The sequence below is a fragment of the Rhodococcus gordoniae genome (assembly GCF_001646655.1).
GTDB classification, from domain to species: Bacteria; Actinomycetota; Actinomycetes; order Mycobacteriales; family Mycobacteriaceae; genus Rhodococcus; species Rhodococcus gordoniae.
In genome coordinates this window covers 1-57003 of record NZ_LPZN01000038.1, presented here as the reverse complement: position 1 = coordinate 57003, position 57003 = coordinate 1, and the positions used below count along the sequence as shown (strand labels likewise).

Sequence of the window (57003 nt, the reverse complement as noted above, 5' to 3'; positions counted from 1 at the left end):
ACGGAATACACACCGCTCGACCGCAACCCACGGAACCCACCAGATGCACCGGAGCATCTCGGCCCCGTTCTCGAATGGCTCCAGCCCACCGTGCGCGACCGATACATCGGCGCATTCCTCATAGCGGCAATCTTGGTCGTGTACCTCACCGTCATCAATGGAGACTTTCGCTGGATCCACTGGTGGATCATGTGGGTCATCATCCCTGGAAGTTCACTATTGTTGTTCTTCGGCAAGGGAAACCACTGGACTGCAGCCGGTGCCACCTGGGTCCAATGGCACGACAGCTGGGTCGATACCTACCATCTCACTCGCATCCGCTTCTCCGCTGATGGGCCCAGTCGTGTCCTGCGACTGAAAGACGCCCACGGCAACAAAATCCACTCGTTCAAGATCAGCGAGATTCAGCGCAACCCTGACCTGTGGGATCTGGTCTACAACGGTATCCTTCACTCCGTCGCCTTCGGCAACTGCGACATCGATGCCAAGACCCGCCACATCCTGAAGATCCCCTACGAACTCGGGCCGCGCCCCACCCGAAGCGAACGCACCAGAGGACGGCGGCGTAGAGGGTGAGGACGTCTCCGGGCCTACGGCAGTCGTGAGGCCAGCAACTCCGCCAGATGCGTGCCGCGCCGCGTCGTGAGGTCGCTCAGCTGGGTACGGCACGAGTAGCCGTCGGCGAGGATCACCGCGTCGTCGGATGCCGCCTCGACGGCCGGCAGCAGTTGGGTTCGCGCGACCGCCACCGACACGTCGTAGTGCCCGCGTTCGACTCCGAAATTCCCGGCCAGGCCGCAGCAGCCGGCGAGGCGCTGCACGTCGGCACCCGCGCGTCGCAACAGGGCGGCGTCGGCGCCCCAGCCCATGACGGCGTGGTGGTGGCAGTGGGGTTGTGCGACGATCCGTGTGCCGTCCAGCGACGGCGGTTCCCAGTCGGCGAGGAGTTCGGCGAGGGTCGTGGTGCTGTCGGCCACGAGGCGAGCAGGTGCGGACCCGAGCAGTTCGACCGCGTCGGAACGCAGGACGGCGGTACACGACGGTTCGAGACCGACGATCGGCATGCCGCTGCGGAAGAGTTCGGCGACGGTGCGGCCCAGGATCTTCCGGGCCTGGTCGAGCTGGCCGGTGGTGATCCACGTCAGGCCGCAGCAGCGGGGTTCGTCGGTGAGGTGCACGCTGCGTCCGGCGGCTTCGAGCACGCGCACGGCGGCAACCCCGATCTCCGGGGTGAAGTACTCGGTGAAAGTGTCGACGAACAGCAGCACCGGGTCGCCCGTGCGGGATCGTTGCGAGAGGGTGTCGGCGAACCACTTCCGGAAGGTGCGGGGCGCGAACCTCGGTACACGGCGGCGGCGGTCGAGACCGGCGACGGTCAACCCGAGCGGGGCGACCCCCGGAGCGCGGGCAAGGGCGTTGACGGCGCGTGGTGCACGGGAGGCGATCGCCGCCCACTGCGGCAGCCTGCCGAGACCGTAGTGACTGGCGGGCCGCCTCCGTCCCCGGTAGGTCTGGTGCAGGACTTCGGATTTGAGGGTCGCCATGTCGACCCCGGTCGGACAGTCCGACAGACATCCCTTGCACGACAAGCACAGATCGAGCGCCTCGTGCACTTCCGGCGACTGCCACGACTCGGCGACGAGGTGACCGTTGAGCATCTCCTGCAGCACCCGGGCACGTCCTCGGGTGGAGTCCTTCTCCTCACGGGTCGCGAGGAAGGACGGGCACATCACCCCGCCGGTGCCGGTGTTGTCGGCGCGGCACTTGCCGACCCCGGTACACCGGTGCACGGCCTGCGTGAAGTCGCCGCCGTCCTCGAGATAGCGGAAGGCCAGGCCCTCCCGGATCTTCCGGGCTGCCGGGACGCGCAGGTCGGCGTCGACGGGCCGCGGGTCGACGAGCACGCCGGGGTTGAGGACGTTCTCCGGATCGAAGACCGACTTCACGGCCCCGAACAGTGCGAGCGCGTCGGGTGAGTACATCACGGGCAGCAGTTCGCTCCGGGCACGCCCGTCGCCGTGCTCCCCCGACATCGACCCGCCGTATTCGGCGACGAGTTCGGCTGCCTCGAAGAGGAATTCGCGGAACAGACCCGGAACCTCGAGGGGGATGTCGAGGCGGATGTGGATGCAGCCGTCGGCGAAGTGCCCGTAGGGGTAGCCGGTGACGTCGTATCCGGCGAGCAGTTCCTCGAAATCGCGGAGATAGTCGCCGACGCGGTGGGCGGGGACGGCGGCGTCCTCCCAGCCCGCGTGCGCGGGCAATCCCTTCGGGCTTCTCGCCGACAGGCCGGACCCGTCCTCCCGGATACGCCACAACGCAGCGGCACGCGCCTGGTCCTCGACGTGCAGCAGGTCGGTCGCGGCGGCGGCCTGAGCGAGCGCACATGCCCGGTCGCGGACCTCGTCGGCGTCGTCACCTGCCAGTTCGACGAACAGCCACGCTGCGCCGGAGGGAAGGGGCGGTACCGCGGCCGGTCCGCGCCGGGCGCGGACGATGTCGACGATCCGCGAGTCGAGCCCTTCACATGCTGTGGGCAGGAAACCCAGTAGTCCGTGCGCGGCGTTCCCGGCGGCGACGATGTCGGGATAGCCGAGCACGACCATCGTGCGGAAGGCGGGATCGACGACCAGCTGCACCGTCGCCTCGGTCGTGATCCCGAGCGTGCCCTCGCTACCGACGAACAGCTTCCGGACGTCGAAATCGTTCTCCGGCAGCAGATGCTCGAGTGCATAACCCGACACCTGCCGGCCGAAGCGGCCGAATTCGGTGCGGATGGTCGCAAGGTCGCGGGCGACGATCTCCCGCAACGGTTCCAGCACCGGATCCTCGCCGGGCAGCGACAGCGGGTGCCCGGTGCCGGTGAGTACTTCGAGGGCGACGACGTTGTCGGATGTGCGGCCGTAGCCGAGCGCACGCGCCCCGCACGCGTTGTTGCCGATCATCCCGCCGATCGTGCACCGGTTGTGGGTGGACGGATCGGGACCGAAGCGCAGACCGTGCGGTGCCGCGGCCCGCTGTAGTTCGGCCTGCACGACACCCGGCTGTACCCGCGCGGTCCGGGTCTCGGGGTCGACGGAGAGAACGCGGTTCAGATGACGCGAGAAGTCGAGGACGACGCCGGGCCCGACAGCGTTGCCCGCGAGCGAGGTGCCGGTGCCGCGGGAGGTGAGGGGAACACCCTCGCGCCGGCACACGTCGAGCGTCGCGGCGACGTCGTCGATCGATCGGGCGCGCACCACCGCCTGCGGTGGAACGCGGTACAGGGAGGCGTCGGACGAGTACAGCGCGCGCGTGGTCGAGTCGTCGCAGACCTCCCCGATGCCCGCCGCGCGCAGAGCGCGCCCGATCGGGGTGGAGGTCTTCATAGACAGCGATGCTAGTGGCGGAAACGCCGTGCCGGAGGTGGTCGGGCAGAACCGCGGAAGTGCGCCGGCAGGAGTGCGGCGGCCCTGCCACCGCGGCGCTCGCGCAGTGGCACGCGCCGGCCCCGTGACTCGACTCGCCTAGCATCGACGCTTGTGCCAGCCGATACCACTTCGCCCGGGAAAACCGATTCGTCCGATCCGGCATCGCGCGTCCGCACCGCGCGGATCGTCGCGATCGTGTCGGGGTTGCTCGGGTTCGTGCTGGCGCTGAGCCTGCCCTTCCTGCCGGTACGGCAGGAGATCAGTGAGCTGCAGTGGCCGCAGAACGGCACCGTCGACAGCGTCGAGGCGCCACTCGTCACCTACACCCCGCTCACACTGCGGGTGAGCGTGCCGTGCGCGGCGGCGTCGCAGCTCGGCACCGACGGCGGGACCCTCGTCTCGACCATTCCGTCCGGCTCCCCCGACGCCACCGCCGAGGGCCTCGTGATCCGGGCGGTTCCCGGTGAGGGCGGCGCCCCCGGCACCATCGAGGCCGTCCTGCGCAACTCCGTGCTCGTCTCGGCGCCGCTCGACGCGCCGTGCACGGCGGTGACCGTCGCATCCAACTCCGAACGCACCGCCGCCGAGATCGTGGGTGCGGATCCGCCGGTCACGGTCGAACTGGAAGGTGACGAGCGTCCCCAGGTAGTGGGGGTCTTCAGCGAGCTCACCGGCCCTGCGGAGGCCTTCCAACCCGACGGCGGCGACTCCGCCGAACGACTGTCGGTGCGCGCCGAGCTCGACTCGCGGTTCACCTCGACCCCCACGGTCCTCAAGCTTCTCGCGATGATCGTGTGCGCGCTCGCGACGCTGGTCTCGCTCGTCGCCCTGCATCGACTCGACGGGATCGACGGGCGCCGCGCACGCCGGTTCCTGCCGGCCCGCTGGTGGCGGTTCACCTCCGTGGACGTCGTGGTCGTGGGCACCCTGCTGCTCTGGCATATCGTCGGCGCGAACACTTCGGACGACGGCTACATCCTCAACATGGCGCGGGTGTCCGGTGAGGCCGGGTACATGGCCAACTACTTCCGCTGGTTCGGTGTGCCCGAGGCGCCGTTCGGATGGTTCTACGACGTGCTCGTCGTGTTCGCGCAGGTCTCGACTTCGAGTGTGTGGATGCGTCTGCCCACGCTGGTCGCGGCGATTCTGTGCTGGATGGTGATCGGCCGCGAGGTCATCCCCCGGCTCGGTGTCGCCGTCCGGCACAGCCGGGTGTCGCTGTGGACGGCCGGACTGGTTTTCCTCGCCTTCTGGCTCCCCTACAACAACGGCCTGCGCCCGGAGCCGATCATCGCGGTCGGTGCGCTGCTGACCTGGTGCTCCGTCGAACGCGCCATCGCGACCGGACGCATGTTGCCCGCCGCGATCGCGGTGCTCGTCGCGGCCTTCTCGCTCGCCGCCGGCCCGACCGGCCTGATCGCGGTGGCCGCGCTCCTCGCCGGGCTGCGCCCCCTGGTGAAGGTGCTGGTCGCGCGCCGGCATCTCGTCGGTGTCGTCGCGCCCCTCGCACCGATCCTCGCGTCGGGCACCGTCGTGCTCATCGCGGTCTTCGCCGACCAGACGCTCGCGTCGGTCCTCGAGGCGACCCGTGTGCGCTCGGCCGTGGGCCCGAACGTGCCGTGGTTCGACGAGCGGCTGCGCTGGGACGCACTGCTCACCGTCTCCCCCGACGGTTCGCTGGCCCGCCGGTTCGGTGTGTTCGTGATGCTGTTGTGCCTGGTCGTGTGCGTCATGCTGATCCTGCGCAAGGGCCGCATCCCGGGCACCGCGATCGGACCCTCGCGGCGCATCCTCGGCATCGTCTTCGCGTCGCTGCTGCTCATGATGCTCACGCCCACGAAGTGGACGCACCATTTCGGTGTGTACGCGGGCCTGGCCGCGTCGGTGGCGGCGCTCGCCGCGATCGGGGTGGGAGCGGTCGGTATCCGCTCGGCGCGCAACCGGGCGCTGTTCACCGCCGGGGTGCTGTTCGTCCTGGCCATGGCGTTCACCGGCTCGAACGGCTGGTGGTATGTCTCGAGCTACGGCATCCCGTGGTGGGACAAGCCGCCGTCGATCTCCGGCCACGCCTTCTCCACGGCACTGCTCGCACTGACGGTGCTCACACTGCTCCTCGCCGCGTGGTTCCACCTGCGCGAGCCGTTCACTACGCCACGCCCCGACCGCAACGGCAGGGTGCGGGCCCTGGCGTCGGCGCCGCTCACGCTGGTCGCGGCGGCGGTGGTGGTGTTCGAGGTGTTGTCCCTGCTCAAGGGCGCGGTCTCGCAGTACCCGGCCTATTCGATCGCCAAGTCGAACGCGGCGGCGCTCACCGGCAACCACTGCGCCCTCGCCGACGAAGTGCTCGTGGAGACCGACCCGAACGCGACCATGCTTCAGCCCCTCGACGGGGATCCGGGCAAGGCCCTGGGTGCCGGTACCGCCGTCGGTTTCACCCCGAACGGAGTGGCGCTCGACCTCACGGCCGACGCGGAGACCACCACGACCGGTGGCGCCAACACCGTCGACAGCGAGGAGGGCGGCACCACCACCTCCACGAGCGCCGGCACCGAGGGTGGACGCACCAGCGACGAAGGCATCAACGGCAGCACCGTGAAGCTGCCGTTCGGACTCGACCCGCAGACCACCCCGGTCCTCGGCAGCTACCGCACCGGGGTGCAGCAGTCGGCCGAACTCGAGTCCGGCTGGTACGCGCTGCCCGAGCGCACCGCTGAGACACCGCTGCTGGTCGTGACCGCCGCGGGACGCGTGCGCTATGTCGACCCCGACGGCGTCATCACCCCCGGTCAGGACGTGGTGCTGGAATTCGGATCGTCGTCCGGGGACGACGTGACGCCGCTGGCCACGCTCGCACCGATCGATATCGGCCCGTCGCCCTCGTGGCGCAACCTGCGCGTGCCGAGCGACGCGATCCCCGCCGACGCCGACGCCGTCCGGATCGTCGTGAACGACGGTGACCTCTCCTCCGATCAGTGGGTCGCGGTCACCCCGCCGCGGATGCCGCGCATGGAGACCCTCCAGGAGGTCGTCGGATCCGACGCTCCGGTGCTGATCGACTGGTCGGTGGGCCTCGCCTTCCCGTGCCAGCGTCCGTTCGGCCACCGCAACGGTGTCGCCGAGGTCCCCGAGTACCGCATCCTGCCCGACCGCGTCGGGGCCGACGCGACGAACGGCTGGCAGGACGACATCGGCGGTGGCCCGCTCGGCTGGATCCCCTTGCTGCTGAACGCCGAGACGGTGCCCACCTATCTGAATCACGACTGGGATCGCGACTGGGGATCGCTCGAGCGGTACCTCCCGATCGATCCGGAGGCCTCCCCTGCCGAGGTCGCCACCGACGTGACGACCCGCTCCGGCCTGTGGTCACCCGGCCGCATCCGTGACGGGGTTCCGGTCCTGTTGGAGTAAGGGCGAGTGCCGTCACACCACGTCGCCGGATACCATCGACTCCCGTGCCCGACGACGTGACGACCTCACCCGCGCCCACTCCGACCGCCCCACGGTCGATGGGCGAGGACCTTCGCACTCGGTACCGGACCGCGCGGCTCGTCGCCGTCGTCGCCGGGCTGCTCGGCATGATCTCGGCACTGGCCACACCGTTCCTTCCGGTCCGCGTGACCGAGGCGACGATGTCGTGGCCGCAGGACGCGGCGGCGACCGACGTCGAGCTGCCGTTGATGTCGCAGGTCCCCCTGCAGTTCCGCGCCACCGTGCCGTGCACCGCCATCGCGGGGATGCCCGCCGACGGCGGCATGCTGCTCGCGACCGCCCCCACCAGCGGACAGGACGCCGCGCTCAACGCCATGTTCGTACGGGTCGGCGACGAGAACGTCGATGTCCTCGACCGCAACGTGGTGGTCGCGACCGCACCGCGCGCCGACGTCGAGTCGGGTGCGTGCAGCGAACTGCGGATCTTCTCCGACTCCGAACGCACCACCGCGGAGTTCGTCGGCCTCTCGGACGAGAACGGCAACCCGCGGGCCGGCGAGCTCACCGGCGACCTGCGACCGCTCGTCGTCGGTGTGTTCAGCGACCTGCCGACCGCCGTTCCCGGCCTCGACGTCACTGTGGACGTCGACTCCCGGTTCACGTCGTCGCCGACTCTGGTGAAGTCCCTCGCGATGATCCTTGCTGTGCTGTCGACGGCGCTCGCGCTCGGCGCGCTGGCCAAGCTCGACGGCACGGACGGTCGGGGGCACCGCCGGTTCCTGCCGTCCCGGTGGTGGAAGTTCACCGGCGTCGACGTCGTCGTCGTCGTCACGCTCGTCGGCTGGCACTTCTTCGGTGCGAACACCTCGGACGACGGTTACCTGCTGACCATGGCCAGGGCGGCGGAGAACTCCGGCTACATGGCCAACTACTTCCGCTGGTTCGGTGTCCCCGAAGCTCCCTTCGGCTGGTACTACGACGTGCTGGCGGCCTTCGCGAAGATCTCCACGGCCAGCCCGTGGATGCGCATCCCGGCGCTGATCGCCGGAATCCTGTGCTGGATGGTCATCAGCCGTGAGGTGGTGCCCCGTCTCGGCCGGGCCGTGCGGCACAATCGCATCGCATTGTGGACCGGCGGGCTGGTCTTCCTCGCCTTCTGGCTGCCGTACAACAACGGTCTGCGGCCCGAGCCGATCGTCGCGCTCGGTGCGCTGCTCACCTGGTGCTCGATCGAACGCGCCATCGCGACCGGTCGTCTGCTGCCCGCCGCGACGGCGGTGTTCATCGGCGCCTTCACCCTCGCCGCGGCTCCGACCGGCCTCATGTGTATCGCCGCGCTCATCGCCGGCATCCGGCCGATGACGCGGATCATCGTGCGCCGCCACCGGGAGGTCGGCACCCTGCCGCTGCTCGCCCCGATCGGTGCCGCCGGGATGCTCGTGCTGGTCGTGGTGTTCTCGGATCAGACGCTCGCCGCGGTCCTCGAGGCGACCCGCGTGCGCACCATCATCGGCCCCAACGAGGAGTGGTGGAACGACTTCCTCCGCTACTACTACCTGATGGTTCAGACCGTCGACGGTTCGCTGCCGCGCCGCTTCGCGTTCCTCGTCATGCTGCTGTGCCTGTTCACCACGCTGTTCGTGCTGCTGCGCCGCCGCCGCATCCCCGGGGTCGCCGTGAGCCCGACCTGGCGTCTGCTCGGCATCGTCTTCGGCACGATCTTCTTCATGATGTTCAACCCCACGAAGTGGACCCACCACTTCGGGGCGTACGCAGGCATCGCCGGGTCGCTCGCGACGGTCACCGCCGTGGTGGTCTCCGCGAGCGCGTTGCGGTCGCGGCGCAACCGCACGATCTTCCTCGCCGGACTGCTGTTCGTCCTGGCGGTGTCGTTCGCGGGTATCAACGGCTGGTGGTACGTCTCGAGCTACGGCGTGCCGTGGTTCGACAAGACCGTCTCGCTGAGCGGCTACCAGTCCAGTTCGCTGTTCTTGATCCTGTTCGGTCTCGCCCTCGTGCTCGTCGCGTGGCAGTACCTCCGCGAGGGCTACGCACCGCCGCCGGAGTCGCCCGAGACGAGGAAGGGCCGGCGGATCCGCGCCCTCGCGGCCGCGCCGCTCACGGTCGTCGCCGCGGCGATGGTGCTGTTCGAGGTGTTGTCGCTGCTCAAGGGCGCGGTGTCGCAGTACCCGGCGTACTCGCTCGCCCGCTCGAACATCGGTGCGGTCGCCGGTCAGACCTGCGGTCTCGCGAACGACGTGCTCGTCGAGGCGGACCCCGACGAGGGGCGCCTCGAACCGATCATCGACCCCACCGATCCCCCGGCGAACGGTGATCCGCTCGCCGGTGCTGCGCCGCGCGGCTTCACTCCCGACGGCGTGCCGTCCGACCTGACCGCCGATTACGTCGAGGTGAAGCCCGGTCAGGGCAATACCGACAACCAGAGCGTCGGCCCGACCTTCGAGACCGGCGCGGGCGGCGGCACCACGGGCGGCTCGGGTGAGCAGACCGTCAACGGCAGCACCGTACGTCTGCCCTTCGGACTCGATCCGGCCGTCACCCCGGTGCTCGGCAGCTACCAGGACGGTGTGCAGGAACCCGCCTCGCTCACCTCGAGCTGGTACGCACTGCCGGACATCACCGACGAGACCCCGCTGATCGTGATCTCCGCGGCCGGGCGCATCTGGTCGTACGACGACACCGGGGCACTGACCTACGGCCAGTCGCTGCTGGTCGAGTACGGCACCCGCCAGGCCGACGGCAGTGTCGAGGCGAAGGGCACCTACCTGCCGCGCGACATCGGTCCTGCGCCGTCGTGGCGGAACCTGCGTGTACCCCTCGCCGACCTGCCCGACGACGTCGACGCCGTCCGTATCGTCGCCAACGACCCCAACCTCACCGGCGACCAGTGGCTGGCGTTCACGCCGCCGCGCGTCCCGACGCTCGAGCGACTCGATACCCAGCTCGGTTCCGAACAGCCGCTCCTGCTGGACTGGGCCGTGGGCCTGCAGTTCCCGTGCCAGCGGCCGTTCGACCACTGGGCGGGCGTCGCCGAGATGCCGAACTACCGGATCCTTCCCGACCGTCCGCTCGCGGTGTCGTCGACCGACACCTGGCAGTCCGCCGACAACGGTGGCCCGCTCGGCTTCGCGGAGGTCCTGGCGCGACCCGAGCAGGTTCCCACCTACCTGGAGAACGACTGGGGCCGCGACTGGGGTTCGGTGGAGCGGTACGTGCGCTTCTACCCCAACGCGCAGCCGGCAGAACTGACCACCACCGAGGTGACGAGGTCCGGGTTGTGGAAACCCGCGCCGATGCGCGTCTACGAGTGACGGATGAGGCGCGAGTAACGGAAGTGACGCCGACGGGCGACACACAGGGCATGACGACCTCGAGAAAGATCGCATTCACGGCAGCCCTGGGCGCGGCGCTCGCGCTCGGTGTGGTCACCGCTCCCGCAGCGTCCGCGGAGCCTGTGGCGGCTACGACCCTGAGCCCGGTGATCGGCGCGGTCGGTGGCACCGGTTCCGCAGGGTGGGGAGGTCTCCTCGTCAACGAAGGCGTGACCGTCGGTGTGGACCCCGAGCGTCCCGGCTTCTCGCGATTCGGCAGCAGCTTCCGGTGCCCGTGCCTCGTGAACTGGACGAACGTCACCACCGGACAGCGTGGCACCGTCACCCTGCCGATCTACCCGCCCATCCCCTCCGCAGGGTGGGAATACCCCTGGTTCGAGACCGGCTCCGGACGTATCGAGGCGGTCGTGACGACCACCGACATCACCTTCCTGCCGGGCCGGGGTTCCTGGACCGTTCCCTGACCCTCGGCCCGGTAGGGCGGCGTCGGATGCACACGACGGGGCCTGTGCACGCACTGGTGCACAGGCCCCGTCGGCAACGGCTCTACAGCGGCAGCAGGTGATGCTTCCGCGGGTTCTTGAACACTTCCTTGTCGCGAAGAAGGTTCAGCGCCTTGCGGATTTCGAGACGGGTGGTCGACGGCTCGATCACCGCGTCGACATATCCGCGCTCGGCCGCGATGTACGGCGTCGCGACATGCTCGTTGTAGAAGTTGATGAGCTGCTGGCGGACCGCCGGAGCGTTCTCGCCCGCGGCCTCGATCTGCCGGCGCCCGATCACCGCGACAGCCGATTCGGCACCCATCACGGCGATACGCGCGGTGGGCCACGCGAAGTTGATGTCGGCGCCGAGCTGCTTCGATCCCATCACCGCGTAACCGCCGCCGTAGGCCTTGCGGACCACGACCGTCACCTTCGGGACCGACGCCTCGACGTACGAGAACAGGAACCGGCCGCCCCGCTTGATGACGCCGATCTTCTCCTGCTCGACACCGGGCAGGAAGCCCGGGGTGTCGACGACGAACACGAGCGGGATGTCGTAGGCGTCGCACACGCGCACGAAGTGCGCCGCCTTGTCGGCGGCGGCCGCATCGAGCGCACCCGACAGGTACAGCGGCTGGTTCGCCACCACGCCCACCGCCCGGCCGTCGACGCGGGCGTAGCCGGTGATGATGTTCGGCGCGGTCTGCGCGCGGACCTCGAGGAAGTCGCCGTCGTCGAAGATCTTCAGCAGGATGTCGTGCATGTCGTAGCCGGAGTTGTCGGCATCGGGCATGAACGTGTCGAGTTCGAGGTCGTCGGGGGTGATCTCCGGTTCGAGACCGGGATTGACGACCGGCGGCTTCTCCTGCGCATTGGACGGCATGTAGCTCAGGTACTGCCGCACCCACTCGAAGGCGGCCTTCTCGTCGGGTGCGACGTGGTGCACGTTGCCGTACTCGGCCTGCTTGCGGGCGCCGCCGAGTTCCTCGAGGCTGACGTCCTCGCCGGTGACGGCCTTGATGACGTCGGGCCCGGTGACGAACATGTGGGCGCCTTCGGTGGCGACCACGACGTCGGTGTTGATCGGCGCGTAGACCGCACCGCCGGCGCAGTTGCCGACGATCACGGAGATCTGCGGGCACAGACCCGACAACGGCTCGTGACGCTTGCCGATCTCGCCGTACCACGCGAGCGAGGTGACGGCGTCCTGCACGCGGGCACCACCGGAGTCGTTGATACCGACCACCGGGCAGCCGACCTTGAGCGCGAAGTCGAGGACCGCGGCGACCTTGCGACCGAACATCTCACCGACGCTGCCACCGAAGACCGTCTGGTCGTGGGAGAACACCGCGACGGGACGGCCGTCGACCGTGCCGTGCCCGACGACGACGGCGTCGCCGTACATGGCGTCGTCGCGGCCGGGCGTCTTCATCAGCGCGCCGATCTCGACGAAGCTGCCCCTGTCGAGCAGCATGTCGATGCGCTCGCGGGCGCTCGGGATGCCCTTCTTCGCGCGCTTGGCGACGGCGAGTTCGCCCGCAGGCTCCTTCGCCACCTCCAGCTTCTCGCGCAGCTCGGCCAGCTTCTGTGCCGTGGTGCTCACTTCTTCGTTCAGCTCCTCGAGGCCTCGATGTCGGCCAGCTTGCGGGTCAGGTCTTCCCCCACCTTCGAGATGTACGGCTCGTCGACGATCTGCAGGTGATCGCCGCCGACGTGTACGACCTCGAGATCTCCGACGACCTCGCCCCACCCACCGTCGGGCTGCCGGGTGCCGAAGGCCGGCTCGAGATCGATCGCGTCGTCGTGGTACTTGTCGGCCATGTACAGCACGACCTTGCCGTCGTAGGGCGCGAGATCCGCGGTCTGGATGGCACGGTTGTCGAGCCACGACGTGCGCTGGTGCTCGATGATGCCGCCGGGGATCTGCGCTCCGCTCAACTCGAGCAGCCCCATCAGGATGCCGATCTGCTCCTCGTCGCTGCCGGCCTCGGCCAGCAGGTCGTAGGGCAGCGGCGCGTCGATCCCGTAGGTCTTCTTCGCGAACGCCGAGTAACGCTGCCAGCGCTTGCGGATCTCCTCGGGCGTGTCCTCGACCTTCTCACCGGCCATGACCGTGTCGATGAGACCGACGAGACGCACGTCCTTGCCCTTCTCACGCAGCAGACGGGCCACCGCGTAGGCGAGGACACCACCGAGCGACCAGCCGCACAGCACATACGGCCCGTCGCCCTGGATCTCCTCGACGAGCGGCAGGTACGCCTGGGCGCGGGTGTCGATCGGACCCTCGGTGCGCTCGAAACCGAACACCGGGGTGCGCGCCGGCAGGCGGCGCAGCAGCGGCTCGTACGCGACGGTCGATCCGCCCGCGGGGTGGAAGACGAAGACCGGCACGGCGTCCGATCCCTCGGCGCGGGGCCGCAGCGTGCGCACCAGACCGTCGATGCGGTCGGCGGATTCGAGGTGCTGCCGCACGGTCTCGGCGAGCTGCTCGACGGTCGACGCGGCGAGCACGTCGTCGACGGTGATCTCGCCCTCGGACCGCTCGGTCAGCCGGGCGGCGAGCCGCTCGGCGTCGGCGCGGTCGAGCTTCGGCAGCGGGTTGAAGATGCCCTTGGCCGACTTGCCGGTGATCACCGCCCAGGAGGCGAAGGTCAACCGTTCCGCGGCGTCGCGCGGCGGCACGTCGACTCCGCTCGACTCCTGCTCGGGTTCGGTCGCTGCCGTTGCCTCGGCCGTGGCTTGCGCTTCGGCCTCGGCGAGGATCTGCTCGGCCTCGCCCACCGCGGTGGTGTCCTCGACCTGCGGGAGCTCGTCCCGTTCTGCAGTGGCTGCCCGTTCGGCTGCCTTCTCGGCGGCCTGCTGCTCGGCGAGCTGCGCGACCTCCTCGCGATTCTCGACGGCGTACCGCAGGTACTTCGAGACGTCGCGCAGACTCGCGTCCTTGACCGCCGACAGCTGCAGCTGCGGGATGTCGAACTCGTACTCGACGCGGTTCTTGATGCGGACGGCCATGAGTGAGTCGAGACCCAGTTCGATGAGTGGGATCTCGGCCGGCAGGTCCTCGGGCGCGTAGCCCATGGACTCGGCGACGATCAGCGTCAGGCGGTCGTCGAGGGTCTGCGATCCGTTCGGATCCCACTTGTCGCCGAACGACTCCACGACCTCGGGCAGCTCCTCGGCCTGTGCGGCGGGCTTCGCAGCAGCCGCGACGGGTGCGGGCAGCGGCTCACCGGAGGTGACGACACCCTCGTGGACGAGCGTGAAACCGTCGCCGGTGTTCGCGTGCACCTGCAGCGACGCGCCACCCGGATGCCGGGTGAGAGTCGTGGTGAGGGTGCCGGTCGCGGGGACGCCGGTGTGCGGGATGGACGCGGTGAGCGTGACATCGGACAGCACCTGCGAGGCCGCCGCGACGAGCAGCTCGGCCGTGTCCGTGACGGCGGAGGCCTGCACCTCCCAGACGTAGCGGCCGTCGGGCAGAGCGACCCGGGCGCCGGGCGCACGGCCGTTGCCGGAGGTGCCGATGCGGGCGTCGACCCAGTACGGCTTGCGGAGGAAGGCGGTGCGCGGCAGGTCGGCGTAATCGCCTTCCGGCAGCAGGGTCTTCAGGTCGACCGCCTGCCCGTGCACGTACAGCTGTGCGAGGGCGGCGAGGACGCCGAGGGACTCGTCCTCCTTGCGCTTGAGCGTCTGGATGAACTGGCCGTCCTGTACACCGGCGTCGAAGGCCGTCGCCGCGACCGACATGAGCGTCGCGGGGTTCGCGTTGAGCTCGACGAAGGTGGTGTGCCCGTCGGACAGGGCCTGCCGGATCGCCTGGGTGAAGTACACGCTGTGGCGCATGCCCTTGGTCCAGTACTCGACGTCGTGGATACCGTCGTGACCTGCGCGGTAGAGGGTCTCCTGGTCGACCGAGGAGTACAGGTCGACCTTCAGGCGGTGCGGTTCGATGCCGGCGAGTTCGGCCGCGAGCTCGCCGAGGATCGGATCGACCTGCGAGGTGTGGCTCGCGCCCTTGGTCTGCAGGACCCGGGCGAACTTCTCCTCTGCCTCGGCACGCGCGACGATCGCGTTGACCTGCTCCTGCGGGCCACCGATGACGGTGTGGGTCGGCGCCGCGTAGACGCAGACCTCGAGCTGCGGGAAGTCGGGCAGCACGTCGGTGATCTCGGCGGCGCTGTACTCGACGAGGGCCATGAGACGGATGTCGTCGCCGGTCAGGCCGGACTCGGCCTCACCCATCAGACGCGAGCGCGAGCAGATGACGCGCACGGCGTCCTCGAGCGACAGTCCGCCCGAGATGTAGGCGCCGGCGGCCTCACCCATCGAGTGACCGACGACCGCGGCGGGCTCGGCGCCGTGGTGACGCAGCAGCGCGGCGAGACCGATCTGGATCGTGAAGATGCCGACCTGCGCGGTCTCGACGTCGTAGTCCTGACCGTCGTCGAGGAACTTCTCCTTCATGGAGTAGCCCGACTCGTCGTAGATCAGCTCGTCGACTTCGTCGACGGCCGCGGCGAAGACCGGGTTCTCGAGGTACAGCTGCTTGGCCATCTTGCGGTGCTGGGCACCGAAACCGGACAGCACCCACACCGCGCCCTTGGATGCGGGAGCGTCGGCGGTGAACACGCCCTGTGCGGGCTTGCCGGCGGCGACGGCACGCAGACCGGCGATGGCCTCGCCGTGGTTGCTCGCCACGACGATCGCGCGGGACCGGCCGTGGTTGCGGCGCGCGAGCGTGCGGGCGACGTCGACGAGCGGCGTCGTGCTGCCCTTCTCCGTCTCGAGCCAGTCGGCGAGGTCGGCGGCCGCACGACGGCGGCGTGACGGCATCGCGGCCGAGACGGCGAGCAGCACGGGCAGCTCCCGAGCAGTCTCGGGCTTCTCCTCCGTCTGTTCCTCGAAGGCTGCCGGGATGTCCTCGGGCAACACCTCGACCTCGGCCTCGGAGGCTTCGAGATGAGCGGGGCCGGTGTACTCGCGCACCACGACATGGGCGTTGGTGCCACCGAAACCGAATCCGGACACACCCGCGACGGCCCGGCCGGTGTAACGCGGCCACGTCGCGCCATCGGGGATGACCTTCAGATGAGCGCTGTCGAACGGGATGTACGGGTTGGGCGCCGTGTAGTTGAGCGTCGGCGGGAGCCGGTCGTTCTGCATCGCGAGAACGACCTTGATGAGACCGGCCGCACCGGCGGCGGACTCGAGGTGACCGAAATTGGTCTTGGCCGAGCCGAGCAGGACCGGCTTGTCGTCCTCGCGGCTGCGGCCGACGACACGGCCGAGCGCGTCGGCCTCGATCGGGTCGCCGAGCACAGTGCCGGTGCCGTGCGCCTCGATGTAGTCGACACCGGACGGCAGGATCTGCGCGTCGCGGTAGGCGCGGCGGAGCACGTCGACCTGAGCTTCGGGGTTGGGGGCGGCCAGACCGTTGGAACGGCCGTCCTGGTTGACGGCCGAACCGGCGATGACGGCGAGAATGTCGTCGCCGTCGCGCTCGGCGTCCTCGAGACGCTTGAGCACGACGAGACCGCCGCCCTCGGCGCGGATCATGCCGTCGGCGTCGGCGGAGAACGCCTTGATGCGGCCGTCGGGGGCCATCACGCCGAGTTCGTCGAAGCCGAGGGTGCCGGCCGGGGCGAGCAGCATGTTGACGCCGCCGGCGAGGGCGACATCGGCCTCACCGTTGCGCAGCGCCCGCACGGCCTGGTGCACAGCGACCAGCGACGACGAGCACGCCGTGTCGAGTGTGACCGACGGGCCGTGGAAGTCGTAGAAGTACGACACGCGGTTGGCGATGACCGCGGTGGAGGTGCCGGTGAGCGCGTAGGGATGCGCTGCGGACGGGTCGCCGACCGCGAGGAGCATGTAGTCGCTCGCCGAGCTGCCGATGAACACACCGACCGAGCCGCCCTTGAGCTCGCTCGGCGGGATGTGTGCGTGCTCGAGCGCCTCCCAGGTGAGTTCCAGCGCGAGCCGCTGCTGCGGGTCGACCATCTCGACCTCGCGCGGCGACATCGCGAAGAACTCGGCGTCGAAGCCCTTGACGTCGCCGAGGTAGCCGCCCTTGGTGTTGGCGTTGCGGATCGACTCCCACACCGCCGGGTCGTTCTCGAACTCCGACCAGCGGCCTTCGGGCAGATCGCTGATGCCGTCGCGTCCGGACGCCAGCAGCTCCCACATCTGTTCGGGGGTGTCGACGTTGCCCGGGAAACGGGTGGACAGGCCGACGATGGCGATGTCCTTCGAACCCGCCACCGCACCGACCGTGTACAGGGCGGAGTCGTCGTCGGCGGGGGCCTCGGGCTCACCCTCGATGATGCGCGTCGCGAGGGACGCGATCGTGGGGTGCTGGTAGGCGATCGTCGCGTTCAGCGTGACACCGAGGAGTTCCTCGATCTCACCCGCCATGGCGACGGCGTCCCGGGAGGACAGACCGAACTCCTCCATCGGACGATCGTCCGAGATCTGGGAGACCGGCTGGCCGGTCGCGTCGGCGATCCAGTTGCGCAGCCATTCGCGCAGCTGCGCGACCGTCATTTCAGTGTCAGACATCAACCCACCACGCTACCCGGGAAAGAGGACATTCGTTCTCACACGCTGTCCGGGAAGGCCTGCTGCTGGTAGCCACCACGCAGCGTTCCCTCGACATATGCGGTCTTGCACGCCCGCCGCGCGATCTTTCCGCTGGACGTACGGGGGATGGAACCGGCCGGCACGAGCAGCACGTCGCGCGCGGTGACACCGTGCCGGGACGAGATCGCTGCCCGCACCGCGTCGGCGATCGGCTGCGGATCGGCCTTGCCGGCACCGGGAGCGCGCTCGGCGACGATCACGAGCTGCTCCGACGAGTCGTCGGCGTCGAACTGCAGGCCGGAGGCGTCGTTGTCGAAGACCTCGCGCGGCAGCTGGTTGGCCGGCACCGCGAAGGCCGCCACGAAGCCGGGGCGCAGCGCGGAGCTGGCCTCCTGCGCGGAGAACTCCAGATCCTGCGGGTAGTGGTTGCGTCCGTCGACGATCACGAGGTCCTTGACGCGACCGGTGATGTAGAGCTCGCCGTCGATGTAGACGCCGTAGTCGCCGGTGCGCAGCCAGGTGCCGTCGTCCGGGGTGCCCTCGGCGTGGCTGCCCTCGGGCAGGCGCTTGGTGATGCGGTTGTGGAAGGTGTTGTCGGTTTCTTCCTTGCGGCCCCAGTAACCGATACCCATGTTCTCGCCGTGCAGCCAGATCTCGCCGACCTGCTCGTCGGGCATCTCGGTGCCGGTCTCGGCGTCGACGATCGCGGCCCACTGGCTGCGCGCGACGTAGCCGCAGGAGACCTGCGGGATGGCGTTCTCGGCGTCGGGCTCGACACGCACGATCCGGCCGGCGTTGAGGGCGGTGCGGTCGACGTGGATGACCTTCGCCTCGTCGCTGTGACGGGTGGAGGAGACGAACAGCGTGGCCTCGGCCATGCCGTAGGACGGCTTGATCGCCGTACGGGGCAGGCCGTAGGGGCCGAATGCCTCGTTGAACTTGCGCATCGACGAGGTGGTGACAGGCTCGCTGCCGTTGATCAGGCCGATCACATTGCTGAGGTCGAGTTCTTCACCCGGTTTGGGGACCGCACGGGCCGCGGCGTGCTCGAATGCGAAGTTCGGCGCGGCGGCGAAGGTGCCGGCGCCGTCGGAGACGGCGGCGAGCTCGCGGATCCAGCGGCTCGGGCGGGCCACGAAGGCACGCGGACTCATGATGGTGATGTACTTGCCGCCGACCGCGGGCAGGATCACGGTGAGCAGACCCATGTCGTGGAACAGCGGCAGCCAGGTGACGCCGCGCGACGACTCGTTCAGCTCGATGGAGTCGGCCATCTGGATGACGTTGGTGAGCACCGACCGGTGGGTGATCTCGACACCGGCGGGAACGCGGGTCGAACCGGAGGTGTACTGCAGGTAGGCGATGTCGTCGGTGCCGATGGGCGGCCGGTTCCAGGATTCGGCGACCGCGTCGGGAATGGCGTCGACGGCGATGACGCGGGGACGCTGCGCTGCGGGGAGCGGACGGAAGAACTGCCGCACGCCGGCCGCGGACGAGGTGGCGGTGAGGATCGCGCTGGGTGTGCAGTCGCCCAGAACGGCGTGCAGTCGATCGGTGTGGCCGGGTTCGTCGGGATCGAAGAGCGGCACCGCGATGGTGCCGGCGTAGATCGCGGCGAAGAAGGACACGACGTAGTCGAGCCCCTGCGGAGCGAGGATCGCGACGCGGTCGCCGGGAGCGGTGACCTGCTGCAGGCGCGCGGCGATGGCTTTGATGCGCACGCCGAACTGGTCCCAGGTCAGCTCGTGTACCTCGCCGTCGCGTTCCCGCGAGTAGTCGATGTACCGGTAGGCGAGGTCGTCACCGTTTGAAGCGAAGTTCTCTTCGAGGTGATCGAGCAGGGTCTGCCCTTCCGGCAGCCTGATCCGCCCGTTCTCATCGATGAACTCTTCGAACCCGACGCTCAATTCCTTCTCCCTGTCGAAGCGATCCCACAACCACTCGACATGGTTGCGCCACTAACTTTTCCTCCGCGCCGGCGGATCGTCGTACCCACACCGCCCCCCACGGCTTCCGGCGGTCCACTCGTCGAATGTGTCCATCGACCCCAGATCACGGATATGTTACAGATCGGCATCACGCGCACCCTCGCGAAGTGCGGTCGCCGGGAGGGAACGATTCCCCGTGCTTACGGGAAACCCAAAGATACGACATGGTCGTCTTCACGCACACATTCCGCGCCCGTCGAACGAGACGAGCGCACGATCCGATTGTGTGCGGCGGGTTTTCGGCGCCGGTACCGGCCGGCGGTGCAGCCCGTCGCCCTCATCTGCCCAGGAACGACGCCCGGATACGTACGACCGACCGATACGAGAGCTCGTGACAAGGATCATTCCCCGTCGCGGGCCGTCGGTACACCCCCGGAGGGGGCCGGCCGTTCGCCGTGCCGTCGCTGGCACCATGAACCTCTTCTCCTGTGGCAGTCGTCGTGCGCCACGATCCCGGACGGCCGGGCACGCAGCCGAGGGATGAGTCTAAAGGCAGCCCGTCGACCGAGTGTACCGGGTGGTGAGATCGAACACTACTGACGAGTAATATGTGGGAAGGCTCACTCAGGGTGCAACCACCCCGGTCACCGGCGGCGCCGCCGTCTCACTCTTCGGCGGGTTGCGGTGCGCCGTCGATCTTCTCGGCCGCCCAGTTCGCGATCCATTGCGTCGCGGTGGTGCCGTTCTCGTCCACCACATAGGTGTTGTACATCGCGTGGATCGGATTGTTGACGTACTCGAGCAGACGCGGACCGGCCGACATCCAGTTCGCGGGATTCAGCGCGTTCGGCGGCGCATCGCAGATGCTGTCGGTGGGCGCGCAGATCTGGACGGTGCGGTCGTCGAGCTCCCCGAAACCCCCGGGGCGCGCGCCGGTCATGGTGATGCCCGGCAGTCGCAGACCGTCGAGCGACAGTTCGGCCCCCACCCCGGCGACGGGCGCACCGATATCGGTACCCGAGACCCCGTCGCGGCGACCGTCGGCGACGAGCGCGACACCGAGGACCCGATCGGCGGGAACCGGACCGTTACCGGCGCCGATCTGCGCGGCGACGTCGCCCACGATCACCGCGCCCTGCGAGAAACCGGTGAGCACATAGGTGGTCAGCGGGCACTCGGCCGAACGTCGCGCCAGGATGTCGATGGTCGCCGCGAAGCCCTCGCTACGGCTGTTGTTGTAGGACTGCTGGCCGTCCGGCGGAATAGCGATGGGATTCGAGAACTGCGCGACGTACGGCACGGTGTAGACGTCGGCGCGCTGGGCGTCGAAACGTTCCTGCAGCGGCCTGGTCACATTGAGCATGAGCGAGTACGGATTGGCGGCCGGAGCGTACGGATCGTCGCCCACCGCGGACTCCCACGTGCCCGGCACGGCGACGACCTGCACGTCGGGGCACGAAGCCGGCTGCGACTGCGGCTCCTCCGGCCCCGGCGGGGTGGGGATCGGCGAGGGGATGTCCAACCGCCCTGCGAGCAGATACCAGAGCACCAGCACGATCGCCAGGACGAGCAGCGCCCCTACGACCACGATTCTGCGTCCGCGACGCTGCTTCGTCCTGACCATCTCGTGCTGTCCCCGCGCTTCCTGGTTCTAGTTGCAGTACGTCGCGCCGGCGACGGCGATGTAGGTGTCGGCCGTCGAGGAGGCCTGCTCCTCCGACAACTCGACACCACCGGCTGCAGCATCACTACCCACGAGTGCCGTCACGAACACCTTGATCTCGTCCGGCGACCCACCCTGCGCCTGGGCGCTGCAGATGTAGTCGGCGATGTTCACCGCGCCGGTCTCGTCGCTGGGCTCCACACCCTTTTCACGGAGGCCGTCGAGGAATGCCTGCGCTCCGGGCGTGGAAGCGGGTGCCGCACCCGGACCGGCTCCCGTGTCGCCTTCGGCGCCGGGCGCGGCCGGGGCCGGGGACGCATCGCTCGTGTCGGCGTCGTCCGTGGTCTCCGGGGCGGCAGCGCCGGTGGACGTGGACGTCTCGGCCGCGGATGTCGAGGTCGACGTCGAGGTCTCGGTGGTGGCAGACGTCGTCGGCGTGTTCGTCGCGGTGGAGTCGTCGCTTCCGCACGCGGACAGAACGGCCGTGGCAGTCAGTGCCGCGGCGAGTGCGCCGAGGACGCGGGTCGAGCGCGAGCGGGTCCGTGCAGGCATGTGGTGGGGTCCTCACATCCGGATGTCGGTCGAACTGGGTCAGATGCGCCCCAGGCTACAGAGCGGCCCGTGCGGCCGGTAGGAGCGTCCCGCCTCCCACGGTCGCACGGGCCGACCCGCTTCGCGATCGGCAGCCACACGAGCCGACCCGCTTCGCGATCGGCAGCCACACGAGCCGACCCGCTTCGCGATCGGCAGCCACACGAGCCGACCCGCTTCGCGATCGGCAGCCACACGAGCCGACCCGCTTCGCGATCGGTTACGGCTGCAGCTTCACCTCGTCGCCGTCGAGCGTGATGAAGCCGTTCTGGAAGTTCTGCTGAACACCCTTGCCGTTCTCGGCCGGGAACTCGTCGCTGATCGGCAGACCCAGGCGCCCCTCGGCGCCCTTCTCCGCGAGCCAGGCCTCGAGGATCTTGCCCCGGACCGGCCAGGCACCGGTGAGCGGGCTCCAATAGACGTGTCCGTGCTGGAACTCGTTGGCACGACCGTCGCGCCCTGCGGGGCGCTCGCTGGTCGTCGGGTAACCCAGGACACCCGTCTCGTAGCCGAGTTCGGCGTACTTGCCGAGGATCATGCCCTGCACCGCGTGGGCGCCGGTGCCCTCACTCCAGTACATGGCGCCGATCTCGAAGCCCTGGACCGCGCCCCGCCCGTCGGGCGTCGCCGCCTCGTCGAGGATCGGATAACCGAGGGGGCCGCCCTCCCAGCCCTGGTTCTTCCATTCCTCGAAGATCTTGCCGCGGACCGCGTGGGCACCGTGCTCGGGCGTCCAGTAGATCGCGCCACTCCGGAAGTGGTTGAAGCGTCCGCGCCCGTCGGGAGCGACGCGTTCCTCGGTGGTCGGGAAACCGAGCTGCCCGGCCGGACCGCCCATCCCCTGGTAGGCGCCGCCGATCGCACCCGCGACCGGCACGGTCGTGCCCTCGGACGAGAAGACGCGCCCGAAGCGGAAGTCCTGCACCGTGCCGCCTGCGACGCCGTATTCGGAAGTGAGGCAGTCGCCGAGCCAGGCGTTCGCCTTCGCGACGTCGCCGAATGCGCCGGTGGGGTTGCACTCGGGCTTGTCGACCCCGACGCCGAGGGTGTTGGCGAGCTGCGGCCACAGCTGGTGCAGTTCGAACTCCCAGTACTTCCACGTGTGGGTGCCGGACGGCCGGTACACGATCTGGGCGGGGATGCCCTGCTTCTCGAGCTTCGTCGCGAACGCCTGCGAGGTGAGGCGGGAGAGGATCTCGAGGCCCATGCCGGCGTAGTTGGTGCTGACACCGGGGATGCCCGACGGATCGTCGTACGGGCCGGTGGTGCCGCTGCCACTCGAGACGTACAGGCTCACGCCTTTGAGCTTGTCGGCGAGCAGGTAGGGATCGTGCGACTCCCAGCCCTCGGAGCCGGGCGCACCCCACATCGCCTCCGAGTCGAAACCGCCGGCGTCCTGCATCGCGTAGTGGATGGCTTCGGGCATGCCGAGGGTGGTCGTGGTGAGGATGCCGGACAGCGACGCCGCGAACTGCGCGAAGCCCGGGTTGCGGGCGGGCAGGAACATCGCGGCGGTGCCACCCATCGACAGGCCGACGACGCCCCGCTTGTCGGTGGTGCGCCAGTCGCGTTCGAGGAGCGGGGGAAGTTCCTTCGTCAGGAAGGTCTCCCACTTGTAGTTCTGCCCGTTGTTCTGGTCGACCCAGTCGGAGTAGAAGCTGGACTGGCCGCCCACCGGGAGGACGACGTTGACGTTCTTGTCGGCGAAGAAGGCCTCCGCGTCGGTCTCGAGCGTCCATCCGTTCTCGTCGTCGCGCGCCCGCATGCCGTCGAGCATGTACACCGAGGGGAACTTCGCGTCGGGTTTGCTGTTCCAGTCGCGCGCGAGGAGCAGCTGCACCTGGATCGGCGTGCCCATCGACGGCGAGTCGATCCACAGGGCGACGCGACGGTCGGTGAGCCAGTCGACGGTGCGGACGGTCGCGCCGGCGGTACTCGTCGGGCCGGACTGGGCGATGAGGGGGTCGGCGGTGGCCACCGACACGGTGGTCAGTCCCGCGGCGACCGGTGCGACGAGGGCCGCCGCGATCAGGGCGAGCGCACGGGATCTGCCGCTCCGCGCACCCGCACTGCGAGCCGCTCTCCTGGCCGGCCCTGTCCGTCGCTCACCGTGCTCGAGCTCAGTTCGCATCTGCATCGCTCACTTTCTGCGTTGCCGGATTCCTGCCGTGGTGCGGCTTCGGATGAACCGCGACGGCGGCAGTGGCAGGGCGTCCCGGCTGGGTGTGCCGACTCGGGGTACCGGAGTCCCGACTGTTGTTTCTACACCGGCGGCACCCCGAATCGAGGGTGCCGCGCTGTGACAGGTGAGAAAATTGTTGCAGAAAGTTACGACGCCGCCCACCCACCGGATCGGTGGGTGGGCGGCGTCCTTACCAGCAGTGCGGACCGGAGATCAGAACGCGTTCAGCGCCTCGAGGATCTGCGGGCGCGCCTTCCACAACTGATCCTCCCAGTACTTCCACGCGTGCGTGCCGCGCGCCGGGAAGTCGAAGGTGGCCGGGATACCGAGCGTGGCCAGCTTGAGCTGGAAGGCGCGGGTCTGGGCGAGGGACAGTGCCTCGAGAGCCATACCGTTGGCCGTGTTGTAGTAGCCGACGAAGCCCTGCGGGTTGTCGTGCTCGCCGGGCAGACCGCTGGCGGCCGAGATGTACAGCGACAGACCCTCGAGCTTCGGAGCGAAGACGAACGGGTCGTTGCGCAGCCATGCCGGGCTCCACGGCGGGCCCCACATGGAGTCGACGTTGAACCGGCCGGCGTCGAGCATCGCCACGCGGATGGCCTCACGCATGCCGGGAGCCGACAGGTTGAGGTAGCCGGACAGCGACGACGCGAACTTGAACTGGTCGCGGTGGTAGGCGGCCAGCGTCAGAGCGGCGGAACCGCCCATCGACAGGCCGAGGATGCCGTTGTTGTTGCGCGACACGCCACGGGTGGCGAGATAGTCGGGCAGCTGCTGGGTCAGGAAGGTCTCCCACTTGTAGGTGACATCCTGGCCGTTCAGGTTGGACGGCGCGTACCAGTCGGTGTAGAAGCTCGACTGTCCGCCGACCGGCATGATCAGGCTGACGTTGTCGTTGGAGAACTGCTGCAGGGCGTTCGTCTCCAACGTCCAGGCGTTCACGTCGTCCCGAGCGCGCAGGCCGTCGAGCATGTAGAGAGCCGCGTCGCCACCGCGCGCAGCCCACTGGATCTGAACCTTGATCGGACCCATGTCGGAGTCGACGAAGACCTCTTCGAAGCCCCCTGCAGGCGCGCGGTGGGACACCGGCGCTCCCTGCGCCGGCGCGGCGACCGCGGCGGTGGTTCCGACGAGGCCGGCAGCCACGGGGAGGACCAGAGCTGCGGCGGCGGTACCGAGCAGTCGCCGGCGAAGGCCCTGCCTCAACCTCGGGACAAAACGCATGAACAATGCTCTCTTTCTCGTCTGCGGCGTCCGCGTTCGCGTCCCCCGGATTCCGGCGAAGACGGCCGCGGAAGGCCGCCCCAAGTCACACTGCGGTCAAAACTGTAAAGGACCGCGTGATCTCTGACAAACCTCGGTTTCAACAGCTCTTGGGCACCTCTTGACTCGTAGGTCAAGGCGACGCTGCCGGAAAGTAACTCATCCGTGATGCGCCGTGATCCTATCGAGACAACAGGTGAGGGTCCAAGTCGATCTCGGTTCCGTCCGTCACCCCCGCGGCGGCGGCATCGGCAGGTCACAGCGCTGGAGCTCGTACTCCGGCACCCGTTCGATCCGGTACGAGGCGTACTCGACGGCGTTGCGCAGGTTCCGTTTGAACAGCTGCCACGTCAGTTCGGCGCTCGACGAGTCGATCATCTCCCGGGTCTCGGGACACGTCAGCGCGGTTTTCGCCATCGCCACCCAGTCCTCGTCGAGATAGCCGGGCAACCAGGGATGGACGTCGACCATGCCCGAATCGGCGACCACCCAGTCGGGGAACAGGATCTTGTCGTGCCCGATCCGCCCGTCCTCGAGACGCTCGGTGTGCGCGGCGAGCGGGTAGGCCAGACCCATCTGGTCGACGACCCGCACGTCCAGCCCCGTGTTCATGCTGGTCATGCCCAGGTTCAGGAAGAAGACCGTGTGCCCGGCCCCGCCCGGCGGGATGGGCTCGGGCGGCGGCACCACGTCCCACGCATCGTAGGACGGGGTGGGCAGCAGCAGACCGCCGTTCGGGGTGTTCGAGATGGCCTCGACCATGGCCCGCATACGCGGGTAATCGAGATAGTCCTCGGCCCGGATGGGGTGCCGATGCCCGGTGTTGAGGGCGTAGAAGGCGCGCTCGTCGACGATGCCGGACCGGCCCACGACGGCACCCTCGGTCATGCCGGTGGTGTTGGCCGCCGCGGCCGTCCACACGACGGTGCCGAGCCACAGCACGGCCAGCACGCCCGCGACCTGCGTCGGCCGGTTGTTGCCGATCTCCGCCCGGTCCGGGATCCGCAGAGGGACGACCGCCACGGGCAGGAGCAGGCAGAACAGCGGCGGCAGGAGGACGCGGCCGTGCATGAAGTCGCCGCCCACGCGAAGCGAGTACAGCGCGAGCACCACACCGGACCCGAGGAAGAGCACGACGACGGCGGTCGGGGTGCGCAGCAGATTCTGGACCCGGAAGATCGTGGCCCGCACGTCGCGCGGATCGGGCCGTGCGGCACCGGCGGTGAGGCCGGCGGCGTCACGGCTGGTGGCGTCGCGGCTGGTGAGGAGGACGAGCGCGGCGAGAAGCACGAGGAACAGCAGTGGCAGCCACAGCAGATACGGCGAGACGAGGTTGCCGAGATATTCGGCGCCCTGCGACCACTTCGCGCCGCCGGCGTCCTTGGCTACCGCGGTGTTCGGATAGGGCAGCCCGTAGTAGCCCATGCGCCAGATCTGGTAACCGACCGGAATCGCCCCGGCCACCGCGACCATCGCGATCCGGATGCGCAGGTCGAGTCCGGGTGCGAGGAACAACACCGCGAGGACGAGCACGGCGACGAGCGCGAGTTCGGGCCGCACGAGCGGGCCGAGCCCGGCGACGAAGGCGGTGGCGAGGATCTGCGCGGTGCCCGGCAGCCTTCCATTGCCCCCCGGTGCGGGGGTCGCCCACCTGGCCATGAGCAGCCACAGCAGAGCCAGCCAGCAGATCACCAGGCAGGATTCGAGGCCCGAGGTCGCGAAGTCGCGGGCCGGGGGCACCGCGATGTAGACGAGGACACCGGCGGGCAGGAGCAGAACGGTTCCCGAGGCCGCCCGCAGCCGCCACCGGTACAGGCGCGCCGCGCCGACCATCGCGAGGACGATCGCACTCGTCGACAGCACGAGAGCGATCGCGAGCACCACGTATTCGAGGCGGATCCCGGTGAGCCATCCACCCGCGTAGACGATGTACGTCCACGCCGTGGAGGTGTTGGCCTCCACGCGCTCCCCCGCGTTGAACACCGGTCCGTTGCCGGCGAGGAGGTTGCGCACGGTCCGCAGAACGATGAGCCCGTCGTCGGCGATCCAGCGCCGCTCCCATGCTCCCCAGAACATCAGGAGCGCGGAGACGATCACGCCCGCGGCGAACACACCGCCGGCGAAGCGGTCGTGCCGAACGGGCCGGACCGTACGGGACGGTCCGGCCTCGCTGTCGTGGACGTCGCGCACGACGTCAGAAGAGGTAGACAGCACCGCCGACCACCAGGATCCACACCACCGCGAGCAACTGCAGCACCCGGTCCTGCAGCGCGATCTCCTCGGGTTCGCCGGCTTCACCCCCGTCGACGTCGACCGCGTACCGCAGGATGGCGACGACGAACGGGATCATCGAGATGGCGTACCAGTTGGACCCGGCGACATTGTCCTGCTCGAATGCCCACAGGCCGTAGCAGAGCACCACGGCGGTCGCGGCCACGGTCCACACGAACCGCAGGTAGGTCTCGGTGTAGTACTCGAGCGACTTGCGGATCTTCGCACCGGTACGGGTTGCGAGGCGCAACTCGGCGTAGCGCTTGCCCGCCGCCATGAACAGTGAGCCGAACGCCATGATCAGCAGGAACCACTGCGACAGCGGGATCTCGGCGGCCACACCACCGGCGATGGCCCGGATCAGGAAGCCCGACGAGACGATGCAGATGTCCAGTACGGCCTGGTGCTTGAGTCCGAAGCAGTACGCGAGCTGGATGCCGATGTAGACCGCCATGACGGCGGCGAGCTGCCAGTTCGCGAGGAACGACAGTGCGATCGAGCCGACGAGCAGCACCACCGCCAGGATGTAGGCCAGTCGCACCGGAAGCACACCGGCCGCGATGGGCCGGAACCGCTTGGTGGGATGCGCGCGGTCTGCCTCGACGTCCATCGCGTCGTTGACGAGGTAGATGCCGGAGGCGGCCATGCAGAAGACGACGAAGGCGAGAGCGACGGGCAACAGCACGTCGACCTGGGTGACCGAACCGGCCGCCATCGGCGCCGCGAGCACCAGGACGTTCTTCACCCACTGCCGGGGGCGGACCGCCTTGACGATCCCGGCACCCAGACTCTTGGGCGCCTCCTTGACGGGTGCCGGTTCCTCGCTCATCGATCTCCCCACTTCGTCTCGGCCCGCGCCACGACGGCCGCGGATGCCGCACCCAGCGCGGCCCCCGCCAGTACATCCGTCGGATAGTGCACGCCCAGCACCAGGCGGGACAGCATCATGGGCGGCACGAGCACCGCGGGAAAGGGTAGCCCGGTGGCGCGGGCGAGCAGCACCGCCGCCGCAGTCGTGGACGTCACATGCGACGAGGGGAAGCTCAGCCGACTCGGCGTCGACACGTTGACCTGCACCGTCGGGTCCACCGGTCGCGGACGGCGCACGACCCGCTTGATCACGACGGACGCCGCGTGGGCACCGAACGCGCCGACCGCCACGCTCGCCCACTTCCGGCGACGGGGACGGTCGACGAGGGCACCGGCGGCGCCGATCGCGATCCAGCCGAGGGCGTGCTCACCGAAGTGCGACATGCCGCGGGCGATCGTCGTCGCTGCGGGTACGGCACCGGCGGTGGCCTGGACGGTCTGCAGCACCCGCACCTCGGTGTCGGTGCTCTTCCAGTGACGTGCAGCCGCAGTGCCGGGGTCAGTTGCCGATTCCGAAGACACGCTCCCACTCCTCCTTGCTGGTCAGGGCGGGAACCGCGTCCCGGTACCGCTTCTTCATCTCGGGGAACCGGCGCGCGAGTTCGCGTCGCAGCCTGAGCGCCTCGGTGAGCAGGGCCTGGGCCTGAGCACGGTCGCGCTTACGGTAGACGACACCCCGACCGTCCGCCGTGGTGACCGTCACGCCGTCGACCTGCGAGAGCAGGAACCACCGCGCGTCGATGGTGGGCACGTTCAGCTGCGGCCGCTCGTGGTGCTCGCGGTTCTCGGGGCGCACGTTGTGCAGCACACCCTTCGCGAGACGCCGGACCTTCGCGACCGCACCCTCGGGCAGTCCGACGGCCCCGACCTCGGCGCCGGATGCCATCGGCAGTTCGGTCGACGACGGCAGCACCACGGCGTCGGGGAAGTTCTTCCGGAGCGCGTGCACCTCGCCGAGGGCACGCGGCAGCAGGTCGAACAGGTTCTCCGGACCGGCGAGGAAGTCCTCGATGGCCTTGTTCTGGATCGCGACCGTCGAGTACTCGAGACACACGAGGTGCTTGATCGTGGCCTTGATCGTGTCGAGCACCATCGGCTTGGCGTCGCCGTGCTGGTGCAGCGCGGCCACGACGAGCCGGTTGCGCAGATGGAAGTACGCCTGCCAGTCGATGGCGTCGTCCTTGTCGCTCCACGCCATGTGCCAGATCGCGGCGCCGGGCATCGTCACCGTGGGGTAGCCGGCCTCCCGTGCCCGCAGGCCGTACTCGGCGTCGTCCCATTTGATGAACAGCGGCAGGGGCTGGCCGATCTCCTCCGCGACGACACGCGGGATCATGCACATCCACCAGCCGTTGAAGTCGACGTCGATGCGTCGGTGCAGGAGCTTCGAGTTCTCCCGGTCGCGCAGCGGCTTGGTGGAGAAGTCGTGGTCGTACTCGACGTTCGGCGCGGCACCCCACATGAAGTTCGAGCGGTGGATGACCTCGCCCATGGTGTGCAGGTGGCTGCGTTCCTGGAGGTTGAGCATCTGCCCGCCGACGAGCATGGGCTTCTTCGCGAATCGCGACAGGGCGAGCGCGCGCAGGATCGAGTCGGGTTCGATCTCGATGTCGTCGTCCATGAACAGGATGTACGGGCTGGAAGTGGTCTTCAGCGCCTCGTACATGATGCGGCTGTAGCCGCCGGAGCCACCGAGGTTGCCCTGGTCGTGGATGACGAGACGGTCGCCGAAGGGTTCGGCGGCCTCCGCGAAGTCGGCCTCGTCGCGCACCTTGCGGGTGCCCTGGTCGGGGATGATGACGGCGTCGACGACGTCCATCACCAGCGGGTCGGACGCGAGCGCACGCAGCGCCTTCACGCAGTCGGCAGGGCGGTTGAAGGTCGGGATGCCCACTGCGATCGAGGCGTGTCCGGGCGCCTCGACAGGTGCGTACCAGCCTGCGGCGTGCAGCGTGACCTCGCTGTCGGTGGTGACGTCGAACCACAGCCAGCCGCCGTCCTCGAACGGCCCCAGGTCGGCGTCGATCTCGACGACCGTGTCGGACCCGCGGAACTCGCGGCCGGTGACGTGGATACGGCTCGAGTCGGCCTTGCTGCGGTACAGGTCGACGCGGCCGTGGCCGGTGAGTTCGAGTCGCAGCACCACCGAGCCGAGCGTGCTCCAGCGACGCCAGTAGCTCGCCGGGAAGGCGTTGAAGTAGGTGCACAGCGACACCTCGGACTCGGCGCCGATCGCCAGCGTCGTCCGGCTCGTCGCGTGGGCGCGACGCGCGTTGGTGGGCGACTCCTCGAGGTAGAGCGTGCGCACGTCGAGGGGCTCGCCCGGGCGCGGCAGGATGATGCGCTGCAGCAGCGACCGGCCGAGCAGTTCGTCCTCGGTGGCGGGGGCACTCGCCGCCTCGTGCTTCGCGCCGGCCGCGTGCTTGGCGGCGCTCACGAGGCGTCCCCGGCGATGGGCGCTCCCGAGTCGAAATGCGGGGCGAGGACGTTGTCGAACATCGACAGCGCGCTCGCGATCGCCATGTGCATGTCGAGGTACTGGTAGGTGCCGAGCCGGCCACCGAAGAGCACCTTGTTGTCCGCGGCTTCCTTCTTCGCGAGGGAGCGATAGGCGTTGAGTTTCTCGCGGTCCTCGGGGGTGTTGATCGGGTAGTACGGCTCGTCGTCGTTCTCGGCGAAACGCGAGTACTCACGCATGATGACCGTCTTGTCGGTCGGGTAGGTGTCGCGCTCGGGGTGGAAGTGCCGGAACTCGTGGATGCGGGTGTAGGGCACGTCGGCGTCGTTGTAGTTCATGACCGGGGTGCCCTGGAAGTCGCCGGTGGGCAGCACCTCGGTCTCGAAGTCGAGGGTGCGCCATCCGAGCCGGCCCTCGGAGTAGTCGAAGTAGCGGTCGAGCGGGCCGGTGTAGACGACGGGGGCTTCCGGGCTCGCGGCACGGACCTCGTCGCGCACCTCGAACCAGTCGGTGTCGAGCCGGACCTCGATCCGCTCGTTCTCCGCCATGTTCTCGAGCCACGCCGTGTACCCGTCGACCGGCAGGCCCTCGTAGGTGTCGTTGAAGTAGCGGTTGTCGAAGGTGTAGCGGACGGGCAGCCGGGTGATGTTGCCGGCGGGCAGTTCCTTCGGGTCGGTCTGCCACTGCTTCGCCGTGTAGTCGCGGACGAACGCCTCGTACAGCGGGCGGCCGATCAGGGAGATCGCCTTCTCCTCGAGGTTCTTCGCGTCGGCGGTGTCGATCTCGGCGGCCTGCTCCTTGATGAGGGCGCGTGCTTCCTCGGGGCTGAAGTACCGGCCGAAGAACTGCGCCACGAGCCCGAGGCCCATCGGGAACTGGTAGGCCTGGCCCTTGTGCATCGCGAAGACGCGGTGCTGGTAGTTCGTGAACTCGGTGAACCGGTTCACGTAGTCCCACACCCGCTTGTTGGAGGTGTGGAAAAGGTGGGCACCGTACTTGTGGATCTCGATACCGGTTTCCGGCTCGGGCTCGGAGTACGCGTTGCCACCGAGATGGTGGCGACGCTCGATCACGAGCACTCGCTTGCCGAGCTGCGTGGCCGCGCGCTCGGCGATCGTCAGTCCGAAGAATCCGGAGCCGACGACGATCAGGTCGTACTCACCGGTGGAGGGCTGGGGCGCTGATGCAGCAGTCACGGGAGACCAGGGTATGCGACTCCCGCGTGGGGGTGCCCTCTCGGTCCATCGGGGCCGAGAGGGCGATCACACCTACACGTAGAGCCGGAGTGCGTCACGGACGAATTCGGCACCCTCCCGGCCGCCGTAGTTCGCTGCGAAACGCTCGTCCTCGACGTACATGTCGGCGAGACCGAGCACGTACTCCCGTGAACTCCCCTCGGGCGTGCCGTATCCCGGGGTGCCCGGGATCGACGACAGCCAGGCGACGTGCCGCCGGGCGAGGTCCTGCGCCTCGGGGCCCGCCGGGTCGAGTCCGGCCCCGGCCGCTGCGATCCAGTCGTGGTTCAGCTGCTCGACCTGTTTCGTCCAGGCGCCTCGCGCCTCGCCGTCCATGCCCCGCCACCAGCGGTCGCCGGCGTCGTAGGCGTCCTTGCCCCACCTTTCGACCACTTCGTCCCGGTACTGCGTGTGGTCGAACCCGTCGAACACTTCGTCTGCCACGAGTTCCTCCCCTCTCTCCGTCTTCGCCAGGGTGGTGCGAACCGCCTCGATTCGGCGGTCCAGCTGCCGGCGCTCGTGTTCGAGCAGGTCGAGATGCGTGCGCAGCGCGGTGGTCGTGTCGTCGTGCCCGGCGAGCACGTCGCGCACGACGGGCAGTCCCAGCCCGAGATCGCGCAGCAGCAGGATGCGCTGGAGTCGCACGAGGGCGTCCTCGTCGTAGAACCGCATGCCGTTGCGACCGGTCCGGCACGGCGGCAACACCCCGACCTCGCCGTAGTGACGCAGGGTGCGGCTGGTGACGCCCGCAGCTCGGGCCAGTTCCTGGATGGACCATTCGCGTGGCACGTGCTCACCTCTTCCTTCCGGCTGCGACCAGCGTGCATCGTGACGTTGCGTCAATGTCAACCCTCGTGCACCGCAACGGTGAGACGACCGGCCGGCCGCCCTTCTCGGGCGACCGGCCGGTCGTCGGTAGGTGCCGTGACGGGTTACTCGGCGCTACCCGTGGCGGGGAACCAGTCCTTCAGGAAGCTCGCATCGATCACCTGGGCGCCGAGATCCGGGGTCCACACGATCGCGCCACCGGTGAAGACCCGGAACTTGCCGATCTCGTCGGGCAGCATCAGTTCGGGGCCGATGGGCGAGCCGAGCACGCTGTCGACGCCGCCGAGGTCCAGATAGGCCTGCTCGATGGGCGAGGTGCCGCTGCCGCTGCCGAAGGGATCGGTGCCGACCTCCGGGCCGGGTTCGGGCGCCGGAGTGATCTCCGGAGCGTCCTCGTCGATACCTTCCTTCACGGTGAACCAGTCGGAACGCAGTCCCAGCTTGGTCCGCGCCTCGGCGCCGGTCGTCTCGATGGTGCGGTCGGAGCCGATCACCCGAACCCGGGTCACGCGGCCGCCCTCCGCGCCGAGATTGTTCCGGGAGAGCACCTCGAAGGCCTGCAGGTCGCCGACGCCGAACTTGCTGCCGATCTCGGCCGCGGTGAAGGTCTTGGCCCATTCACGGTTCGGGGCGACCTTGTCGCCCTCGTCCTCGACGGGCGGGAAGGCGCCGCCGGCGGAGTAGCCACCGGTGGAGGCGGAGAACTCGCTGCGCACGACCTCACCGTCCTTCATCAGGACGGTTCCGCGTGTGGTGCGCACACCGTCGTCGGTGCGCGGATCCTCGACACCCGAGCCGCCGTAGACCTGGCAGTCGGTGGTGTCGCAGGTCTGCCACTTCTCGTGACGCTTCTCGGCGAGTGCGTAGGACCGCGCGGCGATGGCCTGCGCCCGCAGGGCCTCGGCGCCGCCGGTGTCCGCCCAGCCGGGCAGGGCCTCGGCGGGAACCACGCTGCGCAGATAATCCTCGACCGAGAGGCGGTTGACGGTGCGCGGGGCGGTGCCGTCGAGCACCACACCGAGCGCGCCGCGGTAGGTCTTGTCGTCCGAGCACATCGTGAGGTGCTCGTTCGCGGGCCGGTCCTCGGCGAGGTCGATCGGGTCGACCCACGGCAGGTCGGTGGCGGCCTGCCACAGTACTTCGCCGCTGCACCCCGCGGTGACGACGACGTTCGCGCCGCCGTCCGGGGTGGGCGTCAGGTGGGCGGCCTCACCGGGCGCGAGCTGCTTTCCGGCGACGATCATTCCGGTGTCGGAATAGACGTCGAGGGTGTGGTCGTCGCGGCCGACGAGGCGCACCGCGATCATCGGATCGTCGACCGTGCCGAGCTCGGTGCCGCCGTAGTAGTGGGCGATGATCCGTTCGGCGGTCCATCCGTCCTGGGCGTAGCCGTAGGCACCCCACTGCCCCATTCCGCGGCCGTGGCCGTGGCCGAAGCCGGTGAACGTGAAGGGTGTGTCGGCCGAAACCGCCTGGACGACATCCGGTGTCGCCTGATCGTTCTGTACGAGAGCGCCCACACCGGCGCCGACGAGCAGTGCGGGGGCCACCCCGAGCGCAGCAGCACGAGCGATGGAGGGACGCCATCCGTTGCGCAGCGGCCTGCCGAGGATGATGCGCCGCCTCCGGATCTTGCCTCTGCGCCCGATGGACTGTCGTGACATGACGTTGCTCCCTCGTTGTCGCTTTCGGCGCGAACTCGTGATCCGCGATATCGGACAATTTCGACCGATCCTCAAGCTCAGGTTGAGGCTTAAGGTTTGCTGCGTCTAGTGTGACAAGAGTGACGGAGCTAGGCAACAAATGTCACAGAAGCAACACAAGAATCACGAGTTACAGAACTTTCGTGGCCGATCCGGACTACGAAAGCGACACGTAAGGGACGATCCGAAGTCGGAACCCGTCCGCTCGAGCACCAACGACAGGGAGTAGCAAACAGTGCCGCATCGCCGCCCCAAGCCGTCGATCGTCCTGGGTGCCGTCGCCGCCCTGGCCGTCGCGACGCCCTTCGCCGTCTCCGGGCTGACCAGCACCGCTCCCGAGATCCGGCCTGCCAATGACACCGTCGAGGCGGTGGCACCCGATATCGCGGAAGTCGTGCTCGCCTCGGTGCCCGACCTGATCATCCCGCTCGAGGAACTGACCGGTCTCAACCTGCCCGATCTCAGCCTGAAGCAGATCGTCGACGGGCTTCCCCAGATCACCACCGCGCCCGACCCGAACGGTGGGATCGTCCAGCGCGTCGGCGCGACCGTCAAGGAACTCACCCGCGACACCCCCTTCAGTCTCGTCGCCCTCGCGGCCGAGGACGTCGCCGCCACCGACGCGCTCATCCGCGCCCGGCACGACGACGGCAGCTGGGGTCCGTGGACCGCGACCGAACCGATCGAGACACGCGCCGACGACGCCGCCGAGGCGGGGCGGACGGGCACCGAGCCGATCTACGTCGGCGCCACGCGTGCGGTGCAGGTGCTGCTGACGCCGCGTCCCGGCCCCGAACCGAACCTCGCCGGAGCGGAAGCCCCGCCGGCACCTCCGGCACCCGGAGCTCCCCCAGCAGAGGCTCCCGCACCCGGAGCCCCGGCTCCGGAAGCACCGGCCGAGGCCCCGGCCCCCGTCGACGAGGCACCCGCGCCGGTTGCCTCGCCCGCCGCGGACGCGCCCGACCTCGGATATGTGCCCGCGTCCTCGTCCCGGCCGCTGCGCGAGAACCCGCTGCAGGCGGCCGCCGAAGCGGTCAGCGCAGTGCTCATCTCGCCCGGCAGCAGCGAGTCGGACGCGCACCTCGAGGACATCGCGAGCCCGCTCGGCAGCTCCGGCCTGAAGGTCATCACCCGCCAGCAGTGGGGCGCCGACGAGTCGATGCGGTGCCAGAATCCGACCTTCGACGACTCGCTCGGCGGCGCGACCGTGCACCACACCGCGGGGAGCAACAACTACTCGAAGGCCGAATCCGCCGAGATCGTGCGCGCGATCTACGCGTACCACGCACGGACGCTCGGCTGGTGCGACGTCGGGTACAACACGCTCGTCGACAAGTACGGCCAGATCTTCGAGGGTCGCGCCGGTGGTCTCGAGCGCAACGTCCAGGGCGCCCATGCGGGTGGATTCAACGAGAACACCCACGGCATCGCGATCATGGGCGACTTCTCCACCCAGGCACCGCCGCAGGCCGCGATCGATGCGGTCGGCAAGTTCCTCGGCTGGCGTCTGGCACGCGCGGGACTCGACCCCAAGGGCCGCACCACCATGTACTCCGAGGGCACCTCGTTCACCCCGTACCCCAGTGGCACAGCGGTGGATCTGCCGATCATCTTCGCGCACCGCGACGTGGGCAACACCAGCTGCCCGGGCGACGGCGCCTACGCGCAGCTGGGCCAGATCCGCGACATCGCCGCAGCTGCGGCGAAGGGCGGCGGTGGCAGCCCGCAGCCGTCGAAGCCGGAGCCCTCGAACCCGAAACCGTCGAACCCGTCACCGTCGAACCCGTCGCCGAACGTGCCGGACATCAACGTCGGAGCGCTGGCCTCGGGATCGGCCGACACGGCCGAGGGTGCGGTCGACGACCTGATCCGCCTCAGCGGTCACCCGCTGGTCCAGAAGTGGCTCGCCGAAGGCGGCGAACTCGGCCGGCTCGGACAGGCAGTGACCTCGATCCTTCCCGCGATCAAGAACGGTTTCGAACGGGTCGATTTCGTCAACGGTGCCATCTACACATCACCGAACGGCGGAACATGGACGGTACTCGGCGAGATCTACAAGGCGTGGGAGAAGAACGGACTCGACGCTGGTGAGCTGGGGTTGCCCACCAGCGACGAGTACCGGGTGCCGGACGGTCGGCGTTCGGACTTCGAGTTCGGCTCGCTGATCTTCAACGAGGTCACGGGTGTCGTCACCAAGGTGCTGCGCGCCTACGACGACGCCTACGACCAGGCGCTGCAGAATCAGCCGGCCGACGTCGCAGGACCCGCACCCGAGGGTGCCCCTGCGCCCGAACCGGCACCTGCGCCGGAACCGGCACCCGAGCCGGCGCCCGCGGGCTGACCCGCAGCGCACCGGCAGGAACGAGTCACCGCCACCACCGTTCGAGAACGCGGGCCACCCCGTCCTCGACGTTGGTGGCGGTGACTTCGTCTGCGACCGACTTCGCGTCCGGATGCGCGTTCTCCATCGCCACACCGTGACGCGCCATCGACAGCATCGGGATGTCGTTGGGCATGTCCCCGAAGGCCACGAGAGTCTCGTGGGGAACACCCAGCAACCGCGCCATCTCCTGCAGACCGGACGCCTTCGTGACCCCCGCGGCGGAGATCTCGATCAGTCCGTGGGTGGTCGAATACGTGACGTCGACCAGCCCGTGCAGCTTCGGCACGAGAGCCTCCGCCATCTCCCGGCTGGTCGCGCCGGGGAGCCGGACGAGCAGCTTGATGGCGGGCTCACCGACCACCTCGTGCTCGGCGAGCTCGGTGTTGTCCGGATTCAACCAGGCGTGTTCGTATCCGGGAGCGCTGACGAACTGCGGCGTCGCCGCGTCGTGGGCCCGCTCCCCCACCCGCTCCGCGGCCAGACCACACCCCGGAAGCACCGACGAGGCCACCTCGGCCAGCCACGCCAGTTCGTCCGCCTCGAGCACTGCGGCGCTGAGCACGCGGTCGGTGGCACTGTCGTAGAGCACGGCACCGTTCGCGCACACCGCCATCGGCGCGTATCCCAGCTCCTCGACCACCGGCGCGATCCAGCGCGGCGGGCGACCGGTGGCCAGAACGAAGGGGGTGCCGGAGTCGACCACCGCATGCACCGCGGCGCGGGTCCGATCGGACACCTTCTCGGTGTCGTCGATCAGAGTGCCGTCGACGTCGGTGGCCACCAATCCGGGACGCGTCCCGTCGGTGGGGACAGGACGCGACGCGCCCGTGCCGTGGTCCCGATGCGGTTCTCGACTCGACTGTGCGTTCACTCCGTCATTGTGCCGAAGTACCGGGCCCGTCGCCGCCCGCATCGTTGCTCTCGCTGCCGGCGGTACCTTCACGTGTGGCACGCTCGCGTGCCTTCCGCGCTCGGCGCTCGGCGGCCGCCGCCTCGTCCAGAGCCGTCGCCTCCTCGAGGGTCGGCGCGGAGCCACCCAGACGGCGGGGCACCCAGTAGGCGCCGGGCTCGTGGACGTAGCCGTCCTGCACCCTGTGGAGCATCTCCTCCATGGTCGCGTGGAGTTGCGCGGTCATCTCCGCGGCCGGCTCGTACGGCTGGACGGGAGCGCCCACCTCGATGGTGATCGGGGTGTTCGTCCGTCCGAGCCGCTTCGGGTGCCCCTTCGTCCACACCCGCTGGGATCCCCAGATGACCATGGGGATCACCGGGACACCGGCTTCGTTCGCCATCCGTGCCGCGCCGGACCGGAACGCCTTGAGCTCGAAGCTGCGGCTGATCGTCTCTTCCGGGAACACCCCGACGAGCTGCCCGTCGCGCAGCGCCTGCACGGCGAGACGGTAGGACTCGCCGGCGTCGCCGCGGTCGACCGGGATGTGCTTCATCGCGCGCATCAGGGGACCGGAGATCTTGTGGTCGAAGACTTCCTTCTTCGCCATGAAACGGATGTACCGCTTGGTGGCCCGCGCGGGGATGCCGGCGTAGGTGAAGTCCATGTAACCGGTGTGGTTGATCGCGATGACCGCACCGCCGGTCGCGGGGATGTTGTGTTCCCCGGTGATGTCGAATTTCAGCCCTTGCGCTGCGAAGAGCGTGCGAGCGACACCGATGATGGTCCGATAGAAGGGTTCCACGCCGGTCAGCCTAGCGGGGTGCCCGGGCCACGCCCACCGGATGCGTCGCCAGGTGCCGACGAATGTGCCGGTTCCGGCTCCCCCTACCCTGGACGGTACGTAGGTCAGCACGTCAGGAGGCAGAAGGTGCAGATCACCAGCGTCGGACACGCCGGTTTCCACATCCGGACCGAGGCGGGGTCCATCCTGTGCGATCCGTGGGTGACCCCCGCGTATTTCGCGTCGTGGGTGCCGTTCCCCGACAACACGCGTCTCGACTGGGACGCCCTCGGCGACGTCGACTACCTGTACGTCTCGCACCTGCACAAGGATCATTTCGATCCCGACACGCTGAGCAGGCACGTCAACAAGGATGCGACCGTCCTGCTGCCCGATTACCCGGTACCGGACCTGCGTCGCGAACTCGAGAAGCTCGGCTTCACGAAGTTCTTCGAGACCACCGATTCGGTGAAGCACACGGTCTCGGGCCCCAAGGGTGATCTGGACATCATGATCATCGCCTTGCGCGCGCCCGCGGACGGGCCGATCGGCGATTCCGGCCTCGTCGTATCCGACGGTGAGACCACCGTGTTCAACATGAACGACGCGCGGCCGATCGACATGGACGTGATGCTCGACGCGTTCGGAAGGATCGACATCCATCTGCTGCAGTACTCGGGGGCCATCTGGTACCCGATGGTCTACGACATCCCGAAGAAGACGAAGGCCAATTTCGGCAAGCAGAAGCGCCAGCGCGGGATGGATCGTTGCCGCAGCTACATCGACCAGGTCGATGCCACCTGGATCGTGCCGTCGGCCGGCCCCCCGGTCTTCCTCGACGACGACCTGCGCGACCTCAACGACGACCACGGCGACGAGGGCAACATCTTCCCCGACCAGCAGGTCTTCCTCGAGCAGTTGCGGATCCACGGTCGCGACGGCGGACTGCTCATGATCCCCGGCTCGGTGGTGGATCTGAAGGGCAGCGAGCACATGACGCTCACGCACCCGATCCCCGACGATCAGGTCGAGGCGATCTTCACCGACAAGGCCGCCTACATCGAGGACATGGCGCAGCGTTTCGCGCCGGTCATCGCCGCGCAGAAGGCGGCCTGGGCACCTGCCGAGGGCGAGCCGTTGCTGCCCGCGCTCAAGGCGAAGTTCGAGCCGATCATGGCGCAGTCCGATCTCATCTGCGACGGCATCGGCTATCCGGTGGGTCTCGTGATGGGCGACGAGACCGTGGTGCTCGACTTCCCCAAGCGGGTCGTGCGCGAGCCGATCGAGGGAGAAGGCAAGTACCGCTACGGTTTCCGCATCGCACCCGAATTGGTGCGCACGGTTCTCCGCGACGACGAACCCGACTGGGTCAACACGATCTTCCTGTCCACCCGATTCACCGCGTGGCGCATCGGCGGATACAACGAGTTCCTCTACACCTTCTTCAAGTGCCTCACCGACGAGCGCATCGCGTACGCCGACGGCTGGTTCGCCGAAGCACACGACGACTCTGCGTCGATCGAGTTGGGCGGCTACGAGATCCAGCGTCGCTGCCCCCACCTGAAGGCAGATCTGTCGAAGTTCGGTGTCGTCGAGGGCACGACGCTGACCTGCAACCTGCACGGCTGGCAGTGGGATCTCGAGTCGGGCCGGTGCAAGACGTCGAAGGGACACGAGCTGCGCAGCAGCAAGCTGTGATCCGCACCCGACAGAACAACCTCACGATCGATCCCGGGCGGGTCGCGCCGGGGGCAACAGCCTCGGCGCGACCACACCCAGCCCGATCAGCGGAAGTACCGTCACCGCGACCAGCACCGACATCGGCAACCACAGCGAGCCGAGCGCGTAACCGGCGAAGACCGCGACCGACAGCACCTCGCTCGTGAGACCGACGACGGACGAGACGGTCGCCCGTGCGCGACCGGACATCGTGTCCTGCAGGCGTGCCTCGGCGACGATCGCCGTGTTGTGCAGCGCGCCGTAACCCACACCGATCGCCGTGAATCCGGCGATCCCTCCGGTGAGCGCCCCGCCCGCGATGAGTGCCGACCCGACCGTCACGACGACACCCATCGTGCGGCCGCTCATCGATGCCGTCCGCCCGGCGGTCGCAGCGCCGACCACCTGCCCGACCGCCGTCAGCGCGACCAGCACGGGCACGAATCCGGTCTCCGCCCCCGATTCGCGTGCGAGCAGCGCGAAGTACTCGTCGAAGGCGAGGCAGGCGAGCAGTGCCGCCGCGAGGACCACCGATCGTCGCACCGCCCGGCCGGTGCGGATCTCGGACGTTCCCGCGCGCAGCGACGACATGTAGCGGGCGAGGACGGTGTCGCCGCTGCCGGCGATCTCGTCGGCCTCCTCCACCTTCGGGGCGGCGGGAAGGGTTCCCACGAGCGCGATGTCGACGACGGTGATCGCGACCGACACCCAGCCGACGAGTGCGTATCCGCCGAGTTCGAACAGCGGTGCCGCCGTGAGGATCGCGACGAAGACGCACGTCATCTCGCCCGCGGCGGCGTAACCCATGATCGCCGCGTAGCGGTGTTCGCCGCCGCGCGCGGCGAGTTCGTCGTAGACGAGGGCCTCGAAGGTGCCGGATTTCATCGACTCGCTGACACCCCACAGGACGAAGCCGAGCGCGAATCCCCAGTAGCCGGGCCAGAGCAGCCACATCGTGAACGCGGCGGTGAGCAGGGCACCGCTGCCGAACAGCAGACCACGACGGGAGACGGTGTCGGCCCAGGCGCCCGAGGGCACTTCGGAGACGAAGGCGACGACCGACCACAGGACGAACAGCGACGAGATGGAGCGGGTGTCGAGTCCGTGATCCTCGAACAGCAGCGCGTACAGCCCGTAGAGCGGCACGAACTCACGGACGGACGCGTACGCGACCATCCGCACGGACAGCGAGGTCACCGGGCCGGATCAACATCGACGGCGCATGGAACGAGAATGGCACGCCCGGCTCCCCATGTCACGCCCTCCGCGGTGGGATACGGTCGGTCATCGTGAGCACGGACGAGCACCAGCAGCGGCAGCGTACCTACACGTGGGAGGACCCGGCGCCGACGTCGGCGGCCAACCGCGACATGCACGGTCTCGACTTCCTGCGCGGGCTGATCGACGGGACGATCCCGCACCATCCCACCTCCCGCACGCTCGGCTTCACCGTCACCGACGCCGGCCAGGGCTTCGCCGAGGTCGCCCTCGAGCCGGAGGAGTTCCACGCCAACGCGGTGGGCAGCATCCACGGCGGCGTACTCGCCACCCTTTTCGACACCGCGATGGGTTTCTGCGTCGCGAGCACCCTCGAGGCCGGGGTCGGCTACACGACCCTCGACCTGCAGGTGCGCTACGTCCGTCCGGTGCAGACCGGCAAGGGTGTCGTCCGCGTGCAGGGCTTCTGCGAGCACACCGGTCGTCGCACCGCGACCGCGCGCGGCGAGGCCCGCGACTCCGAGGGACGCCTGCTCGCGACGGGTTCGACCACCTGCCTGATCCTGCGCTGACAGTTCTCAGGCGCCGGGTTCGAGCACCTCACGCCCGACGAAGGGCACGAGCGCCTCGGGCACCTTCACCGAACCGTCGGCCTGCTGGTGGTTCTCGAGCAGCGCGACGAGCCATCGGGTGGTCGCGAGCGTGCCGTTGAGGGTCGCGGCAGTCTGCGGCTTGCCGTTCTCGTCGCGGTAGCGGACGTTCAGGCGACGCCCCTGGAAGGTCGTGCAGTTCGACGTCGACGTGAGCTCGCGGTACCGCTCCTGCGTGGGCACCCAGGCCTCGCAGTCGAACTTGCGGGAGGCCGACGACCCGAGATCACCGGCGGCGACGTCGATGACGCGGTACGGCACGTCGATGGCGGCGAGCATCTCCCGTTCCCAGCTCAGCAGACGCTCGTGCTCCGCGGCGGCCTCCTCGGGCCGGCAGTAGACGAACATCTCGACCTTGTCGAACTGGTGCACGCGGATGATGCCGCGGGTGTCCTTGCCGTAGCTGCCCGCTTCGCGACGGAAGCACGACGACCAGCCCGCGTACCGCTTCGGCCCTGTCGACAGGTCGAGGATCTCGCCCGAGTGGTAACCCGCGAGCGGCACCTCGGAGGTGCCCACGAGGTAGAGGTCGTCCTCCTCGAGCCGGTACACCTCGTCGGCGTGCTGACCGAGGAAGCCGGTGCCCTGCATGACTTCGGGACGCACGAGCACGGGCGGGATCATCATCGTGAACCCGTTCGCGGTGGCCTTCTGTGCGGCGAGCTGCAGCAGACCCAGCTGCAGCAGCGCACCGTAACCGGTGAGGAAGTAGAACCGGGCACCGGAGACCTTGGCGCCGCGCTCCATGTCGATCAGCCCCAGCGACTCGCCGAGCGCGAGGTGGTCCTTCGGTTCGAAGTCGAAGGTGGGCAGCTCACCGACCGTCTCGAGCGTGACGAAATCGTCCTCACCGCCGGCGGGCACACCGTCCTGCACGACGTTGGAGATCGCCAGGTGCGCGCGGTCGAAGGCCTCCTGCGCGGCGTGCTGTTCGGCCTCGAGTTCCTTGACCTTCGCGGCCAGCTCCTTGGCGCCGTCGAGCAGCGCGGGGCGTTCCTCGGGGGACGCCTTGCCGACCTTCTTGCCCAGTGCCTTCTGCTCGGCGCGTGCGTTGTCGCCGGCGAGGACCGCGGCACGACGGGAGGCGTCGGCCTCGAGCAGCACGTCGACGAGGCCCGGGTCCTCCCCCCGCATGCGCTGCGACTCGCGGACGGCATCGGGATTCTCGCGGAGGAACTTGAGGTCGATCACGGGATCGAAGCCTACCGCTGCCAGAATTCCAGGTAGTCGTCGCGCCCGAACATCTTCGCTGTGTCCTCCGCGGTGGGATGTCCGTGACGCGGGTTCGCACCGGCCGCGGCGAGCACCCGCACGACCGCCTCCGCGCCCTTGAAGACCGCACCCGCGAGAGGCGACTGGCCGCGGTCGTTGAGCCGATCGACATCGGCTCCTCGGTCGACCAGGGCCTGTACGGCCTCGGCGTGTCCGTGATAGGACGCCAGCATGAGCAGCGTGTCGCCGGCCTCGTTGGTAAGGTTCACGGGAACCCCGGCATCGACGTATGCGGTGAGTGTCCCGACGTCTCCCTGGCGGGCGGCGTCGAAGGTCTGCCTGGCGATCTCGAGAATCTGCGGATCGATCGGGTCGTCGGCCATGAGCCGAAACTACCCGCGTCCACCCGAACGGGCATGATGGAAGTGATGGCCGAAGACAACAAGCCCAAGCCCGACCGTCGCCCGCCCTCGGCGCGGTTGACCCGACGCGCCCTGGTGCTCGTCGCGGCCGGTGCCGTCCTGGCGGCGATCGCGACGTTCGTCGTCGCGGGGTTCCAGGGCACCGGCGGCGGGGACGAGAACGGCGGCGCCGGCATCAGCACCACCGGCGCGGTCGCGGGGGAAGCGTTCGGTACCGCCACCTCCGGCGACTGCCTGAACTGGAGTGCTCTCGACGCGAGCGACCTCGCGAAGGTCGACTGCACCGAAACACACCTTTTCGAGGTGGCCGCCGACATCGACCTGAGCCTGTATCCCGGCACCGAGTGGGGGCCGGGATCGCGGTTCCCGTCGGTCACACGCTTCACCGAGTTGCGCGACGAGCAGTGCGCACCGGCCGCGCTGGACTATCTCGACGGCCGGTTCGACCCGCACGGCAAGTTCAGCATCGGCCTGATCAATCCCGGTGAGGCGGGCTGGGCGGCCGGCGAACGCACCCTGCGGTGCGGTCTGCAGTTCTCGTCGACCACAGGCAACCTCCTGCCGATCAAGGGCCGGGTCGCCGACCAGGACCAGTCCCGCGCATGGGACGTCGGTGTCTGCATCGGCATCAACAACGGCGTGCCCGCCGATCCGGTGGAGTGCTCCAAGCCGCACGCTTTCGAGGTCGTCGCGGTGGTCGACCTGGGCGGGCAGTTCCCCGGTGGCCTGCCGAGCATCGAAGACCAGGACGGCTATCTCGAGGAGACGTGCACGCGCCTGGTCGGCGAATACCTCGGCGACCCGGAGGCACTGCGCAACAAGACGCTGACACTGTTCTGGGACAACCTCGACTACGACAGCTGGCTCGCCGGCAGCCGCAAGGTGAACTGCTCGATCGGCAAGCAGGTCGAAGGTGGTGGCTTCTCGTCGATCACCGGCAGTGCCAAGGGCGACATCCTCATCGACGGCCAGCCGCCCGTGCCGCCACCGCCCGTTCCCGAAGGCCGGTCGCTGCCGACGCCGTTGCCGGGCGCCGTTCCCCTTCCGGGGTCCTGACGTGCCGGTGCACATGGAGGACGAGCACTTCGAGGAGCTCGTCTCGGAAGCGCTCGACGAGATCCCACGCGAACTCGCGCGGGCGATCGACAACGTCGTAGTGCTCGTCGAGCCGCGTCACGAGGACGAACCGGATCTGCTGGGTCTGTACCAGGGAGTCGCGCTCACCGAGCGCGACAGCCACTATGCGGGATCGCTACCGGACACGATCACGATCTACCGCGACGCGATCCTCGACATCTGCGACAGTGACGACGACGTGGTGCACGAGGTGCTCGTCACCGTCGTCCACGAGATCGCGCACTATTTCGGAATCGGCGAAGAGCGCCTCCACCAGCTGGGCTGGGGCTGAGGCGCTCTCCGCTATCGGTACCGGGTGCTACTTGTTGCGCGCGGCGGTCGCCTTGTCGAGGCGCGGACCCTTGGCCTTGCGCTGACCGAAGTGCGGGCTCAGCGTCGAGACGACGAACATGATGACGGTTCCGACAGCGACGACGGCCACGGTGAGCCACACGACGATGACGCCGAAGAGTTCCAACATGCCCGGTTACCTCCACAGTCGATGTCACTTCGAGGCAGACGACACACGTCCGCCCCGGGGGTCACCCTACCGTCCGCGTTCCGCCGGGTGACGACCGACTCCGACCGCACTCCGGTGAAAGCTCGGACAGTGGTGAAGTGCCCGAGCTTCGGCGTCACCGGGAGGCGGACGTAAGGGCAGGGAGGACGTGGTGCTCGAGCAGTGGCGCGAGATCGCCGGGCAGCGGAAGGGCCGCCGGATCGAGCCAGCGCGTCTCCGCGATCTCCGCAGATGCACCGGCGACCTCCACGAGCGGATGCTCGTACACGGTTCCTTCGAGCCGGTAGCCGGGTTCGTTGGCAGCGTCCGCGGCGAAGACACCGACGAGACGCAGCGACGCGAGGTCGAGCACCGCGCCGATCTCCTCCGCGCATTCGCGAACGGCGGTCTCGGCAGGGGTCTCCCCCGGATCGGGCTTGCCGCCGGGCAGCATGAATCGCGACGTGTTCCGCTTCCGCACGGTGAGCACCTCACCGGCGGCGTTGCGGAGAACGACGGCACTGACGACGATCACCCGGTCCTGAGTCACCGGATCATCGTAGGCGCCCCGGAACAGGCTGTAGCCGCCGTCGACGAGAGTCGAACTCCCGAAGGACTCTCAGGTGGCCGGGTGGTGACCCACGATCCGCAACGCGATCACGATGTACCGCTGCGCGATCTGCGCGGGGGTGAGGGGTCCGTCGAGTTGGTACCAGCGGACGATGGACTGGAACATCCCGAGGAGTGCTCGCACGGCCTCGTCGACGTCGTCGACATCGAACACCCGTTGTTCCACACCCTCGCGCACCAGGTCGAGCATCATCAACTCGAGACGCTTGCGGGTCGCGGCGTATGTTCGGCGGTTCTCCGAGGAGATATGGCGCACTTCGGAATCCAGCCCCGAACGCTGTGCGCGGTGGGTCATGTTCAGCACGATCGCCTCGACGGCGTTGACGAAACGGGCGACCGGGTCGTCGCCGCCGTCCGCGACCGCCGCCGACACACGGTCGATGAGGTCGAGGACAGCGGCGTCGAGCAGCGTGACGAGAACGGCTTCCTTGTTCTCGTAGTGGTAGTACAACGCAGGCACCGTCACGCCGACCCGGCGGGCCAGGTCGCGCACGGTGGTGCCATGGAAACCGTTCTCGCTGAACGCTTCCAGCGCGTGTTCGAGGATGGGGTCGAGCTCCAGAGGCTGGAACTCGCGCCAATCCGCGGACCGTACGTCCGCGCGGGGCGTGCCGGATTCCTCGGCCTCGAATGCCCGGGTCATCGACCCCCTCCTCTCACGGGTGGTGCAGGATCAGCGCGGCGCCATGCGGATTGCGCCGTCGAGACGGATGACCTCACCGTTGAGCATCGGGTTCGACACGATGTGCGCGGCCAGGGAACCGTACTCGGACGGGTCGCCCAGACGCGCGGGGTGCGGCACCTGCTGCCCGAGGGAAGCCTGGGCCTCTTCCGGCAGCGAACCGAGCAGCGGGGTCTTGAACAGGCCCGGCGCGATGGTGACGACGCGGATGAGCAGCGACGCGAGGTCGCGGGCGATCGGCAGGGTCATGCCGACGACGCCACCCTTGGACGCCGAGTAGGCGGCCTGGCCGATCTGGCCGTCGAAGGCCGCGACGGAAGCGGTGTTGATGATGACGCCGCGCTCGCCGTCGATCGGCTCGGTCTTCGCGATGCGCTCGGCAGCGAGACGGATGACGTTGAACGTGCCGAACAGGTTGACGTCGACGACCTTCTTGAACGCGTCGAGCGGGAAGGCACCCTTCTTGCTCACGGTCTTGACGGCGTTGCCGATACCGGCGCAGTTCACCGCGACCCGCAGCGGGCCGAGCGATTCGGCGACGTCGAGTGCCTCGGTGACGGCGGCCTCGTCGGTGACGTCGGCGGCGACGAAGCGGACTCGGTCGCCGAGCTCCTTGGCGATGGTCTCACCGTTCGAGGACGGCAGGTCGATGATGACGACCTGGGCCCCGTCGTTCAGCAGTGCCTTGACGGTGGCGAGACCGAGGCCGGAGGCACCGCCGGTGACGACGGCGACGCTGTCGTTGATGATCATTGATTACCCTTTCGAGAGTGGTTGTGGGTCAGAGGCGTTCGATGATGGTGGCGTTGGCCATGCCCGCGCCCTCACACATGGTCTGCAGGCCGTAGCGACCGCCGGTGGCCTCGAGGTGGTTGACGAGGGTGGACAGCAGGCGGGTGCCCGACGAGCCGAGCGCGTGGCCCAGCGCGATGGCGCCGCCCCACGGGTTGAGCTTGGCCGGGTCGGCGCCCAGCTCGTGTGCCCAGGCGAGCGGCACGGGCGCGAAGGCCTCGTTGACCTCGTAGGCGTCGATGTCGTCGATGCCCAGGCCGGCGCGGGCGAGGACCTTCTGCGTCGCGGGGATCGGCGCGGTGAGCATGAAGACCGGGTCGTCGCCGGCGACGGAGAACGAATGGAAGCGGGCGCGCGGGGTCAGGCCCAGCCTGTTCGCCAGCTCCTCGCTCATGATGAGCGCGGCCGACGCACCGTCGGTGAGCGGCGAGGAGTTGCCGGGGGTGATGACCCACTGCACCTCGGGGAACCGGGCCGCGTACTCCTCGGTGTGGAACGACGGTTTCAGACCGGCGAGGCCCTCGGCGGTGGTGGAGGCACGCAGCGTCTCGTCGACGGTGTGCTGCACCTGTTCGCCCGCGGCGTTCTCGACGGTGATCGGGACGATCTCCTTGTCGAAGCGGCCGGCTTCGTAGGCCGCGGCGGCACGCTGGTGCGACTGCGCGGAGTAGGCATCGAGGGCGTCGCGGCCGAACTTCCACTTCGCGGCGATGAGTTCGGCCGAGATGCCCTGGTTGACCAGTCCCTCGGGATAACGGGCGCGCACGCTCGGGCCGTGGGTGTCCTGACCGAGCGTGGCAGTGCCCATCGGGATGCGGCTCATGGACTCGACACCGCACGCGATGACCATGTCGTAGGCCCCGGCGATGACGCCCTGTGCGGCGAAGTGCGCGGCCTGCTGGCTCGACCCGCACTGGCGGTCGATGGTGGTCGCGGGCACCGACTCGGGGAAGCCGGCGGCGAGGAGCGCGGTGCGCGAGATGTTGAGGGACTGTTCGCCGGCCTGGGCGACGCAGCCGCCGATCACGTCGTCGACCTGCGCGGGATCGATGCCGTTGCGTTCGACGAGCGATCGCAGGACGTGGGCGAGGAGTTCGACGGGATGGGTGCCGGACAGGGCGCCGCCCGGCTTGCCCTTGCCGACGGCGGTACGGACGACGTCGACGATGACAGCGTTGGTCATGACGCTCCTTTCGAAAGTGCAACGTGCGGGCCGGAGACGTTCCCAGCGGCGTACTTATCGATCGCTAAAAGCTCTACCACGGACTTAGCGCTCGGTCAATGATCTCTGAGAGCTAGCGCACGCTAAGCACTTCTGATAGTGATGGATCACGACTCGAGTCGAGGAGACGCCCGTGCGCGCAGCGCAATTGATCGAACACGCCGGCCCCGACGCCGTCCGCGTGACCGACATCCCCGAACCCGAGGCGGGCGATTCGCTCGTCCTCGTCGACCTGCACGCCGCCGGTGTGTCCTTCCCCGATCTGCTGCAGACGACCGGCGGCTACCAGATGGTCCGGCCGCTGCCGTGCGTGCTCGGTGCCGAAGGCGCAGGCATCGTCCGCAGCGCCCCGGAAGGCAGCGGCCTCGTCGCCGGGCAGCGCGTCGCCGTACTGTCCCTCACCGGATCGTGGCAGCAGACCGTCGCACTGCCGCGCGGACTGGTGTTCCCCCTGCCCGACAGCGTCTCGCTCACCGCCGCTGCCGGGATGCTCATGAACTACTTCACTGCGCACTTCGCGCTCGACGAGCGCGCCCGGTACCGGGCCGGCGAGACCGTCCTCGTCCACGGTGCGGCCGGTGGTCTCGGGGTGGCGTCGCTGCAGGTCGCGGCGGCCCTCGGACTCGAGACGATCGCGGTGGTGAGCACCGAGGAGAAGGCCGCGGTGGCGAAGGCCAACCGCGCGACCCACACCGTCCTCGCCGAGGATTTCAAGGACCGCGTCCTCGAACTGACCGGTGGGCGCGGCGCGGACATCGTGCTCGATCCCGTCGGCGGCGACCGGTTCACCGACAGCCTGCGCAGCCTCGCGCCGGGTGGGCGTGCCGTCGTCCTCGGTTTCACCGGCGGCAGCATCCCCACCGTGAAGGTCAATCGCCTTCTGCTCGCGAATATTTCGGTCGTCGGTGCCGGGTGGGGTGAGTACCTCCGCACCGTCCCCGACCATTCGGCGCGGCAGTGGGCCGCGCTCGAACCGTTGCTGCGCGACGGGACGCTCGTCGTCCCCGAACCCACGCTCCACCCACTCGCCGAGGCACCCGCCGCACTGCGCTCGCTCGAGAACCGTTCCGCGACCGGCAAGGTCGCGCTCGACCTGACGTCCCGACCCTAGGAGCACAGCCATGACCGACGACCTGCCCGGTGTCGACACCACCGTCGACGACGGCGTCCTGCGCGTCACCCTCAACCGTCCCTCGCGGATGAACGCGGTGAAGACCGAGACGCTCGACGCGATTGCCGACGCCTTCGAGAAGTACGCCGACGACACCTCCGTCCGGGTCGCGGTACTCGCCGGCGTCGGTCGCGCGTTCTGCTCGGGCGCCGACCTCTCCGGTCGTGATCTGAGCGCGCCGCCCTCCGCCGACACGATCGATGCCGCCAACCGGGTCACCGCCGCGATCCGCGCGTTCCCGCGTCCCGTCGTCGGTGCCGTCAACGGGGTAGCAGCCGGCGTCGGTGTATCCCTTGCTCTCGCATGCGATCTCACCGTGTCGAAGGAGTCGGGCTACTTCCTGCTCGCGTTCACGAAGATCGGGTTGATGCCCGACGGCGGTGCGTCCGCGCTCGTCGCCGCGTCGATCGGTCGCGCGCGGGCACTGAAGATGGCCCTGCTGGCCGAGCGACTCCCGGCCCGGGAGGCCCTGGCTTCCGGGCTCATCGCGGACGTCTACGCGGACGACGAATTCGACGGTGCCGTGGAGGCTCTCGTGCAGCGACTCGCCGACGGCCCGTCGGCCGCCTTCGCATCGACGAAGAACGCGATCAACGACGCGACGCTCACCGAACTCGACAACGCGTTCGAGCGGGAGCGCGAAGGTCAGCTCGTCCTGCTCGGCAGTGCGGACTTCGCCGAAGGGGTGACGGCCTTCCAGGAGAAGCGCGTCGCGAACTTCCGTCGCTGAGCCGTCGACGATTTCGGTGGATCCGGCCTCGCCGATCGGGGTCGGATACACCGAAATCGTTTCAGGCGTCGGGGATCACGCGTTCGACGGCCGCCCGCACCAACTCGGCGACACGGTCCTCGTCGACGATCCCGGGAAGAGTGAGCCGGTCGAGCACGAGCCAGTTCAACGCGAGATAGAGCAGCACGACGGCGTCCTCACCGCCGGGCAGGCCGGAGTGCCGGTAGTTGGCGATGTTGAAATCCAGGTCGGCGCGCACCCGCTCGGTGAGCAGGGTCTGCAGTTCGGGACGCCGGGTCGCTTCGAGGCGTAGTTCGAGGAGCGCGAGATAGCCGGCGCGGAACCGGATGAGCCGGTCGACCACCTCCGTCATCAGCTCGATCATGGATTCGCGGGTCTGCGGCGACTGCGACTGCGCCATGACCTCGTCGGCGGGCAGGAGCCGCTCGTAGTAGCGATGCCCCACCTGGACGAGCAGCTCGTCACGGTTGGCGAAGTAGTTCGAGGCGGTCCCGACCGGTACCCCCGCCTCCTTGTCGACGGCCCGAAAGGTCAGACCGCGAGCACCGTCGCGTGCGAGCACCTCGATCGAGGCATCCAGCAAGACCTTTCGTCGTTCCGGATTCGTCCTGACCACTTGACACCACTCCATCTGTAGTACTACCTTCGAACCACTTCAGTCATAGTACTACGAATGGTGGTCGAAGATGCGAAAGCTCGTCTACTACGTGGCAGTGACCCTCGACGGGTACATCGCAGGCCCGAACGGGGAGTACGACTTCTACCCGATCTGCGACGACATGGCGGCGGCGATGAGCGCGAGATATCCGGAAGCCGTTCCCACCGCCCTCCGCGAACAGGTCGGCATGCCGGTCGACGCGCCGAACAATGAATGGGACACGGTGATCATGGGGCGCGGCGCCTACGAACCCGGTCTCTCGCTGGGACTCACGAGCCCGTACAGCCACATGCAGCAGTACGTCGTGTCCCGAACTCTCGCGCCGGTAGACGATCCGCAGGTTCGGATCGTCGACACCGACCCGGTCGAGCTGGTCCGAAAGCTGAAGGCAGAAGAGGGACTGGACATCTGGCTCTGCGGCGGCGGCAACATCGCAGGGCAGCTCGTCGACGAGATCGACCGGCTGATCTTCAAGAGCTATCCGGTGATCGCGGGCGACGGCATCCCGGCGCTGTCGGGCAACTTCGTCCCCACGCGATTCGACGTCACCGACCGCGAGGAGTTCTCCAACGGCACACAGGTCACCTGGTTCGACCGCCGCTGAATCCGGATCGTCTCAGGCGCCGACGGTCTTGAGCGCGATACCGACGTACTTCTGTGCGACGGCCTCGGGACCGAGCGTGCCCTCCGCGTGGTACCAGCGCGGGATCGACTGGCACATGCCGAGCAGGGCGCGCGTCGTCTCGGCGGGATCGTCCACGTCGAACACATCCGCGGCGACGCCCTCCTCGACGATCTGGCGCACCAACTGCTCGACACCCTTGCGCACCGCGCGGTAGCGCTGGCGGTTCTCGGGACTCAGATAGCGGGCCTCGCCCTCGAGCGCGGCGAGCCGAGCCCGCATCGTCATGCGCAGCACGATCGCCTCGATGACGTTGGACAGCCTGCGCACCGGGTCGCCCTCGGCGTCCTCGGCCGCGGCGTGCGCCCGGGAGAGCACATCGCTCGTGGACAGCTCCAGAAGGGCGATGAGCAGCCCTTCCTTGTTCTCGTGATGGTAGTAGAGAGCCGGAACGGTGACACCGACGCGACGCGCGATCTCCCGCACCGACGTGCCGTGGAAGCCGGTCTCGTAGAACGCATCGAGGGCGGCGGTGAGGATGGGGCTGAGCTGCATCGGTTCGAGGATGCGCCAGTCCGGGATCGCCTCACCGTTGGTGAGGGTGTCGGCCCCGTCGCTCGAAGCACCCATGAACTGCCCCTACCTACCGATCGCTACTTCACACGGACGCCCCGAGGATACCCGTATGTTTTGCGCCCGAACGATCGGAGAGTGGGCGGTATCACCCCATCGGATCGTCGACACCGCCGCGCGCGGTGTCGTGGAAGGGCGCGAGGAAGGATCCCCAGCGCACGCATTCCCACCCGCCGGACACAGGCGCCAGCTCGACCGTCTCGGTGTTGGCCAGGTGATTCGTGATGGCGAAACCCGCCGGCACCTTCCCCAGATAGGCCGCCACGAGCCGGATGGCGGCACCGTGGCTGACGACCACGACGTCGCCCGAGCCGGCGTCGAGATAATCGCTGCGCAGCGAGTCGAGGACGGGCAGATACCGGTCGAGCACGTCGAGCGCCGATTCGCCACCCGGGACCCGTGCCCGCAGGTCGCCGTTGTGCCACTCCTCGTAGACCTTCATGAACAGCTTGTGCGACTCCTCGTCGCTGCGGTCCTCGAGCTCGCCGACCTGCACCTCGTGCACGCCCTCGCGGACGCTCGTCTCCAGCGACACCGCCGCTCCCGCGTGGTCGGCCGTCTGCCGGGCCCGCAGTGCCTGCGACGCGACGAGCAGCGACGGCGTCCGCTCGACGAGGTTCTTCCCGAGCGTGCGGGCCTGTTCGACGCCGAGCTCGGTGAGCTCCGCTCCGGGAAGCTTGGTATCGAGCCTCCGGGCGACGTTCGCCACCGTCTGGCCGTGCCGGGCCAGGATCAATCTGCCGCTCACCGTCAGTCCTCTCCGCGCCGCAGCCGGTCGAGCCACCGCGCATCCTCGTCGTCCGACACGGGCGGGACACCGTGTTCGGATACCGCGGGCCACGATCCGAGGAACCGCACCTGCGCGAAGCGGTGCAGTCCCTGCAACGCCTCGGCGACCAGGGCGTCGTCGATGTGGCCCACACAGTCCAAGTGGAAGAAGTAGGTGCCGTATTCCCTGCGGGTCGGCCGGGATTCGATACGGGACAGATCGATTCCGCGCGTGGCGAACTCGGTGATCGCGCGCACCAGCGAACCCGGCTCGTTGGGCAGCTGCAGCACGACCGAGGTGCGGTCGACACCGGTGCGTTTCGGCACCGGCCGCGGCCGGGTGACGAGCACGAAGCGGGTGCGGGCGCCCTCGAAGTCGGCGACCTTGTCGGCGAGAACCGACAGGCCGAGCCGCTGCCCGGCGAGTGCGGTGGACACGGCCGCGTCGACCTTGCCGGACGCGACGTCCTCGGCCGCTCCCGCATTCGAGGCGGCGGTCACGACCTCGGCGGCGGGCAGATGGTCCTCGATCCAGCGACGCACCTGCGCCGCGGCCACCGGATAGGCGCCGATCGTGCGGACCCGATCGCGCGTGATCCCGTCGCGGGTGACCACCGTGAACGCGATGTCGAGTTCGGCCTCGGCAACGATCTGCAGGCGCGGCCCGAGCGCCAGGGCGTCCATGGTGGGCGGCACCGAGCCCTCCACCGAGCTCTCGATGGGAACGACGGCACCGTCGACCTGCCGGTCGCGCAGGAGTTGCAGAGCGGCCGGTGGGCTGGCCGCGGCGACGCGTTCGACGTCCGCGGACTCGTCGCCGAGCACGTCGAGTGCACCGAGGCTCTCGAAACGGTCGAGGGCCATCTCGGTGAACGTTCCCGACGGTCCGAAATAAGCGATACGTGGCACGAGTACGAGGTTACGCACCGTCCGTGACCGGGAGGTGGAGTCCGCGTGAACCCGGATCAGCCCACGCCGAGATCGAGCGCTTCGAGATCCCGGACGACGCCGTCGGTCTCGTCGACCTCCACGACCAGGAGGATCTCCCGCACCGCGGCGGCCGCCTCGGGGACGAGCCGCCGGAGCCGGGCCACGTCGGGAGTCGCGAGGGCGGCCCGGACATCGAAACCGCTCAGCGCCGCGACGGTGGCGGCGAGCAGGGCGACCACGTCGTCGGTGCCGGTCGCGCGGGCGGCGTAGCCCGTGTCGGTGTGGGCGAGGACGGCGAGGAAATCAGCGACGGCCTCGGCCCCGCGACCTGCGGTCAGGCCCGGGATGTGGCCGGCCTCGGTGAGCGCGCGGGCAGCGTCGGCGAGCGCGGCGTCGGACACGTGCGGGTACACCACCAGGGGTGCGGGCGCGGTGATCGCGAGAACGTCCTCGAGATCCTCGGCCGAACACTCGACCTGATAGCGGATCGGGCGCCACCCGGCGGGCGAGGGAAGTTCGGTCGAGGCATCGAGTTCGACGACGAGCTCGCGGGTCGGCGATCCGGTGACGGCGGCGGCCGGGACGATCGGCGGGGCGAGCATGCGGCCGGTCGCGGCGAGAGCGCCGGTGAGGGTGTCGTGCCGGCGGGTGAGCAACGCGTCGAGCAATCCCCGCGATTCGTCGCGGGACGGCGGCATTCCGAGGGGAAGAGGGATCGGCACCGGTCCAGGCTACCGACGGAGCACTTGCGACCGCGGTCACAATGACTTAGGTTTGCCTCACCTACATGAAGAAGGAGGGTCGGCATGCAGACCACCACATCCGTCGTTCCCGCGCCCACCACGGCCGAACGCGTACGCACCGCCCTCATCCGGGCCGACACGACCCAGCTCGCGATCGACGGATGCGACCCGCTGCCCACCTTCGTCCACCATCTCCTCGACGACGGGCAGGTCGCCGTCGCCGTCGCCGAGGACAGCCTCCCCGTCGCACTCGCCTGGCAGGCCGGGAACGCCGGAATCCCCGCGATGCTCGAACTCACCGACCACTCGCCGATCGCACTGCGCAACCCGGTGCGGTCGCTCATCTGGCTCAGCGGCACCCTGCGTCCGGTCGAACATCCCCGCCGGCTCGCCGCCGAGATCGCCGAGATCCTCCCGCATCCCGAACTCCTCGACGTCGGACACTGCTCCGAACTGCTGTGCCTGAGCCTCGACTCCATCGTCGCCGCCGACACCACCGGCGCCGAAGCCGTCGACGTCACCGACGTCCTCGACGCTGCTCCCGACCCCTTCGCAGCGCTCGAGACCGGCTGGCTCCAACATCTCGAACAGGACCACGCCGACATCGTGCGGCAGATCGCGCGACGGATTCCGCCCGCGCATCGCGGCGGACGGATCCGCCCACTCGGCCTCGATCGTTACGGCCTGCGCCTGCGTGTCGAGTCCGAAGGCGACGACCACGACGTGCGCATCCCTTTCCACGAGCCGGTCGACGACCCCGCGGCCCTGAGCCGCGCACTGCGCCTGCTGGTCGGCTGCCCCTTCCGCAACGGACTGCCGCCGCGGGCCTGAGTATTCCGCCACGATGCAGACCCGAAGACCCGGCCGGTCGGCGGCTGATTCGGAGAGGTCGTACCGATCATCAGCAGGATGGCGCGCACGACCCACTCGCCCACCGCGCACCGTCCGGCACAATCGCTCCGGTGACGACCCTCCGCGACTGGCTGCGGCCCGCCGCCCGCAACCCCGAGCCGCCCCTCGACCCTGCCGAGCGCCGCGCGCTGTGGATCGAGATCACCATCGTCCTGCTCGTCACCTTCGGCCTGAGCGGAATCTCGTCGATCCTGTCGCTGGCCGAGGCGGCGCTGGCACCGGAACCACTGTCGGATCAGACGGTGGCCCTGAACACGCCACGCTCGTCGCAGGGATTCATCGATCTCGCCCGGCAGCTTCTCGGCATCGTGCGGTTGCTCGCCTGGGGCGCTCTCGGTCTGTACCTGTTGTGGCGCAGCGGCGTCGGTCCGAGACTCGCAGGTCTCGCCCGGCCCGGCCTGCGGCCCGATCTGCTGCCCGGCGTGGGCCTGGCCGCGCTGATCGGACTCCCCGGCCTCGTGTTGTACCTGGTGGCGCGCGCGGCCGGCCTGAACCTGACGGTCGCGCCGAGCCTGCTCGAGGACTACTGGTGGCGGCTGCCCACCGAGGTGCTGTGGGCGATCGCCAATTCCGGTGCGGAGGAGATCCTGGTCGTCGCCTATCTCCTCACCCGTCTGCGGCAGCTCGGCTGGTCGGAGAACTCGTCGCTGCTCGCCTCCGCGCTGCTCCGCGGCAGTTATCACCTCTACCAGGGCATCGGCGGCGGGTTCGGCAACGTGGTCATGGGCCTGGTGTTCGGGCGGTACTGGCAGCGAACCGGGCGGTTGTGGCCGCTCGTGATCGCCCACGCTCTCATCGACACCGTCGCCTTCGTCGGCTACCAAGCACTGAGGGGCCACGTCTCCTGGCTGCCCTGACCGTAGAGTTGTCCGGGTGAACGGCGACCCTCGCGACCCCCGGAACCGGCCGCGACCTCCGCAGGGCCCTCCTCCCGGCCGGTCCGTACCTCGCGGTGGCGTGCCGCCCCATCGTTCCGGTGGCGTGCCACCTCATCGTTCCGGTGGCGTGCCGCCCCATCGTTCCGGTGGTGTGCCGCCGCGTCGCCCCGACGCCGTGCCCCCGTCTCCCGAAGGCACCCAGGTTCTCCGGCGCGACGGCCGGCCACAGTCACCGCAGGCGTGGTCGCAGGCGCCGGCACCGAACTACCGGCCCGCTCGGACTCCCCGGCAGGACCGGCAGCAACCGCCGCCACAGCAGCAACGCCGCGAGTGGGCTCCGACGCAACGACCCGAACGGTTCGCCGAATCTGCCCCGCGCCGGCGACCGTCACGTGGGAACACACCCCCGCCCGCTCCCCCTCGACGTCCCGCGGCCCCGCCGTCGCGACCTGCACCGAGACGTCCGCTCGG

44 protein-coding genes and 1 pseudogene are annotated in these 57003 nt (G+C 68.9%); 15 read left to right on the top strand and 30 right to left on the bottom strand.

Going from position 1 to position 57003, the window contains the following annotated elements; translation table 11 throughout:
- On the top strand, window positions 1-576 hold a 576-nt coding region (locus tag A8G18_RS23080), incomplete at its 5' end, for a hypothetical protein (protein WP_245207888.1).
- A 14-nt stretch (window positions 577-590) separates the two neighbouring features.
- Here the strand turns inward: A8G18_RS23080 and A8G18_RS15095 are convergent.
- Complete coding sequence (locus tag A8G18_RS15095) at window positions 591-3368, bottom strand: FAD-binding and (Fe-S)-binding domain-containing protein (RefSeq protein WP_064064507.1); 2778 nt, start codon at window positions 3366-3368, stop codon at window positions 591-593.
- 153 nt (window positions 3369-3521) lie between these two features.
- Between A8G18_RS15095 and A8G18_RS15090 the strand changes: the two genes are divergently transcribed.
- From A8G18_RS15090 to A8G18_RS15080, 3 genes are read left to right on the top strand one after another with little or no spacing between them, the layout of a single operon-like run.
- Entirely contained in the window at window positions 3522-6818 is a 3297-nt protein-coding gene (locus tag A8G18_RS15090; RefSeq protein ID WP_064064506.1) for an arabinosyltransferase domain-containing protein, read from the top strand.
- A 44-nt stretch (window positions 6819-6862) separates the two neighbouring features.
- Window positions 6863-10171 (top strand): arabinosyltransferase domain-containing protein, encoded by a 3309-nt coding sequence (locus tag A8G18_RS15085; protein WP_064064505.1) that lies wholly within the window; start codon window positions 6863-6865, stop codon window positions 10169-10171.
- Between the two features lie 50 nt (window positions 10172-10221).
- Entirely contained in the window at window positions 10222-10656 is a 435-nt protein-coding gene (locus tag A8G18_RS15080; protein ID WP_064064504.1) for a hypothetical protein, read from the top strand.
- Window positions 10657-10738: 82 nt separating this feature from the next.
- Here the strand turns inward: A8G18_RS15080 and A8G18_RS15075 are convergent, their stop codons facing one another.
- From A8G18_RS15075 to A8G18_RS15010, 14 genes are all read right to left on the bottom strand, one after another.
- The gene (locus A8G18_RS15075; protein WP_016931449.1) at window positions 10739-12280 is read right to left on the bottom strand and encodes an acyl-CoA carboxylase subunit beta; all 1542 of its coding nucleotides are present in this window, start codon (window positions 12278-12280) and stop codon (window positions 10739-10741) included.
- An 8-nt stretch (window positions 12281-12288) separates the two neighbouring features.
- Window positions 12289-17220 carry a polyketide synthase Pks13 gene (gene pks13 / locus A8G18_RS15070; protein ID WP_115311520.1) on the bottom strand — a complete coding sequence of 1644 codons (4932 nt, stop codon included), beginning with the start codon at window positions 17218-17220 and terminating at the stop codon, window positions 12289-12291.
- 53 nt (window positions 17221-17273) lie between these two features.
- Window positions 17274-19163 carry a long-chain-fatty-acid--AMP ligase FadD32 gene (gene fadD32 / locus A8G18_RS15065; protein ID WP_064064502.1) on the bottom strand — a complete coding sequence of 630 codons (1890 nt, stop codon included), beginning with the start codon at window positions 19161-19163 and terminating at the stop codon, window positions 17274-17276.
- Between the two features lie 685 nt (window positions 19164-19848).
- Complete coding sequence (locus tag A8G18_RS15060; protein ID WP_064064501.1) at window positions 19849-20808, bottom strand: cutinase family protein; 960 nt, start codon at window positions 20806-20808, stop codon at window positions 19849-19851.
- Between the two features lie 27 nt (window positions 20809-20835).
- Window positions 20836-21399 carry a DUF732 domain-containing protein gene (locus A8G18_RS15055; RefSeq protein WP_064064500.1) on the bottom strand — a complete coding sequence of 188 codons (564 nt, stop codon included), beginning with the start codon at window positions 21397-21399 and terminating at the stop codon, window positions 20836-20838.
- A gap of 259 nt (window positions 21400-21658) precedes the next feature.
- Window positions 21659-23575: an alpha/beta hydrolase-fold protein gene (locus tag A8G18_RS15050; protein ID WP_016931444.1), complete on the bottom strand. Its 1917-nt coding sequence runs from the start codon at window positions 23573-23575 to the stop codon at window positions 21659-21661.
- Window positions 23576-23833: 258 nt separating this feature from the next.
- Complete coding sequence (locus A8G18_RS15045) at window positions 23834-24844, bottom strand: alpha/beta hydrolase (RefSeq protein WP_026002714.1); 1011 nt, start codon at window positions 24842-24844, stop codon at window positions 23834-23836.
- 267 nt (window positions 24845-25111) lie between these two features.
- Window positions 25112-27073 carry an arabinofuranosyltransferase AftB family protein gene (locus A8G18_RS15040; RefSeq protein WP_115311519.1) on the bottom strand — a complete coding sequence of 654 codons (1962 nt, stop codon included), beginning with the start codon at window positions 27071-27073 and terminating at the stop codon, window positions 25112-25114.
- Between the two features lie 4 nt (window positions 27074-27077).
- Window positions 27078-27983: a decaprenyl-phosphate phosphoribosyltransferase gene (locus tag A8G18_RS15035; protein WP_016931441.1), complete on the bottom strand. Its 906-nt coding sequence runs from the start codon at window positions 27981-27983 to the stop codon at window positions 27078-27080.
- Complete coding sequence (locus A8G18_RS15030; protein ID WP_016931440.1) at window positions 27980-28477, bottom strand: phosphatase PAP2 family protein; 498 nt, start codon at window positions 28475-28477, stop codon at window positions 27980-27982. Before A8G18_RS15030 ends, A8G18_RS15035 begins: the two co-directional genes overlap by 4 nt.
- Before the next feature lie 46 nt (window positions 28478-28523).
- Window positions 28524-30461 carry a glycosyltransferase gene (locus A8G18_RS15025; protein ID WP_064064498.1) on the bottom strand — a complete coding sequence of 646 codons (1938 nt, stop codon included), beginning with the start codon at window positions 30459-30461 and terminating at the stop codon, window positions 28524-28526.
- Window positions 30458-31678, bottom strand: coding sequence for a UDP-galactopyranose mutase (glf, locus tag A8G18_RS15020; RefSeq protein WP_016931438.1), 1221 nt, complete (start codon window positions 31676-31678; stop codon window positions 30458-30460). Before glf ends, A8G18_RS15025 begins: the two co-directional genes overlap by 4 nt.
- A 72-nt stretch (window positions 31679-31750) precedes the next feature.
- Window positions 31751-32506, bottom strand: coding sequence for a MerR family transcriptional regulator (locus A8G18_RS15015; protein WP_064064497.1), 756 nt, complete (start codon window positions 32504-32506; stop codon window positions 31751-31753).
- Window positions 32507-32649: 143 nt separating this feature from the next.
- Window positions 32650-34209, bottom strand: coding sequence for a SpoIID/LytB domain-containing protein (locus tag A8G18_RS15010; RefSeq protein ID WP_064064496.1), 1560 nt, complete (start codon window positions 34207-34209; stop codon window positions 32650-32652).
- 274 nt (window positions 34210-34483) lie between these two features.
- Here A8G18_RS15010 and A8G18_RS15005 point away from each other — a divergent pair, with 274 nt between their 5' ends.
- Window positions 34484-36589 (top strand): N-acetylmuramoyl-L-alanine amidase, encoded by a 2106-nt coding sequence (locus tag A8G18_RS15005; RefSeq protein ID WP_064064495.1) that lies wholly within the window; start codon window positions 34484-34486, stop codon window positions 36587-36589.
- Between the two features lie 25 nt (window positions 36590-36614).
- On the opposite strand, the gene A8G18_RS15000 is transcribed toward A8G18_RS15005, so the two are convergent.
- Complete coding sequence (locus A8G18_RS15000) at window positions 36615-37502, bottom strand: HAD family hydrolase (RefSeq protein ID WP_242496585.1); 888 nt, start codon at window positions 37500-37502, stop codon at window positions 36615-36617.
- A gap of 4 nt (window positions 37503-37506) precedes the next feature.
- Window positions 37507-38325: a lysophospholipid acyltransferase family protein gene (locus tag A8G18_RS14995; RefSeq protein WP_016933309.1), complete on the bottom strand. Its 819-nt coding sequence runs from the start codon at window positions 38323-38325 to the stop codon at window positions 37507-37509.
- A gap of 126 nt (window positions 38326-38451) precedes the next feature.
- Between A8G18_RS14995 and A8G18_RS14990 the strand changes: the two genes are divergently transcribed.
- Complete coding sequence (locus A8G18_RS14990; protein ID WP_016933308.1) at window positions 38452-40002, top strand: MBL fold metallo-hydrolase; 1551 nt, start codon at window positions 38452-38454, stop codon at window positions 40000-40002.
- A gap of 21 nt (window positions 40003-40023) precedes the next feature.
- On the opposite strand, the gene A8G18_RS14985 is transcribed toward A8G18_RS14990, so the two are convergent.
- A complete protein-coding gene (locus tag A8G18_RS14985; RefSeq protein ID WP_064064510.1) occupies window positions 40024-41199 on the bottom strand; it encodes an MFS transporter in 1176 nt (391 codons plus the stop codon).
- 113 nt (window positions 41200-41312) lie between these two features.
- Here A8G18_RS14985 and A8G18_RS14980 point away from each other — a divergent pair, with 113 nt between their 5' ends.
- Window positions 41313-41813, top strand: a complete 501-nt coding sequence (locus A8G18_RS14980) for a PaaI family thioesterase (protein WP_016933306.1) — start codon at window positions 41313-41315, stop codon at window positions 41811-41813.
- A 6-nt stretch (window positions 41814-41819) separates the two neighbouring features.
- Here A8G18_RS14980 and serS read toward each other — a convergent pair whose 3' ends face one another.
- Together serS and A8G18_RS14970 are read right to left on the bottom strand one after the other, a co-directional pair.
- Complete coding sequence (serS, locus tag A8G18_RS14975) at window positions 41820-43082, bottom strand: serine--tRNA ligase (protein WP_016933305.1); 1263 nt, start codon at window positions 43080-43082, stop codon at window positions 41820-41822.
- Window positions 43083-43093: 11 nt separating this feature from the next.
- The gene (locus A8G18_RS14970) at window positions 43094-43486 is read right to left on the bottom strand and encodes an ankyrin repeat domain-containing protein (protein WP_064064493.1); all 393 of its coding nucleotides are present in this window, start codon (window positions 43484-43486) and stop codon (window positions 43094-43096) included.
- Window positions 43487-43522: 36 nt separating this feature from the next.
- On the opposite strand from A8G18_RS14970, the gene A8G18_RS14965 reads away from it, so the two are divergent.
- Together A8G18_RS14965 and A8G18_RS14960 are read left to right on the top strand one after the other, a co-directional pair.
- Window positions 43523-44581: a septum formation family protein gene (locus A8G18_RS14965; RefSeq protein WP_016933303.1), complete on the top strand. Its 1059-nt coding sequence runs from the start codon at window positions 43523-43525 to the stop codon at window positions 44579-44581.
- Between the two features lie 13 nt (window positions 44582-44594).
- Window positions 44595-44933, top strand: coding sequence for a metallopeptidase family protein (locus A8G18_RS14960; protein WP_016933302.1), 339 nt, complete (start codon window positions 44595-44597; stop codon window positions 44931-44933).
- Between the two features lie 27 nt (window positions 44934-44960).
- Here the strand turns inward: A8G18_RS14960 and A8G18_RS23075 are convergent, their stop codons facing one another.
- The 5 genes from A8G18_RS23075 to A8G18_RS14940 all read right to left on the bottom strand — a co-directional run bounded on the left by A8G18_RS23075 (window position 44961) and on the right by A8G18_RS14940 (window position 48427).
- Window positions 44961-45122, bottom strand: coding sequence for a hypothetical protein (locus A8G18_RS23075; RefSeq protein ID WP_016933301.1), 162 nt, complete (start codon window positions 45120-45122; stop codon window positions 44961-44963).
- A 154-nt stretch (window positions 45123-45276) separates the two neighbouring features.
- Window positions 45277-45690, bottom strand: coding sequence for an NUDIX hydrolase (locus A8G18_RS14955; protein ID WP_064064492.1), 414 nt, complete (start codon window positions 45688-45690; stop codon window positions 45277-45279).
- A gap of 69 nt (window positions 45691-45759) precedes the next feature.
- Complete coding sequence (locus A8G18_RS14950; protein WP_064064491.1) at window positions 45760-46413, bottom strand: TetR/AcrR family transcriptional regulator; 654 nt, start codon at window positions 46411-46413, stop codon at window positions 45760-45762.
- Between the two features lie 30 nt (window positions 46414-46443).
- A complete protein-coding gene (locus A8G18_RS14945) occupies window positions 46444-47205 on the bottom strand; it encodes a 3-hydroxyacyl-CoA dehydrogenase (RefSeq protein WP_016932116.1) in 762 nt (253 codons plus the stop codon).
- Window positions 47206-47233: 28 nt separating this feature from the next.
- Window positions 47234-48427, bottom strand: coding sequence for a thiolase family protein (locus A8G18_RS14940; protein WP_064064490.1), 1194 nt, complete (start codon window positions 48425-48427; stop codon window positions 47234-47236).
- A gap of 172 nt (window positions 48428-48599) precedes the next feature.
- On the opposite strand from A8G18_RS14940, the gene A8G18_RS14935 reads away from it, so the two are divergent.
- Entirely contained in the window at window positions 48600-49577 is a 978-nt protein-coding gene (locus A8G18_RS14935; RefSeq protein ID WP_064064489.1) for an NADPH:quinone oxidoreductase family protein, read from the top strand.
- A 10-nt stretch (window positions 49578-49587) separates the two neighbouring features.
- Window positions 49588-50367: an enoyl-CoA hydratase gene (locus tag A8G18_RS14930; protein WP_064064488.1), complete on the top strand. Its 780-nt coding sequence runs from the start codon at window positions 49588-49590 to the stop codon at window positions 50365-50367.
- A 61-nt stretch (window positions 50368-50428) separates the two neighbouring features.
- Here A8G18_RS14930 and A8G18_RS14925 read toward each other — a convergent pair whose 3' ends face one another.
- Window positions 50429-51004, bottom strand: a complete 576-nt coding sequence (locus tag A8G18_RS14925; protein WP_016932120.1) for a TetR/AcrR family transcriptional regulator — start codon at window positions 51002-51004, stop codon at window positions 50429-50431.
- A gap of 70 nt (window positions 51005-51074) precedes the next feature.
- Between A8G18_RS14925 and A8G18_RS14920 the strand changes: the two genes are divergently transcribed.
- On the top strand, window positions 51075-51650 hold the full coding sequence (locus A8G18_RS14920) for a dihydrofolate reductase family protein (protein WP_064064487.1): 576 nt from the start codon (window positions 51075-51077) through the stop codon (window positions 51648-51650).
- Window positions 51651-51662: 12 nt separating this feature from the next.
- On the opposite strand, the gene A8G18_RS14915 is transcribed toward A8G18_RS14920, so the two are convergent.
- The 4 genes from A8G18_RS14915 to A8G18_RS14900 all read right to left on the bottom strand — a co-directional run bounded on the left by A8G18_RS14915 (window position 51663) and on the right by A8G18_RS14900 (window position 54697).
- Window positions 51663-52298: a TetR/AcrR family transcriptional regulator gene (locus A8G18_RS14915; RefSeq protein ID WP_016932122.1), complete on the bottom strand. Its 636-nt coding sequence runs from the start codon at window positions 52296-52298 to the stop codon at window positions 51663-51665.
- 91 nt (window positions 52299-52389) lie between these two features.
- Entirely contained in the window at window positions 52390-53049 is a 660-nt protein-coding gene (locus A8G18_RS14910) for a histidine phosphatase family protein (protein WP_172506071.1), read from the bottom strand.
- Between the two features lie 2 nt (window positions 53050-53051).
- Entirely contained in the window at window positions 53052-53978 is a 927-nt protein-coding gene (pheA, locus tag A8G18_RS14905) for a prephenate dehydratase (protein ID WP_016932124.1), read from the bottom strand.
- Window positions 53979-54034: 56 nt separating this feature from the next.
- A complete protein-coding gene (locus tag A8G18_RS14900) occupies window positions 54035-54697 on the bottom strand; it encodes a hypothetical protein (RefSeq protein WP_016932125.1) in 663 nt (220 codons plus the stop codon).
- Window positions 54698-54805: 108 nt separating this feature from the next.
- Between A8G18_RS14900 and A8G18_RS14895 the strand changes: the two genes are divergently transcribed.
- The 3 genes and pseudogenes from A8G18_RS14895 to A8G18_RS23220 all read left to right on the top strand — a co-directional run.
- Complete coding sequence (locus tag A8G18_RS14895; protein ID WP_064064486.1) at window positions 54806-55573, top strand: DUF2470 domain-containing protein; 768 nt, start codon at window positions 54806-54808, stop codon at window positions 55571-55573.
- A gap of 131 nt (window positions 55574-55704) precedes the next feature.
- Window positions 55705-56511, top strand: a complete 807-nt coding sequence (locus tag A8G18_RS14890) for a CPBP family intramembrane glutamic endopeptidase (RefSeq protein WP_064064485.1) — start codon at window positions 55705-55707, stop codon at window positions 56509-56511.
- 261 nt (window positions 56512-56772) lie between these two features.
- Window positions 56773-57003 (top strand): annotated as a pseudogene (locus tag A8G18_RS23220) (hypothetical protein); the annotation flags it as partial.

Excerpts from the sequence above, each read along its gene's own strand:
- A8G18_RS15095 (WP_064064507.1), bottom strand. The coding sequence starts at position 3,368 with ATGAAGACCTCCACCCCGATCGGGCGCGCTCTGCGCGCGGCGGGCATC.
- A8G18_RS15080 (WP_064064504.1), top strand. The coding sequence starts at position 10,222 with ATGACGACCTCGAGAAAGATCGCATTCACGGCAGCCCTGGGCGCGGCG.
- pks13 (WP_115311520.1), bottom strand. The coding sequence starts at position 17,220 with ATGACGGTCGCGCAGCTGCGCGAATGGCTGCGCAACTGGATCGCCGAC.
- A8G18_RS15060 (WP_064064501.1), bottom strand. The coding sequence starts at position 20,808 with ATGGTCAGGACGAAGCAGCGTCGCGGACGCAGAATCGTGGTCGTAGGG.
- A8G18_RS15055 (WP_064064500.1), bottom strand. The coding sequence starts at position 21,399 with ATGCCTGCACGGACCCGCTCGCGCTCGACCCGCGTCCTCGGCGCACTC.
- A8G18_RS15050 (WP_016931444.1), bottom strand. The coding sequence starts at position 23,575 with ATGCAGATGCGAACTGAGCTCGAGCACGGTGAGCGACGGACAGGGCCG.
- A8G18_RS15045 (WP_026002714.1), bottom strand. The coding sequence starts at position 24,844 with ATGCGTTTTGTCCCGAGGTTGAGGCAGGGCCTTCGCCGGCGACTGCTC.
- A8G18_RS15035 (WP_016931441.1), bottom strand. The coding sequence starts at position 27,983 with ATGAGCGAGGAACCGGCACCCGTCAAGGAGGCGCCCAAGAGTCTGGGT.
- A8G18_RS15010 (WP_064064496.1), bottom strand. The coding sequence starts at position 34,209 with ATGTCACGACAGTCCATCGGGCGCAGAGGCAAGATCCGGAGGCGGCGC.
- A8G18_RS14985 (WP_064064510.1), bottom strand. The coding sequence starts at position 41,199 with ATGGTCGCGTACGCGTCCGTCCGTGAGTTCGTGCCGCTCTACGGGCTG.
- A8G18_RS14970 (WP_064064493.1), bottom strand. The coding sequence starts at position 43,486 with ATGGCCGACGACCCGATCGATCCGCAGATTCTCGAGATCGCCAGGCAG.
- A8G18_RS14965 (WP_016933303.1), top strand. The coding sequence starts at position 43,523 with ATGGAAGTGATGGCCGAAGACAACAAGCCCAAGCCCGACCGTCGCCCG.
- A8G18_RS14960 (WP_016933302.1), top strand. The coding sequence starts at position 44,595 with ATGGAGGACGAGCACTTCGAGGAGCTCGTCTCGGAAGCGCTCGACGAG.
- A8G18_RS23075 (WP_016933301.1), bottom strand. The coding sequence starts at position 45,122 with ATGTTGGAACTCTTCGGCGTCATCGTCGTGTGGCTCACCGTGGCCGTC.
- A8G18_RS14950 (WP_064064491.1), bottom strand. The coding sequence starts at position 46,413 with ATGACCCGGGCATTCGAGGCCGAGGAATCCGGCACGCCCCGCGCGGAC.
- A8G18_RS14945 (WP_016932116.1), bottom strand. The coding sequence starts at position 47,205 with ATGATCATCAACGACAGCGTCGCCGTCGTCACCGGCGGTGCCTCCGGC.
- A8G18_RS14940 (WP_064064490.1), bottom strand. The coding sequence starts at position 48,427 with ATGACCAACGCTGTCATCGTCGACGTCGTCCGTACCGCCGTCGGCAAG.
- A8G18_RS14930 (WP_064064488.1), top strand. The coding sequence starts at position 49,588 with ATGACCGACGACCTGCCCGGTGTCGACACCACCGTCGACGACGGCGTC.
- A8G18_RS14920 (WP_064064487.1), top strand. The coding sequence starts at position 51,075 with ATGCGAAAGCTCGTCTACTACGTGGCAGTGACCCTCGACGGGTACATC.
- A8G18_RS14915 (WP_016932122.1), bottom strand. The coding sequence starts at position 52,298 with ATGGGTGCTTCGAGCGACGGGGCCGACACCCTCACCAACGGTGAGGCG.
- A8G18_RS14900 (WP_016932125.1), bottom strand. The coding sequence starts at position 54,697 with ATGCCGCCGTCCCGCGACGAATCGCGGGGATTGCTCGACGCGTTGCTC.
- A8G18_RS14895 (WP_064064486.1), top strand. The coding sequence starts at position 54,806 with ATGCAGACCACCACATCCGTCGTTCCCGCGCCCACCACGGCCGAACGC.